The organism is Pseudescherichia sp., assembly GCF_031987975.1.
Taxonomy (GTDB): domain Bacteria; phylum Pseudomonadota; class Gammaproteobacteria; order Enterobacterales; family Enterobacteriaceae; genus Pseudescherichia.
Window position 1 is genome coordinate 1 of the sequence record NZ_DALZYX010000011.1, and the last position, 57,671, is coordinate 57,671.

A 57,671-nucleotide genomic window follows, 5' to 3' on the forward strand; every position below is an offset into this window, starting at 1 on the left:
AACACAAAGGCAAAAAATTTAACTTTCCGGCAATGGGATTGAAAATCCCCGTGTCCTTGGTTCGATTCCGAGTCCGGGCACCACTATTTAGAAGAACCCGCCTATGGCGGGTTTTTTGCTTTCTGGGGTTCCGGTAGATTTTTGGTCATGATGACCGCTGATGTCATAACCCTGCTTCTGCTATTCTGCCCCAGCCTTTCTCTTGAACAGTTACCAATCCTTAAAAATAAACCTTAATATTGCTGTGTGAATATTCGTGTTGAGTATACAGTTTGAGGCTGTTGCGCAGATGCAAAGCTGTTTTCTGTATATCATATAATGGCATCGACCATATGTGATCGATACGAAAAGAAAACCTATTAACTACTTGATTTTGATGGATTAAAATATTGGTAAAATTATAACATCAATAATAGACCTGAAGCATATATAAATAACACAGTAACTAAATTATAATTCTTTAACATCTGGTTGATATACGAGGTCAGGATGCGGTTAGTTGTTATGCTGTTAAGCTTTGTGCTCTTCACACCGGTCTGGGCGGGTGAACTTTCCAGACCTGCCGGTAAAGTCCTTTTAACGCTGTCTGGTAATATCGAAAATACAAATGAAGGTGGAAAAGCCGTTTTTGATCTCGCCAGCCTTGAGAAACTGGGTATGGTCAGCTTTCAGACTACTTCTCCCTGGTATGATGGCCGCACTACCTTTACCGGTGTCCCACTACAAAAGCTCATGGACTATGTCGGAGCGAAAGGTTCTGTTGTTAAGGTCACTGCGCTCAATGACTACACCACCGAAATTCCTCTCAGTGATTTTAAGAAGCACAATGTTATCCTTGCGTTAAAAGTCAACGGAGAATATATGCGCATCCGTGATAAAGGCCCGTTGTTTGTTGTTTACCCTTATGACAGCAAGCCCGAGCTGAATAATCAGATTTATTATTCAAGATCGGCCTGGCAGGTCAGTAAAATGAATATTGAGTAAGGGATCTGAAGACCAACATGAACAGAATTCTGGCTGGCATCATTTGTTTCCTTTTTTTATCTACCGGATATATCTCTTTTCTTGTGCATGAAAGGCAACAAGAGCTGCAGAAACTGACTCACTATGCTGCTGCGTGGTCTGCTGCACAGATAGTATCAGAATATTACCGGCTTGAATCGTTGCTTGGCCTTTACACTATTGATGAGACGGTGTCGCTGGATGATGTGCGCATGCGTCTCGATCTTATGCTCAGCCAGAGTGATTTAATGAAAGAAGGCGATCTAAGGAATTACATAGAGAGTAATAAAGCCAATCATACTCTGGCGTTACAGCTTGAGAAGACGCTTGAGTATCTGGATATTCATCTTGAGAAAATGAACCGCTCAGAACTCCATGAATATCTAAAAAAAATGCAGACGCTTAATGCCCAACTGGGGCGTCTGTCGTCCGGCGCTTTAGATAAAGATATCAATTTGATTAATGATGCCAATCTCAAAATTAAAACTCTGTACTATATTTACTCAGCAACATCTTTATTGCTGATCATAATGAGTGCGATACTTGGCGTGTTGGTATTTTATCAAAACAGAAATATTCTGAAGACACATCTTCAGGTACAGAATCTTGCTGATGCACTGCAAGATTCTAAAGAAAAATTGCAAGCTCAGAATGCAAAGCTGGAGTATGACATCGTCCATGACTCACTGACGCAGATGAATAACCGCCATTTTTTCTGGGGGCATTTGAATGAAACCATCGAGATCGCAGTAAAAAACAATAATTCTGTGGTTGTGATGTTGTTTGATTTAGATAGATTCAAGGAGGTCAATGATACATATGGTCATGATGTCGGCGATATGTTATTACGCCAGATATCACACCGTCTAATTTCGATGGGCCTGATTTCCGATACGCTTTCACGTTTAGGCGGTGATGAATTTGCATTTATCTCGAGTGGCCTGACGGAGAGCTGTGCCGTTTCATTAGCCCAAAATATAATCGATGCTATTAGCCAGCCCTACACTCTTCATAATACGATTATCAATATAACCACCAGTGTCGGCATTGTTATCTCAGACACTGAACGTCGCTCCGACTATCTTTACAAATTTGCCGATCTGGCTCTTTATGAAGCTAAAAATGAAGGCACGGGTAAGATAAAAGTCTTCCGACAATGGATGTTAGAAAAACTGCAAGAAAGCCGAACTCTTGAGCATGATATGGCACAAGCGTTAGTGAACAAAGAGTTCGTGGTTTACTATCAGCCTATCGTCGATTCATTCAGCCGGGAAATTTACAGCTATGAAGCCCTTATTCGTTGGATACATCCTCTGAAGGGTCTTCTGTCGCCAGACAGTTTTATTCCTGTGGCGGAGAAAACAGGAATGATCAACGAGATGGGGAAATCGGTGCTTGAAATAGCCTGCCGGGAAGCCGCATCCTGGGCGATCCCAGCTAAAATTTCAGTGAATGTCTCTCCTGTCCAACTTAGCAGCGAAGCCTTTGCCGGGATAGTGCAGTCTATTCTGAACGAAACGGGACTCCCCGCTGAGCGTCTTGAACTGGAAGTGACTGAATCCTCTCTCTTTACAGAGAGCAATACGCCAATGGATACGCTTAACATGCTGCGAGAGCTGGGTGTGAAAATCTCCATCGATGATTTTGGTACCGGTTATTCTTCTCTTTCGCGGCTCAGCAGGCTTGCTTTTGATAAAATCAAAATAGACAAATCCTTTGTGCATTCGATATCAACACATGAAGACGCCCTTAATATCATCAGGCTCATCACCGGCATGGCGAAATCCCTCAATATGAAGGCCGTTGCGGAAGGTGTTGAAACTAAGGAGCAGCTGGAAAGCCTTCAGGCGCTGGGCTGTGATTTCTCACAAGGCTATTTGTTTGGCAAACCTCAGCCTTATGTAGATGAGAAAATCAAAAACGGTTAAAGGGAAAATGTGCTTTCTACCTACTCTATATAAAAGGAGGCCTTAAAAACTTCTGCTGTATCATAGATTGTGTGCCTCTGAAAGGTGCGATATATCATCACACATCTCTTGTAACTCATTGATCAATCTTGCCACATGGAAACCATCGCACACGGAATGATGTACCAGAACGGCGAGAGGCAACAAGATTTTTTCATCTTGTTTATAGTATTTTCCAAGAGTGAACATAGGAGAAAAAAAGTTTTGCATATGAGCAACATTGGTATTAAAGCTGGTAAAGCTTACCCAAGGGATAGCCGATATGAAAAATACATTTTCCCGAGATTCCGCCTTGGGCCAATAAGAGAGGTTATCACCATACTGCGCGGTGTCTTCAGAATAAATTTTTTGGAAGTGATGAATATTGCCATCGTAGTGACTCCATAATGATGAAAACGTCTCCGTCTCATTATGGAAAATCGTGTAGCTTGGATGAATTTCATTCCATACAACAAGCTCATTATTCTTTATAGCCATGCGGAACTCCGCATGACTGTTTACGACTTTAGAAAGAAGGAAAATAATAGTAGGATAAAATTTCCAGCCAACTTGCTTTATATGCTTAAGCAGCTCGGTAATATCCAGAAGGACGGTTTGGTTAAAAGTACATTGAGCAAACGACTGAAACACTTCAAAATGCTCTTTCCTTGCCCAACGAGACAAGTCAACAGGTGTATATTCCGGGGTTGTTTTTTTCATTTTTTAACCAGTGATTATAAATTATCTATCAGATGTTAGTCTAAGTTTTGTGTGTTAAAAAACATATATGGCTCAACCCGTTCTGGTAGAGCGCGCATTTTTAAGAGTAGCGCATCCTTATGCAAGAGGGAAGGAAATCTAAAACATTTAGTATATCAGATACTAAATGTAGATTGTTTTAATCCTTACCCTTTTAGACACGCGTCTCCAGCACTGCAATAAATTTGGAATGTACTGGCTACATAACAAGAGATTACCCTCCCTCTTAGAGGGAGACATGTAAAATCTGGCGTGTCATTTTTAGCGCTGCATCAAATGGCGTAGCGGTACGTACAATTTTCACCATGACGCTTGCGCCAACCCAAAGCTGGTACAGGCTTTCGGCCACCTTTTCAGGTTCATCTTCAAGCGTTAACGATCCTTCCGCTGCGCCCGCTTCCAGCGCGTCCGCCAGCCGGGAAATAATACCCGCCGTACCGTGCACCAGCGCCAAACGCATTTTATCCGATAAATCGGCCACTTCCGCGCCCAGCTTCACGGCGAGGCATTTGCCCTGACAGTCATAAAAAGACTGCGTCTCGCGCCATTTCTGCCAGTAATTGATCAACCTTTGAGCGTGACTAAGGCCTGGCTCAGCAAGCGTCTCGTCAAGCTCGGCCAGGTAATCGTTAAAGTAATGCTCCAGCATGGCTACGCCGAAATCTTCTTTTGACGAGAAATAATAATAAAAGGAACCCTTTGGAACATCTGACTCGTCCAAAATTTCTTTTAAACCGACAGCTGAAAAGCCCTTGCCGGCCATAATACGTTGTCCGGTTGCAAGAATATGTTCGCGGACCTGCTGGGTATGTTGTTGCGTTGCAGTTTTCATACCATCAATCTATCAACAGTTAGACCAGTCGTCTATAAAGCGTAGCGAGTTTATTTTTCTGATCTAAGCTAAGAGTCGCAACCATCCTTCGAGTTTTATCCTCCCCTGCTTTATCAATCCGGTTGGTTCATATCCCGCCCCGGAAGCTGAGGTGTCAGCCAGCCACTCCACCTCAGACATCCGGGCATATGCTATACAGCCAGCTGTTTCAACAGTTGCTCAGCGGTTGCCGCCGATGAGGTCGGGTTCTGACCGGTGATCAACAGCCCGTCAGTCACCACATAGGAGTCCCAGTCTGCGCCTTTGGAGTAGATCCCTCCTTTCGCAATCAGTTCGTCCTCTACCAGGAACGGCACCACGTGGGTCAGGCCTACCGCCTCCTCCTCCGTGTTCGTGAAGCCGGTGACCTTACGTCCCTCGACCAGCGGTCTGCCTTCCGGCGTTTTAACGTGGCGTAATACACCCGGAGCGTGGCAGACAAACGCTACATTTTTGCCAGCAGCGAAGAAGGACTCGAGCAGCGCAATGGAGTGCTTATCTTCCGCCAGATCCCACAGCGGACCGTGCCCGCCCGGATAGAATACGGTGTCGAAATCCGCCTGCGATACGCTGTCCAGACGGACAGTATTCGCCAGCTGAGCCATGGCGTCAGTATCAGCTTCAAAGCGGTGCGTAAATTCAGTTTGGAAATCCGGCTCATTGCTTTTCGGATCCAGCGGCGGATTACCGCCTTTCGGCGAGGCCAGCACGATTTCCGCGCCGGCGTCTTTGAAGGCGTAGTAAGGCGCGGCCAGCTCTTCCAGCCAGAAACCGGTTTTACGACCTGTGCTGCCCAGGGTGTCGTGAGAGGTCAGTACCATTAATACTTTCATTTTCATTCTCCGCTTGATCGATTAACTATTTATATTAGACCGGTCGTATATAAAAATGACGTCATATCAGACCTGTCGATAAAGGATAGATGCATTTACCCTTGCTTGTGATGTCGTTATGTTTACAGGGAAAACTGGCCCCTGAACCTAAGCTAACAACTATTCGACCGGTCGTCTATAGAATTTTTGCATTAATATAAAAATCGTTTTTTGGTTAACTACGTCAGGAGAACATGAGATGCCTGATCTTCCAAGGATTGCGCTTATCGGCCCAGGTGCAATCGGTACGACTATCGCTGCCGTGCTGCATGAAGTTGGCCGCACGCCTCTGCTTTGCGGGCGCACCGTCCACCCGCAGTTAACGCTGCGCCATGAGGAAGGTGAAATTGTGGTGCCCGGCCCGGTACTGAGCGATCCGGCGGCAATATCTCATCCATTCGACATCGTCTTTGTCGCAGTGAAAGTGACGCAGGTCGCTGACTGTGCAGACTGGCTGGCAACGCTGTGTGATGAAAACACCATCGTGTGCGCCCTGCAAAACGGCGTTGAACAGAGAACTCAGCTAGCCCCTTTGGTTAAAAGTGCCGAGGTGCTGCCGTCGATAGTGTGGTTTCCCGCTCAGCGAGAGCCGGACGCCTCTGTCTGGTTACGTGCCACGCCGCGACTCACCCTGCCCGATGTGCCACAGGCAAAAGCGGTGGTGGATGCGCTCGGCGGCACACGCTGTACAGTTGAGCTGTCCTCTGATTTTATCTCTCTCGCCTGGCGTAAGCTGCTGCAAAACGCGGTCGCAGGCCTGATGGTACTCGCCAATCGTCGTGCCGGGATGTTCTCACGTCCGGATATCACAGCTCTGGCGCTGGCCTATCTGAAAGAGGGACTAACCGTCGCACGTGCAGAAGGTGCGGCACTCGATGACAGCGTGCCGCAGGAGATCGTTGACGGTTTTCATCGTGCTCCTGCGGATCTGGGCACGTCGATTCTCGCCGACCGCCAGGCTAACCGTCCTATGGAGTGGGATATACGCAATGGCGTAATACAGCGTTATGGCCAGTCACACGGTATTCCTACTCCCGTCAGCGATGTGCTGGTTCCACTGCTGGCAGCAGGAAGCGAGGGACCGGGTTAACGTCGGTAAACTCCCTTCTGTTTCATCAATTTATTTGACCAATTCCGTTAAACAAATGGCATTTATTCTCACTCTGTAACGCGTAGAGTAGGCGTATCGAAAGCAGGCTTCGGCCTGCCGCCTATTCCTCTGAAGTCAGGATAAACGTCATGAAAAAGATCGGATTTTTGTCATTTGGTCACTGGACGCCGTCGCCGCAGTCTGGAACCCGTTCGGCCGCTGATGCGCTGCTGCAATCTATCGATCTGGCCGTTGCTGCTGAAGAGCTGGGCGCGGATGGCGCCTATTTCAGGGTCCACCACTTTGCCCGCCAGCTTGCTTCACCCTTCCCTCTGCTGGCCGCCGTAGGCGCGAAAACGAAGAGTATCGAAATTGGTACCGGCGTGATCGACATGCGCTATGAGAACCCGATGTATATGGCGGAAGATGCCGGTGCAGCGGATCTGATCTCAGGCGGCCGTTTGCAGCTGGGTATCAGCCGCGGCTCTCCGGAGCAGGTGATTGATGGCTGGCGCTACTTTGGTTACGCCCCGTCCGAAGGAGAAAACGAGTCGGATATGGCGCGCCGCCATACCGAGGTACTGCTGGACGTGCTGCGTGGCGAAGGCTTTGCGAAACCTAATCCACAGCCGATGTTCCCAAATCCGCCGGGCCTGCTGCGCCTTGAACCGCACTCTGAAGGTTTGCGGGATCGTATCTGGTGGGGGGCCGGCTCGAATGCCACTGCGGTGTGGGCTGCCAGGTTGGGCATGAACCTGCAAAGCTCGACGCTGAAAGATGATGAGACAGGCGAGCCGTTCCATATCCAGCAGGCAAAACAGATCCGCGCCTATCGCGAAGCCTGGGCCGAAGCGGGACATACCCGGACGCCACGCGTCTCGGTTAGCCGCAGCATCTTTGCCCTGATGGACCAGCGCGACCGGATGTATTTTGGTTCAAGCCGTAACGAAAGCGATAGCATCGGCTTCCTTGATGAGAAAACGCGGGCAATCTTTGGACGCAGCTATGCCGCAGAGCCTGACAGGCTGATCGAGCAGCTGAAGCAGGACGAAGCGATCGCCGAAGCGGATACCCTGTTACTGACCGTGCCGAACCAGCTAGGCGTGGACTACAACGCCCATGTTATCGAGTCCATCCTGAAGCATGTGGCTCCGGCGATGGGCTGGCGCGATTAAATCCCATCAGTTCGCAGTGCAAAACGCCTCGCGTGCTTTACGGCATGCGAGGCGTTATAGTTTATAGAGCAACTGATGCAGGCTTAAGCTCTGGAGACGCCTTATGAGTAATGAAACACCCCTGAAATATTATGACATTGCCGATGAGTATGCGACGGAAGCCAACAGGCCCGTAGGCGAGTCCGAGCGTGACGCCCTGGCGCGCTATTTTGAGCTGTTGATTACCCGCTTAATGAATAACGAAGAGATCAGCGAAGAGGCGCAGCGCGAGATGGCTCTTGAAGCCAGCATTGATCCAGAGCGTATCGATGAGATCGCGGAGTTCCTGAATCGATGGGGCAATGAGTAGCATCTGTTCAAAGACGTAGTCTGCGCAGGCGTTGTGCTTTACACTGCGCGCTGCAAAAATTGAGTAGATAAACGATTAATCAGGCGGTAATGGCGATGAACGGAACGATCACAACGTGGTTTAAAGATAAAGGCTTCGGATTTATCAAAGATGAGAACGGCGATAACCGTTATTTTCATGTGATTAAGGTCGCCAACCCTGAACTGATCAAGAAAGATGCGGCGGTGACGTTTGAACCCACCACTAATAACAAGGGCTTGTCAGCCTATGCTGTAAAGGTCGCCCCGGAAAGTAAATACATCTACATCGCGGGCGAGCGTCTTAAGCTCACTTCGATTAAGTCTTACGTGGTTTACAAAGAAGAGGTGCCCGCTGACACCCGCATCGATAAAGAAAACCCGGTGCTGTCGGTGGGTATCCTGATGAACAGCATCAGGCCGAAATCAGACGTGAAGCCGGGTGAAATGCGCTCGCTGAAAAAGCTGGCGATAACCACCTTTCAGGGAACCACGCTGATCTTCTCGGAAGATGAGATAGACATCGATGCAACGGTGAAAATGCTTAAGGTCTGAAATTACCCGGACTAACGCTGTGCCGAAATGCTGCGCCACAGATAAGCAGCATTTCGGTAATAGCGCATTTCATTAATATGACAAGCAGTATAATTTCGCGCTATTTTCCTGCCCCGCTTTTATCACCATATATGGTAGTTGCATTTCCTGCGAGGCTTATTAAAAGCACATACTCTATAGAAAACTATAAAAAATGGATATTGACGAATGATGTAAAAATGTTAAATTCCCTGCAAATTCTCATTTGTGACAAATTTTTCTTTTATTTCCAGTCTGAATAAACAGTAGCGATATCCAGCTATTGCAAGACAGTAATGCACAGCAATTTTTACACCTTAACTAAAATCATGAGTATATTCTATGTCTGAACAGCTGCAAAACCCAGCGGTCGCCGAAAATTCAAAAGTTACAACCATCAGAATTATTTATATTCTGTTTATCGTCAGCTACTTCACCGGCGGGCTAGCGGCGCTCGTTGGCGTGATCATGGCCTATGTTAATCGCTCCAGCGCTAATCCTTTTGAAAAAGAGCACTTTAATTACCTGATCAAGCTGTTCTGGATCAGCTTTGTCGTCATGATTGTTGCCGCGCTGACGTGGGTATTTGTCATCGGGATGATTATTGGTATCGTCTGGTTTATCTGGTCGTTAATCAAAATTATTAAAGGTATGACACGTCTTGGCGAAGGCAAATTGCCAAAAGCATAACGCCATTACGAGCATCCTTTTTAAAAAGTTATCAATGTCACCATTGATAACTTTTTTGCATTGGTAAAACCCACGAACATATTTGGAATTAAGCGATGAGCGTGTTCCCTCACAACTTCATCCTGCGAACGCTAGTGGTTCTGTCGTTAGCCCTGGCGTTAAACGGTTGCTCTGTCCGTTACGATAAAAACGGTAAGATGCTTTTTAACCCCGATCTGGCAAGCGTACTGGGGAACGAAGTAGGTCAGTTTACGCTGGCGGATGGATCGACAGGTGCGCTTAGGGAGCTGAATGGCCGCTATAGCCTGAAGTGGAGCAATCTGATGATTGAGCGTCCGCTTGAAGGCGTTAGCTGGGTACGGATCATCAATCAATACCATATCGAAGGGCATACTTTGCTGCTGCTGAAAGTGGCTACTCCCGCCTGCCCGGCACAGTATCGTCTGGTGGACCTCCAGAATACGCGCTCCCAGGAGTGGGCATTTACCGGCATATGCGATATTGGGCCGGACGTGACGGCCAGCGCGGATAAGCTTCAGCTGAACTTTAAGATCGACAACCGTATTGAACAATTCAACTGGCAGCATGGCGAGGTTTACCATCGCCGGTTACCAGTGCAACAAGAAAAAATCGTTCAGAATAACAGCGCTAATAAAACCCGAGCGTCCCGCAAGGCCAAATCTCAATCATCAGCTAAACCGGCCAAACGTACCCAGGTAAAAGCGGCGGAACCGCTGCCACCAAAGGTCGCGCAGCCAGCGCTGGATAATTCTCTGCCCACTGAAATCTATCAGCCAACAAAAACCCGCCAGACGAGCCTGGAGCTTAAGTCATGACAGAGCAGACTCTGGGGGAGAGAGGGACGCAAGAGAGGATCAAGCGCTCCCCTCTTCCCGCCTGGCAAAACTGGATGGTGCTGGGCATTACCCTGACCTATCTCATTTGTGAACTGGCGTTTAACTCTCGTCTGCTGGATCTGGTAGGCAGCATTTCAACGGCTGACGAAGTCCACAACATGGAGCGGTATGGCAGAACATTAACCGCCATCGCAGCGGCGCTTCTGGTGTTACAGTTTGCTCTTGTGGGCATTGCCAGGATGAAGAAGAAAAACCGCTCTTTATCACCTAAGGCAAGCGTAGGCGTGGTGCTTTCCCTCTGTCTGCTCACCGGCGCAGTAACATGGCATGCTGTGGAGTGGTTTATTGAGCGCCAGGTCGCTAACAGCACAGGTGAGTTTCGCCAGATGTCGCTTCTGGCGCAGCTCTACCAGCAATCGCTGATTGATGGACACCAGACGCTGGCGGGCATTCCGCTCGATAGTCACGGTGGCCAGGTTCAGACCTGGACCAGTCCGTCAGGAAAGGCCTTTCTGGCCATGCTGCCGATCCTGCTCAGCTCCGTTGATCGCTACCATGCGCTGTTAAAAAGCGGCGCGGAACAGAACTTGCGCGACAGCATCAGCGCCAGAGAGGGCGGCGTGCTGGGCTTTTACAAAGCCTGGCTCCAGGCGCGGGAAGCGGTCCACAAACAGTACGTCGCCTACTATAACGATGAGATGGATCTCAGCCAGGCGACCCAACGTGAGCAGGAGAGAGCCTGGCAACGCTATGAACGCTCCCTGCGCGCTAAGGGGCTAAGAAGCTGGAATGTACCTCGACGTTACTATGCCAGCGTCCGGAATAACGTTCGCGGGCAGGGCGTACCCGTAGCCAATAACTGGTCCCCGTCCGATCGTGCGGGTTTTGATGCGGCGGTGGCAAAAACGGTCAGACAACGTTATCTCGCCCAGCGAACCGTAGTCTTCGAGGGTGTGACGATCCCCAAACGACTCGACTGGGGCGTCTTTTTCCGCCAGGAAGTGGTACAAAAATCCCTCCGCGAAAAATTGTTGCTGCCGACAGGGACGCTTGTGCGTGAAGAGTACCCATTAAACGATGGGCTAAAGCAATTTGCCCTTGAACTTCAGACAGCTCACCTGAATGAAGCGGTGAAACAGCAGCTACCCAAGCTACAAGCGTCGTTACGCAGTTACAGTATTGGTGGGGAGAATGAAAAGCAGGGAGAAGATGCCGCACGCGCGGTGATTGTGCCGCCTGTTGCGCTGATCTTCTCGCTGGTTGGCGCGCTTACTCACCTGGCGAAGCTGCTCTACCTTATCCTTGTTCCCCTGACGGCCACCCTGTTAAGCAGAAGATCTTCGCGTCCCGTACGTCTGCTTAACCGTCATCCGCTGATTTTCCCGGTGGCGCTGATTTCAGGCCTGCTGGTGATGTTCAGCTGCATGAATAACACCATCACCGTCTCACCGGCCTATCAGAATTTAAAAGATGCGCTGCAAGGGGCTGAAATCACGATTACCGATGAACCGCTCTTTCTGCGCGGCGAGTCGTTATTACGTATCGTGCATGCCGTCAGCATAGGGCAGAGCTACAGCTATCCAATGAATCAATATCTGCGGGAAACCGTGCTGGGCGGATTCGATTTCGGCTATAGCACGCCTGAAAAGTAACTCCTGCCGGAAATACCGCATCATGCACTATACTTCGGCAACTCTCCACCCCACTGGCGGCCTATGACTACGCAACTGCTTACCCGACACTGGCGTACTCCCGGCGCGGTGATGCTCCTGCTCATCGCGCTCTTTGCCCTCTTCACCCTCCATAACCACTGGAGCGCATTTATTCAGTGGTGCCTGAGCGCGCAGATCACCCTGCACCGCTATCTGGTGATGTACCTGTTGCAGCTCAATAACCACCAGTACAGCGGCGGCCTCTGGCTGCTCACCGGGGCCTTTCTCTACGGCGTGCTGCATGCAGTGGGGCCAGGCCACGGTAAGTTTATTGTTGCCACCTATCTCAGCACCAACCAGGAGAGCCAGCTGGCCACCCGAGTGGTGCCCTTTCTTGGCAGCCTGATGCAGGGCGTCAGCGCCATCCTGTTCGTCTTTATTCTGGCGGTCGGCTTTAACCTGGCGGCGGGCGATCTGAGCGAAAGCCGCTGGTACGTTGAGAAGATCAGCGCCCTGATGATTGGCGGCTTCGGCGCATACGTCATCTATCGGGCGCTAAAGAGCCTCAGGCCGCACAGGATGCGCATTGTCTCCCTGACGCCCCTCGGGCATCAGCACGCGCCGGACTGCGGCTGCGGTCATCACGGTGTAGGCATGGCGATGCAGGGGGACTGGAAGACGCGGCTGGGGGTGATTCTGGCGATCGGCGCGCGCCCGTGCAGCGGAGCCATTATGATCCTGCTCTTCTCTAACGCGCTGGGGATTGTAAGCTGGGGGATTGCCGCCGTCATGACGATGTCACTGGGTACGGCGCTGTCGATTATGGGCCTCTCGCTGGCAGTGCGCTATGCCCGCGGACGCACGGCGGCGCTGTTTGGCGGCGAGACACAGCGGCTGGCGTGGGTGGTTCCTGGCTTAAAAGTTGTTGGCGGCGTGGTGTTAATGCTGTTTGCCACCGTGCTGTTTTTAACCGTCATTCCGGTGAGCGCCAATGGGGATTACATCGCAGCGGGCTGCTAATTATGGGCAATAAAAAAGCGGGCCTCGGCCCGCTTTTTACTAAGTGCTGAAAATTACTCGTTGATCTTCGGATGCTGATCGACCAGCCGCGAACGCTTCTTCTGTAGCTCCGCAATCTCCTGATCGATATCCTCAATTTTCTGCTCAATGTTGTCGTGATGCTCCTGCAGGATCTCACGCGCTTCCTGCATATCCGATGCCGCAGGGGTCGCGCCACGCAGCGGGCGGTTGGCCGTCTCCTTCATCGTGATACCGGTGATCAGACCAATTACTGCTACCACCATCAGGTAGTAGGCTGGCATCATCAGGTTCTCTGTGCTCTCCACCAGCCAGGCCGCCAGGGTTGGCGTCAGACCCGCAATCAGAATCGAGATGTTGAAGGCGCTGGCCAGCGCGCTAAAGCGCAGGTGCGTCGGGAACATCGCCGGCAGCGTGGACGCCATTACCCCGGTAAAGCAGTTCAGGATCACCGCCAGCATCAGCAGACCGGCAAAAATCAGGCCGATGATGTCGCTGTTAATCATAATGAAGGCCGGGATGGCCAGGAAGAACAGCGCGGTACTACCGAGAATGACGAACGGACGGCGGCCGAAGCGGTCGCTTAACAGCCCCATAACCGGCTGGACAAACAGCATCCCGATCATGATGGCGATGATAATCAGCACGCCATGATCTTCCGAGTAGTGCAGGTTATGCGACAGATAGCTCGGCATGTAGGTCAGCAGCATGTAGTAGGTCACGTTGGTGGAGATCACCAGACCGATACAGGCCAGCAGGCTGCGCCAGTGCTTGGTCGCAATCTCTTTAAACGATACCTTAGGTCCATCCTGAAGCCCTTCGCGATCGCCCTGCTCCAGCTTATCCACATGTTGCTGGAACGCAGGTGTCTCTTCCAGAGCGTGACGCAGATATAGACCAATCAGCCCCAGCGGCAGCGCCAGGAAGAACGGAATACGCCAGCCCCAGTCGAGGAAGTTCTCCTCGCCGACGACGGTAGAGAGCAGAACCACAACGCCTGCACCGAGGACGAAACCGGCGATGGAGCCGAAGTCGAGCCAGCTGCCCATAAAGCCGCGCTTACGGTCCGGGGAGTATTCGGCAACGAATATCGATGCGCCGGTATACTCGCCGCCCACCGAGAAGCCCTGAGCCATCTTACAGATCAACAGTAGGATAGGTGCCCAGATGCCGATGCTGGCATAGGAAGGAATTAACCCGATACAGAAGGTACTGATCGACATAATCACAATCGTGATAGCAAGTATCTTCTGGCGGCCATACTTATCGCCCAGCATACCGAAGAACAGCCCGCCGAGCGGTCGAATCAGGAAGGGAACGGAGAACGTACCCAGAGCAGCGATCATCTGTACGCTGGGGTTAGCGTCCGGGAAGAAAACCTTACCAAGCGCGTAAGCCACAAAGCCATACACACCAAAATCAAACCACTCCATCGCATTACCGAGCGATGCGGCGGTAATAGCCTTACGTAACTTGCCGTCATCAATAATGGTGACGTCACGCAGCGTAATAGGCTTAACTTTTTTCCTTTTAAGCATCTTTATCCTCTTTTGACTTGCGCCCTTAATCGCCTGGCCAGGAAGGCATACGCCTCTATGGTGATGCTAAACGTTCAGGATGCCGTGGCATCCCTCTTCAAGAGTAGCAGGTTTAGTTATTCAGACTGGTTAAACCCTGTACAACCAAACCTGTTTACGCCTGATTGGGCAGTTAACGAGCTATTAACATTAACAGGGTTTAAAAATGTGATCAACTTCACACAAAGTGTGCGGTTAATCTATTTCCGCCGCGTTTAGAAAGCGGAGCGGAGTTAACAGGAAAACAGCGGCAATAAATATAAAATAAGGCTGCGCATACGGTTTTCATCAATAACTCGGCTAATTATTTGATCGCTAGCCATTTTAAAAGTGTAATTTTTACAAGGTATTTACACACATTTTCCCTCAATCGTGCTTGAAAAATCTTTACGCAAAATATGTGACGAAGATAACTAAAACGCTGTTTTATTTTCATTGAATCAATATTCCAAAGATCGCATCATAGCCGCAGTTCTGATGAACCAGGGCTAATGCGGACGGTTACGCCAGCCACGTTCCTCCTGGTTCGACTTGCATGTTTAGATCGAAGGCCTCAACGCCAGGATGCCTTAACGAATTGAAATTAAAAATATTATTTTCTCGCTCGTGCAGCGTGATGAGAAGTGAGGGTTCATAATGAAAATCAAGGCCACAATTGAACGCATCCCGGGTGGGATGATGCTGGTCCCGCTGCTGCTCGGCGCGATCTTAAATACCTTAGCGCCCGATACCGGTGCCTATTTCGGTTCATTTACCAAAGGTATGATTTCCGGGACGGTACCGATTCTGGCCGTCTGGTTTTTCTGCATCGGGGCATCCATTGATCTCCGCGCCACCGGTACGGTATTGCGTAAATCCGGTACCCTGGTACTGACCAAAATTGCCGTCGCATGGGTTGTGGCGATGATTGCCGCCAGCTTTATTCCGGAACAGGGCATCCAGACAGGCTTCTTTGCCGGGATTTCTGTGCTGGCCATTGTCTCAGCGATGGATATGACTAACGGCGGCCTCTACGCCAGCCTGATGAACCAGTACGGCACCAAAGAGGAGTCCGGGGCGTTTGTTCTGATGTCGCTGGAGTCCGGCCCGCTGATGACCATGGTGATCCTCGGCTCCGCTGGCCTGGCCTCCTTCGAGCCACACCACTTTATTGGTGCGGTACTGCCGTTCCTGATCGGCTTTGCGCTGGGCAACCTTGACCACGATTTGCGGGCGTTCTTCAGCAAGGCGACGCCGGTACTGATCCCGTTCTTTGGCTTCGCGCTGGGTAACACTATCAACCTGAAAGTGATTATGGACACCGGCCTGCTGGGTATTTTCCTCGGCATAGCGGTGATTATTATCACCGGCATCCCGCTGATTCTCGCTGACAAGTTTATTGGTGGCGGTAACGGTACGGCGGGGGTTGCGGCCTCTTCAGCGGCAGGTGCAGCGGTAGCCAACCCGGTTATCATCGCTCAGATCAACCCGGCATTCGAACCGGTGGCGGCGTCGGCGACAGCACTGGTAGCAGCAAGCGTGATTGTGACGGCGATTCTGGTCCCGATTATTACGGCACTCTATGCAAGACGGTTTGGCGAGCCGCAAAGTGTGGTAAATAGCGAGAAGCCGGTAGAAGCCGACTCGTTACACCACTAAGACGCCTCTTTTTGACTACAGCCCCTTCTGCCAGCCGGAAGGGGTTACACGCCTTCCCCAAAGATCTCATCCACCATTGCCGTCGCCAGCCGTGTTGCCGAACAGAGCCTCGGCATACCCAGCGCCACATTTTGCCAGCTCTGGGTAATGGTCCAACATACCGGGTGGCGATCCGCATCGCACCAATCGCCCAGCCAGCCCAGCATATCTTTATAGTCCATCAGGCCCGGCGTGGTGGGGGTCGTTAACCACTGATGATAGAAATGGCGCGTGGCGGGCGAGGCGTTGATCCCCTGCGCCAGAAAATCGGCGGCCATAACCCGCAGATTATCCTTTAGCAGCGAAGAGGCCTCCGGACTGGTCAGGCGACAGGCGTCACCGAAAGCGCCCCAGCGCAGCTCCTCAAGAGCGATATAGCAGCGCCCTGCCATGGACCAGCCGTTGTACTTGCCGGCACGCCAGCGGGTAAAGATCTGCTCGCTGTGGAGGCCAGCCTGTACCATCAGGCCACGCTGGGTTAAGGCTTTCTCTTTCCAGGCGGCGCGCTGGCTGAAGTGCTTGTACAGCTCAGCAATCTGTTCAGGCAACGCAGCGGACACGGTGGGACGGCGTTCAATACTCTGCTGTAACGCCGCCAGCCGCTGGGTAATACGCGAGAGTGCAAGCTGGCCCGGATCAAACATGCTTGCCAGCTTCTCGGCCAGCCCGAGACGCAGGGCGTCACTCTCATTGAAGACGCCGGCCATCGCCCAAGGACGCAGCTGCGTCTGGTTCATGATCTCCTGGGTCAGGCGATCGCGAAACAGCTGCTGCTGCGGGACGATCTGCGCCTGGCGGGGAGCGTCAATGCCCAGCACCAGATCGACGATAAACTTCGGATGGATACACTCCAGCGTGCTCCCGGGTCCGTCCAGTAGTCGATTTTTCATGGTTACTCTGCCGCGAATAGGGTTTGGATATCATCGCGTAACAGACGGGCATCCTCATGGATCCATTTTGCCGTCGTCATACCCTGCTTCAGGTGCTGACGAAGCGCCATTACCGATGACTCGTTCTGCTGACGGATAGCCAGACTGTCACGCAGACTCTCCTGAAGTCCGGAAAGACTTAGCGAAAATTCGGCAAAGAAGGTGGCCATCCCTGCCGTAACTGAAACATCGACCTGTGCCGCTAAAGCTTTACGAATTTGTGCACAGAAATGCGCAACGTGGGCGATTAAATTCTTATGCAACAGTGACACATCAATAACGTAACGCGTGCGGGTCACGACGTAGTCATTCCATCCCCAGCCGGGATTATTGAGCCAGCGGGACATAGAATCCCGCACGCTGCCGACGCGCGACTGGCCCACCGGCAGATCTTCCGAGGCGATGGCGTCAACAAAGAGCTGACGGGTATTAAAGTTGAGGGTACTGGCCTGAAACGCAGGCAGGCTGATACGCGCCCGAAACCCGGTATGGCTTAGCTCCTCTTTAATGCGCGTCTCGATGGGACGCATGGCATCATGCAGAGAGCGAGTCAGGGTATTTTCAAGCTGATCGAAGCGCAGCGCCAGCTCGCGGCCAATCTTCTCCTGCGCCGCCAGCAGTATCACTTCACAGGCGGAGCGGATCTTACTCAGTACGATCTGCGCCTGGCCCTCATCCTCCAGTACCAGTTTGCCTGGTCCAAACTCTTCATCCTGCTGCAGGCTGGCAAAGCTTAGGTCGGCCATCTCCGCCAGCTTGCCATCTTTAAAATAGCTGTCGATGGCGCTAACGATATCTGCCTGCTGGCCGTTGATAAAAACGTCCGCCGCGGCCAGCGACTCGTCAACTTCATGGTTGACCTCATCGCTGACCCGCTCCTGGCAGCGTTTCAGCAGGGTCATATCCTCTTCGAGGCGGGCAATGTTGTGCTCAAGCTTCTCAAACGCCACGGTCAGGCTCTGATAGCGGAACGCCAGATACTCACTGGCGCTGTGGGAATAATTTAAAAGCTTGTGGGATGCCGAACGCAGAGCATAGAGCGAGGCGTTGGCATGGGCGGCGTGGAGCAGCTTGCGGATCGGCTGCTCAAACAGCGAATCTTCCCACAGCAGCTCCGCCGCATGATGAATATGGGCGATGTCATCGAGATCCGCCAGCCGCCAGCGCCGGCCCAGTGCCTCTTCGGCAAAGTCCTGCACCCATGGTTGCTCATTGGGATCCGGTAGCTTGCCGCGCAGGTTTAGCTCATGACGGGCGCGGTTCGCCAGATAACCCCACATGGAAGAGACCGGAAAGATCTGCCCTGGGTTGATATTGCCCTTCATCAGCGTCCCAGCGATCAGCGCCCGGACCTGCTCTTCATCATCGCTGTTGCGATCCTTTTGATCGAACTTATTCACCAGCGCGTAGAGCGGTACCGATTTGCCCACCGCCGCGATAGCATGGCGCACCTCTTCATCTGAGATAGATTTGAGCTGGGTATAGTCGAGCACCGCCAGCACCGCCGAGGCCCGCGCCAGCTGCTCGTTCAGCATCTGCTGCAGGTGCGGCTGCCCGGCCTCGTTTGGCCCAGGGGTGTCCAGCAGCGTGAGCTGGCCCATGCTATTCTCCAGCCCGGCGAGGTGCACAAACTCAACTTCAATTACTGGAATATGCTCAATCGCGGTATAAGCGGAGAAGGGAAAATCGACCTCCAGCGCTTTTGACAGGCGCACCAGGTCGTTGAGGCTCTTCAGGCAGTGAAAAATGGGTTGGGCACCCAGGTAGTGCTTATCGAAGGCGTCGCCTTGCTGGATGCGCTCCAGCAGCGTCGTCATATCCTTGTCGATCTCCAGCTTCTGCGCCAGCCGATCGCGGTCAACGTTAAACAGCCGCGTCTGGAGCTGCTGCGTCAGGGCATCGATCGGCCCGACGTGGGAAAAGTGCAGCACCGGCTCTTTTTGTCCCGGCGTATGGCGGATAAGGGTCGGCAGGGCTGTCATTGGCCGGTTACGGTTGGGCAGCACTTCGGTACCGACAATGGCATTAATCGTTGTCGATTTTCCCGCCTTCATTGTGCCAACAATTGCCAACACCATTTCGAGACGGGTAATTTTCCGCAGCTCGTTATCCAGGGTGGCATACTGGGCCTCTGCGCCACGGGCGCTAAAATGCAACGGCAGCACGTTGGCGGTATCGCTATCTCCGGCAGACAATGTACTGTCCAGCGTCGCCATGGGCATGGCCTGCAATGACTGGAGATTATGCAGTGAAAGCTGTAACAGCCTCTCGGCTTCCTGGCTTAATTCGAAAATTGTCTGTGTGTGCATGATGAAAGTCTTTCCTTAACGCAAATTTTCTTACTTTTATTTAGCCGTGCTATTTATTTAGTAAAGTTTCGGCTTTTATAATTACGTGTGGAAAATATCTAAAAAAGATAATCGCCTGATGACGCTCAGGAAAATAAATATTTTTGTCTCAACTCAACGACAGATCTTTCGTTCCGGACCAAGAAACCAGAGCGATTAGAGAGCGTAGCGCATTTTTATGTGCAGCCAGGATATATCTTCATATTTTTACCCACCTAATTTGAGGGTAATAGACCACCTTCGACAGAAGAGTTTGCAGGTGTCAGATGCCGTTGCGAATAACGCTCGATGCTTCATCTCACCATATATGAATTAGCGAAAAGTGGCAATTTCCCCCGAAAAATATTCTAAATATCATACATAAACCTATACCTTCTGCGTCACAATGCCAGCATCGCTCATCGCTGTGACAGGTTGTGTCAAGCCCACGCATTTTTGCCTGTTTTTGCAAAAAATAATAGCACCGACAACTGTAAGGTATTAGTGTATAATCGCCGTTTTCTCGGCCTGTTGCCGAGCTTTAGCGGGCCACGCGTCCGCGTTGCCAGCCCCTACGAGGATCGCACCATGTCACTTCCCCATTGCCCAAAATGTCACTCCGAGTATACCTATGAAGATAATGGCCTGTTCATCTGCCCGGAGTGCGCATATGAATGGAATGAAAGCGAATCCGCAGCCGAGAGCGATCAATTAATCGTCAAAGATGCTAACGGCAATCTGCTGGCGGATGGCGACAGCGTCACGGTAATTAAGGATCTCAAGGTCAAAGGCAGCTCCTCAATGCTGAAGATCGGCACAAAAGTTAAAAATATTCGCCTCGTTGAGGGCGACCATAATATTGATTGCAAAATCGACGGCTTCGGTCCAATGAAGCTTAAATCAGAATTTGTTAAAAAGAATTAACTCTGGGCGACCCATTTTCAGGCACCGCTGGCACTATCTTCATTATCCGGTCACGGTAACTTAACCTAAATGTCACACTCGGCGGCCAGGATAGGACGATTCTAACCGGAGGTCGTCCATGCAGGGTGCTCAACACCATTTTCGCCGTCTATCTAAAGCCATGAGTGAGCCGGGGGTAATTGTCACCTTCAGCCCGCTTAACGATGAGTGCCAGCCACTCGATCTCGCCAGCGTACTGCTTACGTTAACCGAGTCCAGCCGCGCCCCGCTGATCTTACAGGTTGCCAGCCTGAGCGGCGGACGCATGCTGCGCCTGACCGGCAGCGGCATTGCCGATGAGCGCATGGTTGCCCCCCAGCTGCCGGAGAGCATCGTACACGAGCTTAGCGAACGTTTGCCCCCCTTCTCGCCGGATGTGGACCTGCTCCTGACCTGCGGCGAACGCCTGATGGCCATTCCACGTACAACCCATATCGAAGTGCGCTGACTAGCGCGTCTGGGCCTTGCGCAGCGCCTGGGCCAGCTGGACGCGAGTGAAGGGTTTACGCAGCAGCTCAACGTCCGGCAGGGCCGGGTTGTCTGCCGGGCGCAGATCCTGGCCGCTGATCAGCAGCAGCGCCAGCCCGGGATAGTGCTGACGGGCAAACTGCACGACCTCTGCGCCACTCAACCTGCCCGGCAACATGAGATCGCTCAGCAAAAAGCCGATATCCGGCGCGGCGGCCAGCAGCGCCAGCGCCTGCTCGCTGTTTTCCGCCTCCAGCGTCAGGTAACCAAGCTGGTGCAGCTGCTCGCATAGCGTCTGCCGTACGTCGGCCTCGTCCTCCAGCACCAGAATCAGCCGGTCGGTACTGTCGCCGTCGGGCATGGCTTCGGGCTGGCTTAAGTTGGCAGCCTGCCCGGATGCGCGCGGCAGATGCAGCCGCACCGTCGTCCCCTGCCCCGGCGCGCTCTCAATCTCTACCCGCCCGCCCGACTGACGGATAAATCCGTAGACCATCGACAGGCCCAGGCCGCTGCCGCTGCCGGTCTGCTTGGTGGTAAAGAACGGCTCAAATACCCGGGCTTTGACCTCCTGCGACATGCCGCAGCCGCGATCGGCCACTTCCAGAGCAACCATATCCTGACGACGGCCGTCGCTGCGCGTTACCCGTTGGTTCCAGGTGCGGATGCGGATAACGCCGCTCCGACCCTCCATCGCGTCACGGGCGTTCATTACCAAATTGATCAGGGCATTTTCCAGCTGACCGACGTCGATCCACGCCGCCCACGCCGGGCTTTGCGCCTCAATCTCCAGCGTCAGGGTGGTAGGCAGGGAGTGACGCAGCAGCTCGCTCAGATTTTCCAGCAGGGGCTGCATCGCCACCGCCTGCGGGTGCAGGGACTGCTTGCGCGAAAAGGCCAGCAGGCGCTGGGTAAGCAGCGCCCCACGCTCGGCAGCCTGCAAGGCCCGGCTGATACGGGCCGCATCCGGCGAGCCGGGGCTGACCAGCTCCAGGCTGCCGATGATCACCGCCAGCAGGTTATTAAAGTCGTGTGCCAGCCCGCCCGTCAGCTGCCCGACGGCTTTCATCTTCTGGCTATGCAGCAGCGCCTCCTCCAGCCCCTGCCGTTCGGTACGGTCGATCTCCATCTGGGTCGTCTTCTCCCGCAGCAGCCGGGAGGTGTGCTCCAGCGAGGCGGTATTACGGGCAAAGACGTTAAACGCCCGCGCCAGCTCCCCCAGCTCGTCCCGCCGCTGTAACGCGGGGACGGAGACATCCTGCTCCCCCCTTGCCAGCCGGGTCATCGCCCGGGAGATAGCCGTCAGGTTTGATCCCAGGTTGCGGTAGATGTACCAGCCTGCAAAACCGGTGATCACCAGCGCCAGCAGCGCGAAAGCGATAATAAACAGGATGATAGATTTCAGCTCGCGGTGGCTCTGGTCGATACGCTGCTGGGAGACGTCTACGACGCGCTCTACGTACTGGTTAATATCGGTATTCAAAAAGGCTACCAGCGCCTTGATATGGTACATATACCAGCTGATGGCCAGATCGCTCTCTTCAAGTTGCAACGAGAGCGGTCCCAGCTTGCGCAGCTCGGCGGTGAAGTCGCCCAAAATAGTGTTAATAACGGGCTGGTTTGCGCGCCCCGGCAACTGCATCACAATCGTCTCCAGCGCCGCCACCGTTGGACGCGGCGAAGGGGTCTGGATCGCTGCGCTAAGCAGGCGGTCCATCTCCTCCAGCAGTCGGGCATCCGGCACGCTGCCGCCGTCGCGCAGGTTGATTCGCTGGATCTGGCGCAGGTAGCTCTGGTTTTGGTAGAGCGAGCTGAGCAGCGAGTTACGCTGCAGATGGCGGCGGTGGCCTCGCTCCAGCATCTGCGTTGCGCTGTGCTGTAATTCATTGCTGCGCTGAATAATGCGCGCCACCAGCTGCTGCTCGCTGTGCGCCAGCGGCGCGTGGGCCAGCTGCTCCAGCGAGCGCTGCAGGGCCGCCTGGGTCGCCTTCAGCCGCTCGGCCTCGCCCTGATACTCCAGCGCGCCTACCACCTGCGACAGCCTGACCGCCGCCGTCGCCACGTTCGCCGTGTCCCGCGCCAGGTTCATGCTGCCGGTCATATCGTCCAGCGTCTGCTGCTGCACCTGCTCCTGGATCTGGCTGGCATGGCGAAACCCCAGCACCGCCGCGCCGCTGACCATCAGCGTCACCACCATCACCAGCAGGTTAAAGATGAGCAATCGCCCGCGCGCGCTGGCGAAAAAGTGACTTCCTTGCTGCGGCATATCACGCTCCGGGAAGAAAAATCACAATATGACAAATATGAACGGCTTCTGACATTTTGCGTTTACGTTCCTGTGATGGAGTGCTGATATCGCCCACCCCGCAGGAGATCCGCCATGAGCAGGACACCGGTACTGGAAATGCGCAGCATTGCCAAAGCCTTTGGCAAATTCTACGCGCTTAAGGGTGTGGATCTGACGGTCTGGCCCGGTGAGATCCACGCTCTGATGGGAGAGAACGGCGCGGGTAAAAGCACGCTGATGAAAATCCTTGCCGGAGCCTACACCGCCACCAGCGGGGAGATCCTGATCGACGGTCAGCCCTACAGCATCAAAGGCCCGAAAGATGCCCTCTCTGCCGGCATTACCCTCATCTATCAGGAGATGCAACTCGCCCCGAACCTCACCGTTGCCGAAAACATTTTCCTCGGCAGCGAGCTATCCAGCGGCGGGCTGGTAAAGCGTAAAGAGATGGTCACCCAGGCGCAGAGCGTCATTAACCGCCTCGGGGCGCAGTTTAAGGCCAGCGATCTGGTAATGAAGCTGACCATCGCTGAGCAGCAGCAGGTGGAGATCGCCAGGGCGCTGCACCGTAAGAGCCGCGTGCTGGTGATGGATGAACCCACCGCCGCCCTCTCCTCCCGCGAGACCCACCGCCTGTTTGAGCTGATCCTGCGCCTGCGCGACGAGGGCATGGCGATTATCTATATCAGCCATCGCATGGCAGAGGTGTATGAGCTATCCGATCGCGTCAGCGTTCTGCGTGACGGGCAGTACGTCGGCAGCCTGATGCGCGACAAGCTGAACGCTGCCGAGCTGGTACGCATGATGGTGGGCCGCCCGCTCAGCGACCTGTTTAACAAAGAGCGCGATATTACCCCCGGCGAGACCCGCCTCAACGTACAGAACCTCACCGATGGTGGCAAAATTCGCCCTGTCACTCTGCACGTCCGCGCCGGGGAGATCGTCGGCCTCGCGGGACTGGTAGGCGCTGGCCGCTCGGAGCTGGCGCAGCTGATTTTTGGCGTGCGCCGCGCCACCGGCGGGGTCATTGAGATTGATGGCGAGCCGGTGGTGATCCACTCCCCGCGTACCGCTATCGATTTAGGCATTGGCTTTCTCACCGAGAACCGTAAAGAGCAGGGACTGTTTCTTGAGCTGGCCGCCGCCGAAAATATCACCATGGCGACGCTGGAGCGCGATGCGAACTACGGCATGCTGGATCGCAAAAAGGCGCAAGCCATCTCTGACGACGCTATTCAGCTGTTGCAGATCCGCGTTCCTCATGCTCAGGTGCGGGCGGGAGGCCTCTCTGGCGGTAATCAACAGAAGCTACTCATCTCCCGCTGGGTTGCCATCAACCCGCGCATTCTGATCCTCGACGAGCCGACCCGTGGCGTAGACGTCGGGGCAAAAAGTGAGATCTACCGCATCATGAACCAGATGGCGCACAAGGGCGTGGCGATCCTGATGATCTCCAGCGAGCTGCCGGAGGTGGTTGGCATGAGCGACCGCGTCTACGTGATGCATGAAGGGACTATTGCCGGCGAACTGCAGGGCGATGACATTACCCAGGAAAATATAATGACGCTGGCAACCGGCGTAGATGAGGCGGTACACCATGGCTAAAAAAGAGACCTTAGCACCCACCCCGCAGCAGGTGGCAAAATCCGCGTCAGCGAAGAAGATGCTGATGGGCGATCTGATGCAAACGGTCGGGATCCTGCCGATCCTGATCCTTATTGTCGCCGTCTTTGGCTTTATCGCGCCGAACTTCTTTACCGAAAGCAATCTGCTCAATATCACCCGCCAGGCGTCGATTAATATCGTGCTGGCGGCGGGCATGACCTTCATCATCTTAACCGGCGGCATTGACCTGTCAGTTGGCTCAATCCTGGGCACTACCGCCGTGGCGGCAATGGTGGTCTCGCTGATCCCAGAGCTGTCGATGCTGTCGATCCCGGCGGCGCTGATGCTCGGCCTGGTGCTGGGGCTGTTTAACGGTGCGTTGGTGGCCTTTGCCGGACTGCCGCCGTTTATTGTCACCCTCGGAACCTATACCGCCCTGCGCGGTGCGGCCTACCTGCTGGCGGACGGCACCACGGTAATCAACTCCAGTATTAGCTTCGAGTGGATCGGCAATAACTATCTCGGGCCGATCCCGTGGCTGGTGGTCATCGCCCTGGCGGTGATCGCTATCTGCTGGTTTATCCTGCGCCGCACCACCCTCGGGGTCCATATCTACGCTGTCGGTGGCAACATGCAGGCGGCACGTCTGACCGGGATTAAAGTGTGGCTGGTGCTGCTCTTCGTCTACGGTATGAGCGGCCTGCTTTCTGGCCTCGGCGGGGTCATGAGCGCCTCACGCCTCTACAGCGCCAACGGCAACCTCGGTACCGGCTACGAGCTGGACGCCATCGCGGCGGTGATCCTCGGCGGCACCAGCTTTGTCGGCGGCATCGGCACCATCACCGGTACGCTGGTGGGAGCGCTGATCATCGCCACCCTCAACAACGGCATGACGCTGATGGGCGTCTCCTACTTCTGGCAGCTGGTGATCAAAGGGGCGGTGATCATCATTGCGGTGCTAATCGATAAATACCGTACCCGTCACCATCAAAGTGCATAACAACAATACCCTACACATAAGGAACAGAATATGCGTTTGAAACCCTTAGTCACCGCGCTCTGTGCTGGCGCATTGCTTGTCGCAACGCCGTTTGCCCAGGCCAAAGATCTGAAGTCCATCGGCGTGACGGTGGGCGACCTGGCGAACCCGTTCTTTGTCCAGATCACCAAGGGCGCAGAGCTGGAGGCCCGCAAGCTGGCCGGAGATAACGTGAAGGTTACCCTGGTCTCCAGCGGCTACGATCTCGGCCAGCAGGTCTCGCAGATCGATAACTTTATTGCCGCGAAAGTGGACATGATTATTCTCAACGCCGCAGACTCCAAAGGCATCGGTCCGGCGGTGAAGCGCGCCAAAGATGCTGGGATCGTGGTAGTAGCGGTTGACGTGGCGGCCGAAGGGGCCGATGCCACTATCACCTCTGATAACACCCAGGCGGGCGAGATTGCCTGTAAATACATCACCGATCGCCTGAAAGGGAAAGGCGACGTGGTGATCATCAACGGGCCACCGGTCTCTGCGGTGCAGAACCGCGTTGAAGGCTGCCAGACCGAGTTCAAACGCCATCCTGGCATTAAGGTGCTCTCATGGAACCAGAACGCCAAAGGCAGCCGCGAAGGTGGCCTGGAAGTCATGACCTCCCTGCTGGCGGCGAATCCGAAGATCGACGGCGTGTTCGCCATTAACGATCCTACCGCGATCGGGGCCGATCTGGCGGCGAAGCAGGCCCAGCGCAGCGAGTTCTTTATCGTTGGCGTGGATGGCTCGCCGGACGGGGAAGAGGCGCTGAAGCGTGAGAACTCGCTGTTTGTGGCGACCCCGGCGCAGGATCCGCAGGTGATGGCGGCGAAGGCGGTGGAGATTGGCTATGACATCCTGCAGGGCAAGCCCGCCCCGAAAGAGCCGGTGCTGATCCCGGTCACAATGATCGATAAGCAGAGCGTGGCAAACTACAAGGGCTGGACGGTTAAATAACGTAAACGCCGGGTGGCGCAATGTCTACCCGGCCTACGGTTCTGGAGGCCTGCAATATGAAACGCTCCGCGATTAACGAAATTCTTGGCCACACGCGGCAATTTTTCTCCATGCACGACGTGCACCTACCGGCGTTTGCCAGCTTTGCCCCATCCAGATGGCGACAGCTGCCCGCCGATGCCTGGCAGGAGGTGTTCGATCTCCGCCTGGGCTGGGACGTCACCGCCTTTGGCGGAACGAACTTTGCAGCTCAGGGGCTGACGCTCTTTACCCTGCGCAACGGCTCCCCCAGCGGGTCGCCGTGGCCCAAATGCTATGCGGAGAAGATCATGCATGTCCGCGACGGCCAGCTGACCCCGATGCATCTTCACTGGCTCAAGCGCGAGGACATTATTAACCGAGGCGGCGGTAATTTGATTATCGAGCTGTGGAACTCGGGAGCCGACGAGCAAACCGAGCATAGCGACGTGACGGTGGCCATTGACGGCTGTTTGCAAACCCATATGGCTGGCAGCCAGCTGCGCCTGTCGCCCGGAGAGAGCATCTGCCTGCCGCCGAGGCTGTATCACAGCTTCTGGGGAGAGCATGGCTTTGGCGACGTACTGGTGGGCGAGGTCTCCTCCGTCAATGACGATGACAATGACAACCACTTCCTGCAGCCGCGCGACCGCTATAACAGCATTGAAGAAGATGAGCCGGCCCAGCTGGTGCTCTGTAACGAATACTCTCTGTTTCTTCACCCGGTTCCCTAACCAAGGAGGCTGCAATGCCGCTGATCTCTCTCGCCGATGGTCTGAAACATGCTCGTGTGCACCAGTATGCGCTGGGTGCCTTTAACGTGCTGGATACCCACTTTCTGCGGGCGCTGTTTGCCGCTGCAAAGCAGCAGCGCTCGCCGTTTATTATCAATATTGCCGAAGTGCACTTTAAGTATCTGTCGCTGGATACGCTGGTGGAGGCGGTAAAGTATGAAGCCGCCCGGCACGATATTCCGGTGGTGCTCAACCTCGATCACGGCCTGCACTTTGAGGCGGTAGTCCAGGCGCTGCGCCTCGGTTTTACCTCCGTCATGTTTGACGGCTCGACGCTGGACTATGAAGAGAACGTGCGTCAGACGCGGGAAGTAGTGAAGATGTGCCATGCGGTCGGCGTCTCGGTCGAAGCGGAGCTGGGTGCGGTGGGTGGTGACGAAGGCGGCGCGCTGTATGGCCATGCCGACGAGGCCTTCTTTACCGATCCGGCCAAGGCTCGGGACTTTGTTGACCGTACCGGTATCGATGCGCTGGCGGTAGCGATCGGCAACTCTCATGGCAAATACAAAGGTGAGCCGAAGCTCGACTTTGCGCGCCTGGAGGCGATTCGCCAGCAGACTGGCCTGCCGCTGGTGCTGCACGGCGGCTCCGGCATCAGCGATGCGGACTTCCGCCGCGCCATCAGCCTTGGCATTCACAAAATCAATTTTTACACCGGTATGTCCCAGGCCGCGCTGGCAGCAGTAGACAGAAGCATGACCGCGCGGGATCAGATCTATGATGAGTTTGCCGAGCTGATGCTCAGCATCGAGCAGGCGATCACCGACATTGTTGCCGAGCAGATGCGCATCTTCGGCAGCGAGGGGAAAATCTGATGGCACGCAAAGGCATCATCGCGGCGGGCAATATGCTGGTGGATCACGTCCACCAGATTGTGCAGTGGCCGGAGCGCGGCTGGCTGGCGGAAATTGTTCACAGCGAGCGCTCCACCGGCGGCGCGCCGCTGAACGTTCTGCTGACCCTGGCGAAGATGCGCACCGGCCTGCCGCTGCAGGCGGTGGGGCTGGTGGGGGAAGATAACGACGGCGACTACATTATGGCGATGCTGGAGCAGTATCACGTTAACCGCCAGCATGTACAGCGCACCACCTTCGCTCCCACCTCTATGTCGCAGGTTATGACCGATCCCAGCGGCCAGCGCACCTTTTTCCACTCTCCCGGCGCGAACCGCCTGCTGGATCTTCCCGCCTTCGATCGTCTCGACGGTAATATGAAAATTTTCCATCTTGGCTATTTGCTGCTGCTGGATAGCCTGGATATGCCAGACGAGGAGTTTGGCACGCGCAGCGCCCGGCTGCTGGCCCAGATGCACAATTTAGGCTTTGAGACCTCACTGGATCTGGTATCGCGCAAAGGCGACCCCCGCTACCGTCCGCTGGTTAATCCGGCCCTGAAGCATCTGGACTATCTGGTGATCAACGAGCTGGAGGCGGGTGAGTTCAGCGAGCTGGCGATCCGCCACGAAAACGGCGAGCCGCATATCGAGCACATCGCCCAGGCGGCGGCACAGCTGTTGGCGGCTGGCGTGAAGCAGCGGGTGGTGATCCACTGCCCTGAAGGTGCATGGGGGCAAACGCCGCAGGAGCCGGGGTTCTGGCTCCCCTCCTGGCACCTGGCGCAGGAGGAGATTGTCGGTAGCGTCGGTGCGGGAGATGCGTTCTGCGCCGGGTTCCTCTACGGCTGCCATGAAGCCTGGCCGCTAATAGAGAGTATTCAGCTCGCCCACGTCTGCGCCCGCGCCAGCCTGCTTGCCGCTAACGCCATCGACGGAGCGAAAAGCCTGGACGAACATCGGGCGTTTATCCGCGATCGCGCTCAGGCGGCAATTTCGTTATGAACCACGTCGGCGGCGAAAACGTAGCCCAGACCACGGATGGTTTTGATCAACGCGGGCTGGTGCGGGTTCAGCTCGATTTTGCGCCGCAGCCGCATGATCAGCACGTCGATCGTGCGGTCAAAGACCTCCATGCTCTCGCTATGGGTAAGCGCCAGCAGCTGCTCGCGGTTCAGCACCCGGCGCGCATTCTGCACCAGCGCCAGCAGCAGGCCATATTCGCCCTGGGTGAGCGGCGTTAGCTGGCCGTGCGGGTCGTGCAGCTCACAGCGGGTCGTATTCAGGCTCCAGCCGTTAAATGCCATATCCGCCCCTTTCGGCACCGGGACGTCTGCCGCCAGCGCGCCGGTGCGCCGCAGCACCGCCTTCAGGCGGGCTACCACCACCCGTGGGTTAAAGGGTTTAGCGATGTAGTCGTCAGCCCCCATCTCAAGGCCGACCACCACGTCCGACTCGCTGCCCAGCCCGGTGAGCATCACCACCGGCAGCGCCGGACGCACTCTTTGCAGCTGCTGCAGAACCATCAGCCCGTTGGTATCCGGTAGTACCATATCCAGCAGCACCAGCGCTATTTCAGGTTGCTCAGCGGCAAGCGTTAGCGCCTCCCGACCGCTATGGCAGACGTGCACGGCAAAGACATGCTCGTTAAGCACGTCCTGCAAAAGTTCGCAGACTGCCGCATCGTCATCCACTATCAGAATTGCCGGTTTCATCATCTACGCTCGCCCGAGAGACATGCCCTAAGTGTTAGCCATTCTGGTAAGGATCGGGAGCAAATCACACTGCGACGTGCAGGATCTTTAACCGCTGTCACACCCCTTCACCTTTCGACACGTCAAATCTGTCGATGACCTGTTTTTCGTCAGGGTTTTGACCAAAATTCGCCCGTAATATCCGGCAATGCCCACAATAACGATATGGCATGCAAGATGCATAATGGGGCCAGGAGCGCAAATGCGCGCTGTATTTAACTGGAGCAGAAGCGATGAAAAAAGTCGTCACGGTTTGCCCGTACTGCGCCTCGGGTTGCAAGATCAACCTCGTGGTGGACAACGGAAAAATCGTTCGCGCGGAGGCGGCGCAGGGGAAAACCAACCAGGGTACCCTGTGCCTGAAAGGCTATTACGGCTGGGATTTTATCAACGATACCCAGATCCTCACCCCGCGTCTGAAAACACCGATGATCCGTCGCCAGCGCGGCGGCAAGCTGGAGGCAGTCTCCTGGGACGAAGCGCTGTCCTACGTTGCCGATCGCCTGGGCGAAATCAAAGAGAAATATGGTCCGGACGCGATCCAGACCACCGGCTCGTCACGCGGCACCGGCAATGAAACCAACTATGTGATGCAGAAATTTGCGCGCGCCGTTATTGGCACCAATAACGTTGACTGCTGCGCACGCGTCTGACACGGCCCTTCGGTTGCAGGTCTGCACCAGTCGGTCGGTAATGGCGCAATGAGCAATGCCATCACGGAAATTGATAATACGGATTTGGTGTTTGTATTTGGTTATAACCCGGCAGATTCTCACCCTATCGTCGCCAATCATGTGATCCGTGCGAAGCGTAACGGGGCGAAAATTATTGTCTGCGATCCGCGCAAAATTGAGACCGCGCGCATTGCTGATATGCACCTTGCCTTGAAGAACGGCTCGAACATCGCGCTACTTAACGCCCTTGGCCATGTCATCGTTGCAGAGAAACTCTACGACGCGGCGTTTGTGGCCAATCGTACCCAGGGCTTTGATGAGTACTGCAAAATTGTTGAAGGCTACACGCCGGAGTCGGTTGAGGATATTACCGGCGTCAGCGCCCAGGCGATCCGCCAGGCAGCGCGGCTCTATGCCGAAGCGAAAACGGCCACCATTCTGTGGGGCATGGGCGTGACTCAGTTCTATCAGGGCGTGGAGACAGTGCGTTCCCTCACCAGCCTGGCAATGCTCACCGGCAACCTGGGCAAGGCGCACGTCGGCGTCAATCCGGTACGCGGGCAGAACAACGTGCAGGGTGCGTGCGATATGGGGGCCCTGCCGGACACCTATCCAGGCTACCAGTACGTCAGCGATCCGGCGAACCGGGAGAAATTCGCCCGCGCCTGGGGCGTGGAGAGCCTGCCGGCTCACATCGGCTATCGTATCAGCGAGCTGCCGCACCGGGCGGCACGTGGCGAAGTGCGTGCCGCCTATATCATGGGTGAGGATCCGCTCCAGACCGACGCCGAGCTTTCGGCGGTGCGCAAAGGGTTTGAGGACCTGGAGCTGGTCATCGTGCAGGATATCTTTATGACCAAAACCGCGGCGGCGGCGGATGTGATTTTACCGTCAACGTCATGGGGCGAGCATGAGGGCGTCTATACGGCGGCAGATCGCGGCTTCCAGCGCTTCTTTAAGGCGGTAGAGCCGCAGTGGGATCTGAAAACCGACTGGCAGATTATCAGCGAGATCGCCACGCGAATGGGTTACCCCATGCGCTACGCTAATACCCAGGAGATTTGGGATGAGCTGCGCCATCTCTGCCCGGATTTCTACGGGGCAACCTACGAGAAGATGGGCGAGCTGGGCTATATTCAGTGGCCCTGCCGTGACGTTTCCGAGGCCGACCAGGGAACGTCATACCTCTTTAAAGAGAAGTTTGATACCGATACCGGACTGGCGAAGTTCTTTACCTGTGACTGGGTTGCCCCTATTGATAAGCTCACCGATGACTACCCGATGGTGCTCTCTACGGTGCGCGAGGTGGGCCACTACTCCTGCCGCTCAATGACCGGCAACTGTGCGGCGCTGGCCGCGCTGGCCGATGAGCCAGGGTATGCGCAGATTAACACCGCCGACGCTGCCCGACTGGGTATTGAGGATGAGGCGCTGGTGTGGGTCAACTCGCGCAAAGGGCGAATCATCACCCGGGCGCAGGTCAGCGATCGTCCTAATAAAGGGGCGGTTTATATGACCTACCAGTGGTGGATTGGTGCCTGCAACGAGCTGGTGACGGAGAACCTGAGTCCGATAACCAAAACGCCGGAATATAAATACTGCGCCGTGCGCGTCGAGGCAATAGACGATCAGCTGGCCGCCGAACGGTATATTATTGACGAGTACAATAAGCTTAAATCCCGCCTGCGGGAGAGCGCGTTAGGATAAAATAGTGCTGTTAATTAATAGCGGCCTCAAATAAGAGGCCACTATTATATATTTATACGCATTATTAATTGTAACGTTCCGTGAGTGTACTCGAAGAAAAATGCAATTGTCCCACTGAAATTACATTGCTATTTCTCTTTCCTTTTAATGCGGGAGCGATATCATTATTGGCGGGTGCTTAAGGCTTTCTGCCTTAAGCACGCTCAGTGTTATTCCGAAAAACCTTGAGAGTGTTGTGGCAGAGAGTTGAAAGCCCCGGGCAATGTTTTTATTAACCCGGGGCTACTCTCAAACAAAACCCTAGCAGGTTGAGAGTAGCCTCTTACCCTTTTTTTTGCAAGGAGTAAAAGGCATGACGCCATTGAAATACCTGTTAGCCATTCTGTTAGTGGTTTGTCTAACAATTCTGACCTTTGCTTTTATTAATCGCGGCAGGCTTTGCGAGCTGAATATTAAAAACGATCGTCAGGAGGTGGCGGCTAAATTAGCCTGTACCACAGGCTAACTCAGCGGGCGGGGCAACCCGCCCGAATTGCCAGAGTTGTGTCCTTAATGCACCCTTTTATAATTCTCATAAATATATTTACGAAGTTCAAATAATAAAAAACCCGCCGGAGCGGGTTTTTTTAGCAATAAGTAACGATTACTGATTGGCGGTGGTTTTAAATTTACCCAGCGTTTCACGCTCGTAGGCCAGCGCTTTTTGGCTGTCGAACTTGCGTTCCCACTTGGCGATCACCAGCACTGCCAGCGCGTTACCCACCACGTTCAGCGCGGTACGCGCCATATCGAGGATACGGTCAACGCCAGCGATAAACGCCAGCCCTTCCAGCGGAATGCCAACGCTGCCCAGGGTTGCCAGCAGCACCACAAAGGACACGCCCGGTACGCCAGCGATGCCTTTTGAGGTCACCATCAGCGTCAGCACCAGGATGATCTCCTGGCCAAGGGAGAGGTCAATGCCGTAGAGCTGGGCAATAAAGATAGCGGCGATGCTCTGGTAGAGCGTAGAGCCATCGAGGTTAAAGGAGTAGCCGGTAGGCACCACGAAGCTGGTAATAGACGCCGGTGCGCCATAGGCTTCCATCTTCTCAATAATACGCGGCAGCACGCTCTCAGAGCTGGCGGTGGAGTAGGCCAGAATCAGCTCGTCCTTCAGGATGCGGATCAGCGTCCAGATGCTCAGTTTGCACATCCGCGCCACCGCGCCCAGCACCACCAGCGCAAAGAACAGGATCGCCATATAAACCAGGATCACCAGCTTGGCGAGCGGCCACAAGGAGGCGAAGCCGAAGTTGGCCACCGTCACCGAGATCAGGGCAAACACACCTACCGGTGCGTAGCGCATCACCATGTGGGTGACTTTAAACATGGTCTCTGAGATAGAGCGGAATACGGTCACCAGCGGATCCCGGTGTGCAGCAGGCAGGGACGACAGCCCGAGGCCAAACAGCACCGAGAAGAAGATGATCGGCAGCATATCGCCCTTCGCCATTGAAGAGACGATATTGGTCGGGACCAGCGAAAGGATGGTGCCCATCAGCCCGTGGGCATGACTCTGCACTTCCGCCGTGGTGCTCTGGTATTTTGAAATATCCACCGTCGCCAGCTGCGTCATATCGATGCCCGCACCCGGCTGGAACACGTTAGCCAGCGTGATACCCAGCACGATGGCAACGGTAGTGATGATTTCAAAATAGAGAATGGTTTTAACACCGATACGCCCAAGCTGCTTCGCGTCGCCCACGCCTGCGATGCCCACAACCAGCGTGGAGATGACAATCGGAACCACGATCATCTTGATCAGATGGATAAAGATATCGCCCGCCGGTGAGAGCAGGTTTGCAATAAGCCACTCACGGCTATCACTTTGGTAATGCAGGTAACTACCCAGCAGAATACCCAGCACAAGGGCCAGCAAAATTTGCCAGGCCAGGCTGACTTTCAAATTTTTCATAACTACAGACGTCCTCAATGAAGCACCATTCCGTGTACCGGAACGATACATACTGAAAGGGGTGTGATTAGCGTTGCTTAGTAAAGCGGGGTTTTTAAACGCGCATTATCAGTACCATTTGCATGGTATCAAGTGCAACCCTTTAAGATGAGGGTCTTTCACCGCTAAAGTGCATAAGAAGCGCTTTTTATCCCACTATTAATGCATAACTATATGTTATGGATGAGCTTTTCGTCACATTTCTCACAAGCATCACTAATTGTGATTATTTACCTTCAAAGATTCATTTGCTGAATTTTCAACCATTCAAACAATGCGTGATCTTCCGCCCAAAAAGTAAACAAAGCCAGGCTTCACTCTTCCCTTAACGTTTCCGTGACATATCCTTAACATCTTACAAGGAGAACAACAGCCATGAGCCAAATACATAAACACGCTGTTCCCGCCACTATCGCGGAAAATTGCCTGATTAACCCGGAGCAGTATGAGGCGAAGTATCAGCAATCCGTAAGCGATCCCGACGCCTTCTGGGGCGAAGAGGGTAAAATTCTGGACTGGATCCGGCCTTATCAGAAGGTGAAAAACACCTCCTTTGCACCGGGCAACGTCTCTATTAAATGGTATGAGGATGGCACGCTCAACCTGGCCGCTAACTGCCTCGACAGGCATCTGGCCGAGCGCGGCGACCAGACAGCGATTATCTGGGAGGGCGACGACGCCCAACAGAGCAAACATATCTCGTATCGCGAACTCCACGCTGATGTCTGCCGCTTTGCCAACGCCCTGCTGGCGCTCGGTATCAAAAAAGGCGACGTAGTGGCGATCTATATGCCGATGGTGCCGGAAGCGGCGGTGGCGATGCTCGCCTGCGCGCGCATCGGTGCTATTCACTCCGTTATCTTCGGCGGTTTCTCACCGGAAGCGGTGGCCGGACGCATCATCGACTCCAGCTCGCGACTGGTGATCACCGCCGACGAGGGCGTTCGCGCCGGGCGCAGTATCCCGCTGAAAAAGAACGTCGACGACGCGCTGAAAAACCCTAACGTTACCACTATCGAACACGTGGTGGTGCTCAAGCGTACCGGGGGCAATATTGAATGGCAGGAGGGGCGCGATCTCTGGTGGAGCGACGTAATGGCGCAGGCCAGCAGCGAGCACCAGCCGGTAGAGATGAATGCCGAAGATCCGCTTTTTATCCTCTACACCTCCGGCTCGACCGGTAAGCCCAAAGGGGTGCTGCACACCACCGGCGGCTATCTGGTCTATGCAGCCACTACCTTTAAGTATGTCTTTGACTACCATCCGGGCGAGATCTACTGGTGCACCGCCGACGTTGGCTGGGTTACCGGCCACAGCTATCTGCTCTATGGTCCGCTGGCCTGCGGGGCGACTACCCTGATGTTTGAGGGTGTGCCAAACTGGCCTACCCCAGCGCGCATGGCTCAGGTGGTTGATAAGCATCAGGTTAATATTCTTTACACCGCACCAACGGCGATCCGCGCCCTGATGGCGGAAGGTGACAAGGCGATTGCCGGTACAGACCGCTCGTCGCTGCGCATCCTCGGCTCGGTAGGAGAACCAATCAACCCGGAAGCATGGGAGTGGTACTGGAAGAAGATTGGTAACGAGAAGTGCCCGGTGATCGACACCTGGTGGCAGACCGAAACCGGGGGCTTTATGATCGCCCCGCTGCCAGGTGCCACCGAGCTGAAAGCCGGCTCCGCTACCCGCCCCTTCTTTGGCGTCCAGCCTGCACTGGTGGATAACGAAGGTACGCCGCTGGAGGGGGCCACCGAAGGCAACCTGGCGATAGTTGACTCCTGGCCGGGACAGGCGCGCACGCTGTTTGGCGACCACGAGCGCTTCGAGCAGACCTACTTCTCCACCTTTAAAAACATGTACTTCAGCGGCGACGGCGCACGACGCGACGAGGACGGCTACTACTGGATCACCGGCCGCGTCGATGATGTGCTCAACGTCTCCGGCCATCGCCTCGGCACGGCAGAGATCGAGTCCGCGCTGGTCTCGCACCCGAAGATCGCCGAAGCGGCGGTAGTGGGTATTCCTCACAATATCAAAGGTCAGGCGATCTACGCCTACGTCACCCTGAACCACGGCGAAGAGCCGTCCCCGGCGCTCTACACCGAAGTGCGCAACTGGGTACGCAAAGAGATTGGCCCGCTGGCTACGCCGGATGTGCTGCACTGGACCGACTCGCTGCCGAAAACGCGCTCCGGCAAAATCATGCGCCGTATTCTGCGTAAGATTGCCGCGGGCGATACCAGCAACCTCGGTGATACGTCGACGCTGGCCGATCCGGGCGTAGTGGAAAAACTGCTCGAAGAGAAGCAGGGCATCACCATGCCATCGTAACGGTGTCATCCCCACCCTCTCCCGCACGGGAGAGGGAATAATAAAACCCCTCCCCTACAAAATACGTCTGGAGACTCTGTGATGAATAACGATATTTGTCAGCAGATTGAGAATAGTGCGCACTACAGGGAGCTTGTCGATAAGCGGCAACGGTTTGCCTTTATCCTCTCACTTATCGTACTGGTCATGTACATCAGCTTTATTATGCTGATCGCCTTTGCGCCAGGCTGGCTGGGTACCCCGCTGCATCCGGGAACCAGCGTGACGCGCGGCATCCCTATTGGCATCGGCGTTATCCTGATCTCGTTTATTCTGACCGGCGTCTATGTCTGGCGCGCAAACGGCGAGTTCGATCGCCTCAACAGTGACGTTGTCCGCGAGGTAAAAGCATTATGAAAAGGATCCTGATAGCGCTGCCCGCCGCGCTCCCTTTTACCGCCGGCGCTGCGGATGCGCTTACCGGTGCGGTACAGCGCCAGCCGACCAACTGGCAGGCGATTATCATGTTTGTCATCTTCGTGGCTATGACGCTCGGCATCACTTACTGGGCCTCAAAGCGCACCCGGACGCGAAGCGATTACTACACCGCAGGGGGTAATATCACCGGCCTGCAAAACGGCCTGGCCATCGCCGGGGACTATATGTCAGCGGCATCGTTTTTAGGTATCTCCGCGCTGGTGTTTACCTCCGGCTACGATGGCCTGATCTACTCCCTCGGCTTCCTCGTCGGCTGGCCGATTATTCTGTTCTTAATCGCCGAACGCCTGCGTAACTTGGGACGCTACACCTTCGCCGACGTTGCTTCCTACCGGCTGAAACAGGGACCGATCCGCATCCTCTCCGCCTGCGGCTCGCTGGTAGTGGTCGCCCTCTACCTCATCGCTCAGATGGTCGGCGCGGGCAAGCTGATCCAGCTGCTGTTCGGCCTCAACTATCACATTGCGGTGGTGCTGGTGGGCGTATTGATGGTGATGTACGTCCTGTTTGGCGGCATGCTGGCCACCACCTGGGTACAGATTATCAAGGCGGTGCTGCTGCTGTTTGGTGCCAGCTTTATGGCCTTTATGGTGATGAAGCACGTCGGCTTCAGCTTCAATAACCTGTTCAGCGAGGCGATGGCGGTGCACCCGAAAGGAGAAGCCATTATGAGTCCCGGCGGACTGGTGAAGGATCCGATCTCGGCCCTCTCTCTCGGCCTTGGCTTGATGTTTGGTACTGCCGGGCTGCCGCACATCCTGATGCGCTTCTTCACCGTCAGCGATGCCCGCGAAGCACGGAAGAGTGTCTTCTACGCCACCGGTTTTATGGGTTACTTCTACATCCTGACCTTTATTATCGGTTTCGGGGCGATCATGCTGGTAGGGGCCAACCCGGTGTTTAAAGACGCTGCGGGCGCGCTGATCGGCGGTAACAACATGGCGGCGGTGCATCTGGCTAACGCGGTGGGCGGTAGCCTCTTCCTGGGCTTTATCTCTGCCGTGGCCTTTGCCACCATTCTGGCAGTGGTGGCTGGCCTGACGCTGGCAGGGGCTTCGGCGGTATCGCACGATCTCTATGCCAACGTCTTCCGCAAAGGTGCCTCCGAGCGCGACGAGCTGAGAGTATCGAAAATCACCGTGCTGGTGCTCGGTGTAATAGCGATCCTGCTCGGCATTCTGTTTGAGAACCAGAACATCGCCTTTATGGTGGGCCTGGCCTTCTCTATTGCCGCCAGCTGTAACTTCCCTATTATCCTGCTCTCCATGTACTGGTCGAAGCTTACTACCCGTGGCGCAATGATCGGCGGCTGGCTGGGTCTGCTGACCGCCGTGGTGCTGATGGTTCTCGGCCCGACGATCTGGGTACAGATCCTCGGCCATGAGAAAGCCCTCTTCCCGTATGAGTATCCGGCACTCTTCTCCATCGCCGTGGCGTTTATCGGCATCTGGGTGTTCTCCCTGACCGACAACACGGCGGAAGGCAAGCTGGAGCGTGAGAAATTCCGCGCCCAGTTTATCCGCTCGCAAACCGGGCTGGGTATTGAGCAGGGCCGCGCACATTAATCCCCTTATCCCCGGTCATTCTGGCCGGGGATCACAGTTCTCTTCTCACAATCGCGATACAGTATCCCAATCTATTTGAAACGTTGTTTTAATACGAGAGGATACGATGAAGCGATATGCCCTTGTCGGAACCGGAGGTCGGGCCGGACTATACATCTCTGCTATTGGCGGACAGTGGCGCGAAACGGCGCAGCTGGTGGCCTTCTGCGACACTAACCAGACGCGTATGGATTATGCCAATCAGCTGCTGCAAAGCAGCGACAGCGAGCCGGTATCAACGTGGAAAGCAGAACAGTTTGACGCGATGATCCGTGAAACGCGACCGGATACCATTATCGTGACCACCATGGACCGTACCCACGACGACTATATCGTGCGGGCGCTGCGGGCCGGGTGCGATGTCATCACTGAAAAGCCAATGACCATTGATGAGCAACGCGCCTTACGTATCCTCGACGCTATCGAAGAGACGGGCCGCAGCGTGCGCGTAGCCTTTAACTACCGCTATGCCCCGCACCATAGCAAGGTACGCGAGCTACTGATGAACGGTACGATTGGCGAGGTCTACTCCGTCCATTTTGAGTGGTTGCTCAATACCGAGCATGGCGCGGACTACTTCCGCCGCTGGCACCGGGAGAAGCGCAACAGCGGCGGCCTGCTGGTGCATAAATCCACCCACCACTTTGACCTGATGAACTTCTGGCTGGGGAGCTACCCCGAGCGCGTCTATGCCGAGGGCGGACTGCGCTTTTATGGTAAAGAGAATGCCGAGCGGCGCGGCGTCACGCAGTTCTATCCCCGTGCCCACGGCTATGAGCAGGCGAAAGCGGATCCTTTTGCACTGCACATGGCCGACAACGCCCAGCTGAAAGCGCTCTACCTCGACGCCGAGCATGAGGATAACTACTTCCGCGACCAGAGCGTCTTTAGCGACGGCATTACCATTGAGGACACCATGTCGGTGCTGGTGAAGTACCAAAACCGGGTACAACTAACCTACTCCCTGAATGCCTATCTGCCCTGGGAGGGCTTGAACGTCGTGTTTAACGGCAGCGCGGGACGGCTGGAGATGAAGCTGGTGGAAAAGTCTTACGTTAACGCCGGCGGCGCACGCGAGAACGAAGGGAGCCTGGAGGGGTGCGACATCACGGTCTTCCCGATGTTTGCCGCGCCGTGGAAGGCGGAGTTCACCGTTGGCGAGGGCGGCCATGGCGGTGGGGATAATGCCATGCTGGCGGACCTGTTCGGCGAGCCGGGAGACGATCCCCTCAAGCACGCCGCCGACCACCGGGCGGGAGCGATGTCAATCCTTACCGGCATCGCCGGGAATATTTCGATGCAGCAGCAGCGCCCGGTTAACTTCCGCGAGTTTGAGCTGGTTGCCCGCCTGAAGTAGACCTCACGCCGCTGGTCAGAACATCACTTTTGCCACCAGCGGCGCAATCAGCACCATCACCACGCCAGAGAGCATCATCACAAGGCTGGCAACGACGCCCTCCTGCTGGCCCAGCTCGTAGGATCGCGCCGTACCCGCTCCGTGCGAGGCTGCACCAAAGCCCGCCCCTTTCGCCATCCCTTCCCGGATGGCGAGGCGCAGAAACAGCATATCCCCCACCGCCATGCCGAAGACACCCGTGACCACCACAAACAGCGCGACCAGATCCGGCTGGCCTCCCAGCGGCCCGGCGGCCGCCAGCGCAAAGGGCGTCGTAACTGAACGCACCGCCAGGCTGCGCTGGATCTCATCCGGCAGGGTAAACAGACGCGCCAGCCATACCGAACTGGTCACCGCCACCACCGTTGCGGTAATTGTCCCGGCGGTGAGCGACATCCAGTGACGCTTGATCATCGGCAGGTTGTCATAGACCGGCACGGCAAAGGCGATGGTCGCCGGGCCGAGCAGCCACAGCAGCCAGTGCGCTTCACCCATATAGTTCTGGTAGGAGATATGGCCAAACACCAGCATTAGCACCAGCACAATCGGCGTGCAGACCAGCGGCATAAGGGGCAGCGTGCGAAAGCGGCGGTAGAGCCTTTTATTGGCAAAGTAGATGAGCAGCGTGACGGCCAGGCAGAGCAGACCCATTTGAAAGTCAGTCATGGCCGCTGCCTGCGAAGTTCGTAGCGGTAGACTTTATCCACTACCCAGGCCGTTGCCCCAAGCACCATCAGCGTGCTGAGGGCGATGACGGCGAAAATACGCCAGCCGTCGATCAGCAGCAGCTGGGCGTAGTTCACCACCGCTACCACCGCAGGCACAAAGAAGAGCAGCATCTCTGCCAGCAGCCAGCTTGCTCCGGCCCGCACCCATTTCAGGGGAACGATGCGGCACATCACCAGCGAGAGCAGAATGATCATGCCCACCAGGTTAGCGGGCAGCGGCAGGCTGAGCCATTGCACAAGGTACTGGGCCATGACAAAGAGTCCGGCATAGAGCAGCACCTGCAGTGGGATTTGCAGTCGGCGCAGAAGAGCAGGCGTAACACGGCTTAACGCCACGTCCATCAGGATATGTCCAGGAAATGTGATCGGAACGACAGTATAGTGAGCCGTCTTCCCAGATAGAAATGAATTAAACTCATCGCAAACATAGTTGAAAGGAATAGCCATGGATATCAGAACGCTGCGCTATTTTGTGGAGGTCGTGCGCCAGCAGAGTTTCACCCGTGCAGCGGAGCGGCTGTTCGTCACCCAGCCCACTATCAGCAAGATGCTGAAGAACCTGGAGGATGAGCTGAACGCCACTCTCCTGATCCGCGACGGGCGCAGGCTGCTGCTCACCGATACCGGCCGGGTGGTCTTCGAACGTGGCCAGGCGATCCTTGCCGAGTTTCGCCAGCTGGAGGCTGAGCTGGACGATATTCAGCACCTCAACAAGGGGATACTGCGGCTGGGCATACCGCCAATGGTAGGTATGCTGATGGCCGGGCCGATTAGCCTGTTTCGCCAGCGCTATCCTGGCGTGGAGCTGAAAATTGCCGAATTTGGCGGCCTGACCGTTCAGCAGGCGGTAATGAATGGTGAGCTGGATCTGGCGATGACGGCGCTGCCGGTAGAGGAAGAGAGCGCCCTGACCACCCTACCGCTCTTTAGTCACCCCCTGTGCGTGCTGGTCCCGCGTTCTGGCGACTGGCTGAAGTGCGAGGCGGTGTCGCCCGAGATGCTGGCCGAGCATCCGCTGCTGATCTACAACGAGGACTTTGCCCTCAGCCAGCAGCTGATGCGGCTTTTCAACCAGCACAACGTGAAGCCGCGTATCGCCGTGCGCAGCGGCCAGTGGGATTTTCTTGCCGCAATGGTGCAGGCGGGGGTGGGGATTGCGATTTTGCCGGAGCCGATCTGCCAGCGGCTGGATAAGCAGACGCTGCGCTGGATCCCTTTGCAGAGCGATCTACAGTGGCAGCTAGGGATGATTTGGCGTGAGGGGGTCTATCTGTCGCACAGCGCCCAGGCATGGCTAACGTGCTGTGAGGGGTTCTGGTTACCGCCGCAGTAATAAACGCCGGGCAAGCTTGCGCCGCCCGGCATCCTCGCTCTACTTATTCTCGATGAGCAGCGCTTCCAGCAGATCGAGATCGTGCAGCATCTTCTGCATCGTCTCATTGCTAATTTGGCGCGTTGCCCGCAGGTGGTACAGCTCGGCACGCTCGGAGCGCAGCGCCGCCAGACGGAAGCGCCGCTCGAGGTTCTCCTCCTGCATCGATCCTTCGGCGTTATTACGCCCGTCGGCCCGGCGGCGCAGGTTACCGATCACCCGCGAACTGACTTCGGTAAGCAGCTGGTTATCGATATTCTCTTCGCTATTGGTAGCAAGACGCTCCTGCATCTTCTGGATTGCCACAATCGCCACCTCGGCGGTCACCGAACGGGCCAGCCGCTCCTCCTTCGCCTGCTGAATATGATCGCCCACCTCCATATGCTGAAGCAGGATCGGCAACATCACCACACCAACAAACAGCGAGAAGAGGATCACGCCGGCAGCGAGAAACACCAGTTCGTAGCGGGCCGGGAAGACATTACCGTCCGGCAGCAGCAGCGGGATAGAGAGCACGCCCGCCAGGGTAATCGCCCCGCGCACCCCGGCGAAAGAGGCGATCAGCAGCTCGCGGGTGCTCCAGGAGCCAAACTCCATCGGCTTCTTGGTCAGGAAGCGCTGGCTAAATTTCTTCATTGTCCATAGCCAGCCGAAACGCACCAGCATTAGTGCGGCATAGATCAGTACGATGTCAGTAAACAGCATCCAGGTTTCAACGTTCGGATCCGCCTCGGCGGCCACCAGCGAGGACTCAAGGATCCCCGGCAATTGCAGGCCCAGCAGCAGGAACACCATGCCGTTGAAGACAAACTCCAGCATCGCCCAGGTGCTGTTAGCCCGCAGGCGCATCGCCAGCGGCGCACGGCGCATCACCCCGGAGCGGGTAATGGTCATCCCCGCCGCCACGGCGGCCAGAATGCCTGAGAAGCCAATATGTTCCGCGATCAGGTAAGAGGCAAACGGCAGCAGGAACAGCAGCACGATCTGCGTTGCTGGCTCATCGCCGCCCCAGCGGCTGAGGAAGCGCAGCGAGCGACCGTACAGCCAGCTAACAATAAAGCCCGCCAGGATGCCGCCCACCGCCACCTTGAGGAACTCTACCGAGGCGCCGCCGACGGTAAACACCATCGTGCCCATCGCCACTGCGACGGCAAACTTCAGCGATACCAGGCCGGAGGCGTCGTTCATCAACGCCTCGCCCTGCAGGATGCCCATGATTTTTTTTGGGATGCGCCCCTCCCCGACGATGCCGGAGAGCGCCACGGCGTCAGTAGGTGACAGCACTGCCGCCAGCGCTAACGCCGGTACCAGCGGAATGCCTGGTACGATCCAGTAGATGAGAAAGCCGATACCGACGACGGTGACCAGCACCAGCGCCAGCGCCAAACCAAGGATCTCTCGCCCGTGTTCAAGGAACTCCCGCGTTGGCGTTTTCCACCCGTCGGCGAACAGCAGCGGCGGAATAAACAGCACCAGAAACAGCTCTGGATCGAACTCAACGTGCAGGCCGAAGGTCGGCAGCGCCAGCATCGCACCGATAGCAATCTGCATCAGCGGGAGCGGGATCTGGAACGGCAGAACGCGCGTGATGACGCCGGAGAGAGAGACCACAAGGGTCATAATGAGAATGGTAAAGAATATTTCCATGCGTTCCCTGTTTGCGATGTTTTTTATATCGAGAGGTGACGAACGATGACGAGGCATCATGCCTCTCATAATAGAACATGCAGGTTAACGCAAAGGAAACAGGATGTGCCTTAAAAAAATAAAAATGGGCGGCCAGAGCCACCCATTTTAAGGGGCTGTGAAGCTTAGATTGCCCAGCCGCCTGCGTAGAAAGCAACCAGCGCGATGGCGATCACCACCGTGCCGATATTCAGACGACGCCACTCGCCGGAGACGATACGGCCAATCACCAATGAGGCGAAGCCGATCATGATGCCGGTAACAATGTTACAGGTCAGCACGATAAAGACGGCGGTGATCAGACCGGCCATCGCATCAACGAAATCGGCAAAGTCGATTTTCGCCACGTTGCTGAGCATCAGCAGGCCAACATACATCAGCGCCGGAGCGGTGGCGTAGGCCGGAACCAGGTAAGAGAGCGGCGAAAGGAACAGGATCAGCAGGAACAGCACCCCGACGGTAATCGCCGTCAGGCCGGTTTTACCCCCTGCCGCCGTACCAGCCGCCGATTCGATATAGACCGCAGCCGGAGCCGCGCCTACCAGACCAGAGAAGACGCTGCTCAGGGAGTCGGTGGTCAGCGCTTTACCGCCGTCGATAATCTGGCCGTTTTTATCCAGCAGGTTAGCCTGCCCGGCCACGGCGCGGATGGTGCCGGTGGCATCAAATACTGCGGTCATCACCAGCGCCAGCACGCTCGGCAGTACCACCGGGTTCAGCGCGCCCACGATGTCGAGGCTACCGATCAACGAGTTGCCTTTATCGTCGCTCAGGGACGGCATGGCGAAAATACCAGAGAAGTGCACGGCCGGATCGAAAATCAGGCCCACAATCGACACGCCGATGATGGTCAGCAGGATACCGCCCGGCACCTTCAGCTTCTCAAGGCCGATAATGACCGCCAGGCCAATCAGGGACATGATCACCGGGAAGCTGGCGAAGTTGCCCAGCGCCACCGGCAGACCTTCAATCGGGTTTTTCACCACAAGGCCGACGCCGTTGGCAGCGATCAACAGCAGGAACAGGCCGATACCGATACCGGTGCCGTGCGCCACGCCCTGCGGCAGGTTGCGCAGGATCCAGCTACGAATGCCGGTGGCGGAGATGACGGTAAACAGCACGCCCATCAGGAACACTGCGCCCAGGGCGACCGGAACGCTGATCTGCTGGCCCAGCACCAGGCTGAAGGCGGTAAAGGCGGTCAGCGAGATGGCGCAGCCAATCGCCAGCGGCAGATTCGCCCACAGCCCCATCACGATCGAGCCGAGACCAGCCACCAGGCAGGTCGCAACAAACACTGCGGCGGGTGGGAAACCCGCTTTCCCTAACATCCCTGGGACGACGATGACGGAGTAGACCATCGCGAGGAAGGTGGTTAAGCCAGCGACCACTTCCTGGCGAACGGTGCTGCCACGAGCAGAAATTTTAAACAAAGCGTCAAGCGAACCGCCGGTACGCGCCGAAGGCGTAGACATAGAAAACATCCCCTGAAGAGTTTTATTTTTCGTTGGTTAACGTGGTGGGCAATCCTCTACCCGTTAAACGTCATCATTCCGAAACAGGTTGTGGCTAAGCAGAGCCACAAAAAGCAAACGTTTAACTCCGCGCAAACAAAACGGCTGTAAAAAAGGCAAACGATTATCTAGCCTTCACAGGGGGTATTTCAACTTAACTTTGCCGGTTTTTACTAAATTTCCCTTATGACGATGAAAAACCAGGCAGAGGATGCGCAAACGTTATCGTCTATGCGCAACCTTGCAACATTTTTAGCCGGGTTCTGATCCGTTGGCGTGAAACCATCATTTTTTGGAATGATTACGCGCCGGGCAGCTCAAAGGGACCGCCCTGAGCGATGGCGCGCTGCCAGGCCGGACGGGATTCAACGCGAGTTTTCCACGCCTGCAGGTTAGGCAGATGATCGACGCCGCCGCGTGCCAACAGAGCAAACACCGGGAAGCTCATCTGAATATCTGCCATGCTGGGCTGCTCGCCGGTAAACCACGGCTGGCTGCCGAGCTGGGACTCAATGTAGCGAGCATGGGTTTCAATCTGCTTATTAAGATACGCCTTCTGTACCCCCTCTCCCAGCGCCTTGCCAAGGGTGCGCAGGCCAAAGGGCACCGGCGGTTTACCGAGGCTACCAAACACCAGCTTCATCAGCAGCAGCGGCATTAAAGAGCCTTCGGCATAGTGTAGCCAGAAACGATACTGGAGCTTTTGCTGGATATCCGTCGGCTTAAGCTGACCACGGGTATCGTAGGTCTCCTGCAAATGCTCCAGGATCGCCCCGGACTCGGCAATAATTGTACCGTTATCATCCAGTACCGGCGATTTCCCCAGGGGATGCACCTTCTTCAGCGCCTCCGGAGCCATCATCGTTTTTTCACGCTGGTAGCGGACAATTTGATAGGGCAGGCCCAGCTCTTCTAAGGCCCAAAGGACGCGTTGCGAACGCGACTGGTTAAGATGGTGTACGGTGATCACGGTTTTCTCCCGGGTTTATGCCAGTAACGCCTTGTCTGGCCTGCGTTCATGTTTACTAACTATAGAAAACTGCACATGATGCGCGAAAAATTTCGGCAAAACAGAGGGCCACCTCTCTGGCAATCTCGGCCTGGTGGCATAGACTAAAAGTGTCAACACAAACCGGAACCTCAACAACGCGTTCGAGCGAGGGGTGTCGATGTCGGGGGAAACCCTCCTGTAAAATGAGCGGGATAGAGTGAAAGACAAAGACCGGAAATAACTAAAGCGCCCTTGTGGCGCTTTAGTTTTATTTGTCGTTTGCCTCGTCCTCTAACAGCCGGGCACCTGTTCCCTCCTCCCCCAACCTGTCGCCTGGGTTACGCAGCGGACAATCGCTGCGCGAGAGGCAGCCACAGCCGATGCAGCCGTTAAGATCGTCGCGCAGCGCCTCAAGGGTGTGGATACGTCTGTCCAGCTCTTCACGCCACTGAGAAGAGAGTTGCTCCCATGTTTTCGCACTTAGCGTGTGGCCCGCAGGCAGTACGCTCAGGGCTTCGCCGATGGTGGCCAGCGGGATGCCGATGCGCTGAGCAATTTTAATAATAGCGACGTAGCGCAATACATCACGGGCATAACGTCGCTGATTACCCTCGTTACGCACGCTCTTAATCAAGCCCTTACTCTCATAAAAGTGCAGGGCTGAGACCGCAACCCCGCTACGCTTCGCGACCTCGCCAGGCGTCAGCATGGCTTTAATACGCGGCAATTTCTTTTCCATAAAGCGCTTTACCTCAAGTTAACTTGAGGAATTATACTCCGCTTCAGACCAAACGACGACTTCAGCACTGAAAAAGAGGCAGCAATATGTCCCATCAGCAAATTATTCATACGCTTACCGAATGGATTGATGAACATATCGACCAACCCCTGAACATTGATGTAGTGGCGCAGAAATCTGGATACTCTAAGTGGTATTTGCAGCGGATGTTTCGTGCGGTGACTCACCAGACGCTCGGAGACTATATCCGCCAGCGGCGCCTGCTGATGGCGGCGGAAGCGCTACGTACGACGAAGCGGCCAATCTTTGATATTGCGATGGAGCTGGGGTATGTGTCGCAGCAAACCTTTTCCCGTGTGTTTCGCCGGGAATTTGACCGGACGCCAAGCGACTACCGCCATCAGATGTAGCGAGGGGCGGATCAGCGCAGCGGCTGTCGCAGCCACTCCATAAAGTCTTGCGGCGACAGCGCCTTCGCGAAGTACCAGCCCTGGCAATACTGCACGCCACGTTTTAGCAGCCAGGTCACCTGCTCTGAAGTTTCAACGCCTTCAGCAATAATCTTGAGGCGGAGACTTTGTGCCATCTCGATGATGTGTTCCGCAATCAGGTGGCTGGTGCTGTTGGTTGTCAGCGTATCGATAAAGGATTTATCGATTTTCAAAATATCGACGTTCAGTGAATAGAGATTATGCAGGTTGGAATAGCCGGTGCCAAAATCATCGATCGCGACTTCATATCCGGCATGACGGAATGCCTGGATCACCGGCGTTGTTTTCGGCACATCAATAAATCCACGCTCGGTGACCTCAATCTTAATTTGTTGCGCCCGCACGTCATGCTGTTGGGCTTTATCAGAGATTAAAGCAATCAGGCGTGAGGAGTGAAAGTCTGATGCGGACAGGTTAATTGAGATATAGAGCTGCGGATTCTCTGATAAGAAGCGGCCTAAATCAGCGAACACTTCCTCAACGGCATAATCGGTTACCCGCTCAATCAGCCCCTCTTTTTCCGCCAGCGGAATAAATTCCGCCGGACTCATCACTTGTCCCTCAAAACCCGGCCAGCGTAATAGGGCTTCAGCCCCCACGCACTGCCCGGTTTTAATATCAATAATTGGTTGATAATTGAGCCGCAGCTGACGTTTTAACAAAGCGCGATGCAGCAAGCGGCGCGGCGAATTAAATTCCTGTTGGGTCCGGGACCACATCAGCAAAATAATAATGCTGCAAATCATCCCCAGCGGCAGGGTAAGCGTTGCCTGATGATAGAGAAACTGGAAATAGCGATCGCTAGAGGTTGAAACAATAATCGCAATTGGGCGTTTTTCCGAGTGCGCGATGGTATAGAAGCGTCCCCCTTGCTGGAAAGTAAAGTCGTTATTCTGTATTAGACCTGCCAGCAGCCGGGCATCCGCCGTCGGGCTAACTGAGAAGAACGCTTTGGTCACCGTATCGTATACGCCGTAGGCCAGCGAATGGTCATCCGACATCACCTCGCTGTAGGCCAGCGGATTGACTACCATTGCATAATGGCCACGCTGCATATAGACCATCTTATAGCCAGAATAAAACGGGGTGTCACGATAATAGTAGTTGGAGATATCCGGAGAGCGGGTATATTCCGCTGCGTGAATAATATATGGCTCAGCGGGTGCCATTGAGGTAGAACATAAAAAACGATTGCCGTTGGCGTATATTATATCAGCAACGTAGAGCTGCCCACGAATAATATTGAGCATATTATAGCGATGCGCCGGCGAGCAGATCCTGCCGTTAAATTTTTCTGCTTCGCTGCGGGCAATATCAACCTGCTGGATAACCAGCTCGGTTTTATCCAGGGCAAGTTGGGCAAATGAACGCAGCTGTATGCCGGTCTCTTTAACGGCGCGGAGGTGAGCAAACCATAGCGCCAGCATCACAGGCAGCAAAACTACCATGATGATCCCGACAATCCTTAGCGCCTTGCGGCGTGCGCTATGATTCATTTCCGCCCTATATCCCTGCTTTATGTGTGCCTGCATTGACGGCAGGAAGCTTTGATAAACAGGTGATTACGTTGCATGAATCATCCGACATTAGCAACCGACTTTTATCATTAAAAACCTAATATTTGGTTATGACGATAATATTTGTCCGTAAGCCAAACTAAAAGTGTTCGTCCTGTTTATATTAAGGGAAATAATTATCCAGCGGTCGCTGGGGGTTTTCCGTTAACGCAACAGGGGATCGTTGATTAAGGCAAACTGTCAGGGCGATAAAAACGCGGTCCCTGCGTTTATTTTTTCGTCTGTAGAAGCCTGCTTTGAGTGAATAATGTTCTTGCTCTATACCCACACATACAGCATGGATAAAAAACGCGCGAAAAACCGTTACGCGACTGGCTAATAAAAGAACAAACGTGATATAGTTCACATATCTTATGAAACCAAATGAGCGTTTCATTTATCCTGTCTGTTCCTGCGAGCCTTACCCTAACAAAAGCGGCCCGCACACGTGTGAGGTTACAAACGATGGCCACCTTTACGACTAGCGTTGTTCTGCTGCGCTGGCAGCTCATGAGCGCAATCCTGATGTTCATGGCCAGCTCGCTGAACATCAGGTTCCGTAAATCCGACTATATTGGGCTGGCAATTGTCAGCAGCGGTCTTGGCGTTGTGGCTGCCTGCTGGTTTGCCACCGGGCTGCTGGGTATTACTCTGGTTGATGTCTCCGCTATCTGGCACAACATCAAAAGCGTAATGGTTGAGGTTGCCAGCCATGCGCCGCCGGAGTGGCCTATGGTGATAACCTGAGTTAAAAAAACAAAAAACCCCGACGCGTCGGGGTTTTTATTGGCTTACGCTAGTTCAGCGCAGGATCAGAACGGGATATCGTCGTCGAAATCCATCGGCGGCTCGTTAGACGGTGCCGGCGCGGACTGCTGCGGACGCTGCTGTGCGCCGCCGCTGAACTGGTTCTGGTTGCCGCCCTGCGGCTGCTGAGGCTGACCCCAACCACCCTGCTGGCCACCGCCCTGCTGACCGCCTGCCGGTGCACCGCCGCCCTGACGGCCGCCGAGCATCTGCATGGTGCCGCCCACGTTCACTACTACTTCGGTCGTGTACTTTTCTGCGCCGGACTGATCGGTCCATTTGCGGGTGCGCAGGGAGCCTTCGATGTAGACCTGAGAACCTTTACGCAGATATTCACCAGCCACCTCGGCCAGTTTGCCAAACAGCACAACCCGGTGCCATTCGGTCTGCTCTTTCATCTCACCGGTCGCTTTATCACGCCAGGATTCGGAAGTAGCCAGCGTAATGTTGGCTACTGCGCCACCATTCGGCATGTAGCGTACTTCCGGGTCCTGGCCCAGATTACCGACGAGAATCACCTTGTTTACGCCTCTGCTGGCCATGGTTGTGTCTCCTGAATACGTTTCTTAATCTCAATAGTGTAAGCGCGCGATTGTAACTTACCAAGCGACGCTTTGATACCTTGCGAGGAGGATTCCAGTAATCCTCCCGCCATGCGCTATTTTCGCACAAATGCGCCCGGGATGCATTCTTATACTGTATATCCATTCAGGTTTTTTTGTGTCATAATTAACCGTTTCAGTTCAGTTCGCCGGATGTCCTTCAAACATACCGAGCGCCGAGTCTCTTACCGGGAAAGGTGAATGGATAAGATAGAAGTACGGGGCGCGCGCACCCACAATCTCAAGAATATCAACCTCGTTATCCCACGCGACAAGCTGATTGTCGTCACCGGGCTTTCAGGTTCAGGTAAATCATCCCTGGCTTTCGACACCCTCTATGCCGAAGGCCAGCGTCGTTACGTTGAATCGCTCTCCGCCTATGCGCGCCAGTTCCTGTCGTTAATGGAAAAGCCGGATGTCGATCATATCGAAGGTCTGTCGCCCGCCATCTCCATTGAGCAGAAGTCGACCTCGCACAACCCACGCTCTACCGTCGGGACCATTACCGAGATCCACGACTACCTGCGTCTGCTGTTTGCCCGCGTAGGCGAGCCGCGCTGCCCGGATCACAACGTGCCGCTGGATGCACAGACCGTCAGCCAGATGGTGGATAACGTGCTGTCGCAGCCGGAGGGCAAGCGCCTGATGCTGCTCGCGCCGATTATTAAAGAGCGTAAAGGTGAGCACACCAAGACGCTGGAGAATCTGGCAAGCCAGGGCTATATCCGCGCCCGTATCGATGGTGAAGTGTGCGACCTCTCGGATCCGCCGAGTCTTGAACTGCATAAAAAACATACTATTGAGGTGGTCATCGACCGCTTCAAGGTGCGGGACGATCTGACCCAGCGTCTGGCCGAGTCCTTTGAAACCGCGCTGGATCTCTCCGGCGGGACGGCGATCGTCGCCGATATGGACGATGAGAAGGTGGAAGAGCTGCTCTTCTCCGCCAACTTTGCCTGCCCGATCTGCGGCTACAGCATGAACGAGCTGGAACCGCGTATGTTCTCATTCAACAACCCGGCCGGTGCCTGTCCGACCTGTGACGGTCTGGGTGTGCAGCAGTATTTCGATCCGGATCGGGTGATCCAGAACCCGGAGCTGTCGCTGTCCGGCGGCGCGATCCGCGGCTGGGATCGCCGTAACTTTTACTACTTCCAGATGCTGCGCTCGCTGGCGGATCACTACAAATTTGACGTTGACGATGCCTGGGAAAGCCTGAGCGCGTCGGTGCAAAAAGTGGTGCTGTTCGGCTCCGGTAAAGAGAGCATCGAATTTAAGTACATGAACGATCGCGGCGACACCTCCGTGCGCCGTCATCCGTTTGAAGGCGTCCTGCACAATATGGAGCGCCGCTACAAAGAGACCGAGTCCAGCGCGGTGCGCGAGGAGCTGGCGAAGTTTATCAGTAATCGTCCGTGCGCCTCCTGCGACGGCACGCGCCTGCGTCGTGAAGCACGCCACGTCTTTGTCGAGAATACCCCGCTGCCGGCCATCTCCGACATGAGCATCGGCCATGCGATGGACTTCTTCAACAACCTCAAGCTGGCGGGCCAGCGGGCGAAAATTGCCGAGAAAGTGCTGAAGGAGATTGGTGACCGTCTGAAGTTCCTGGTGAACGTTGGCCTTAACTACCTGACCCTCTCCCGCTCGGCGGAGACGCTCTCCGGCGGTGAAGCGCAGCGTATTCGTCTGGCGAGCCAGATCGGTGCCGGTCTGGTTGGGGTAATGTACGTGCTGGATGAGCCATCTATCGGCCTGCACCAGCGCGACAACGAACGTCTGCTGGGCACGCTGATCCACCTGCGTGACCTTGGCAACACGGTAATTGTGGTTGAGCATGACGAAGACGCGATCCGCGCCGCTGACCACGTGATTGATATCGGTCCAGGCGCAGGCGTTCACGGTGGACAGGTGGTGGCGGAAGGCCCACTGGATGCCATCATGGCGGTGCCAGAGTCGTTAACCGGGCAATTTATGAGCGGCAAGCGGCAGATCGCCGTGCCAAAAGAGCGCGTTCCTGCCGATCCGTCGAAGGTGCTGAAGCTCTCCGGCGCACGCGGTAACAACCTGAAGGATGTGACGCTCACCCTGCCGGTAGGCCTGTTTACCTGTATTACTGGCGTCTCCGGCTCAGGTAAATCGACCCTGATCAACGATACTCTGTTCCCGATTGCCCAGCGTCAGCTTAACGGTGCGACTATCGCCGAGCCGGCACCCTACCGCGAGGTTCAGGGCCTGGAGCACTTCGATAAGGTCATCGATATCGATCAAAGCCCGATTGGTCGTACGCCGCGTTCAAACCCGGCCACCTATACCGGCGTCTTTACGCCGGTGCGTGAGCTGTTTGCTGGCGTACCGGAATCCCGCTCACGCGGCTACACGCCGGGACGCTTTAGCTTTAACGTGCGCGGCGGCCGCTGTGAGGCCTGCCAGGGTGACGGGGTGATCAAGGTAGAGATGCACTTCCTGCCGGATATCTACGTGCCGTGCGACCAGTGCAAAGGCAAACGCTATAACCGCGAAACGCTGGAGATCAAGTACAAGGGCAAGAGCATCCACGAAGTGCTGGATATGACCATCGAAGAGGCGCGTGAGTTCTTTGATGCCGTTCCGGCGCTGGCGAGGAAGCTGCAGACCCTGATGGATGTGGGTCTCTCCTACATCCGTCTCGGTCAGTCTGCTACCACGCTCTCCGGCGGTGAGGCCCAGCGCGTGAAGCTGGCCCGTGAGCTGTCAAAACGCGGTACCGGCCAGACGCTCTATATTCTGGATGAGCCGACCACCGGCCTGCACTTTGCCGATATTCAGCAGCTGCTGGAAGTGCTGCACCAGCTACGCGATCAGGGCAACACCATTGTAGTGATTGAACACAACCTCGATGTGATCAAGACCGCGGACTGGATTGTCGATCTTGGCCCGGAAGGGGGCAGCGGCGGCGGCGAGATCCTCGTCTCCGGCACGCCAGAAACGGTCGCAGAGTGCGAAGCCTCGCACACTGCCCGCTTCCTCAAACCGATGCTGAAATAGCTTAAACGGAAAGCTGCTGCCTGACCGCGTCAGGCAGCGCTTCAACCGCCAGCTTGTAAGACGCATCTACCAGATAATAAATCCGCGAATCCGGTAGCGATCCATCAAGGAATACCGTACTCCAGTGCGCCTTGTTCAGGCGCGCGCTCGGCCGCACGTCTGTATTTTCACTCCGCAGCAGCTCGGCCAGCTCCGGGCTGGTTTTCAGCGATACTGCCGGGCGGTCGTCCACTTCATGCACCATCGCAAACAGCACATCTGCCACTTTAATCTGCGTAGCCTTCCAGTCACTGTGTACGCTCTGCTCCGCGCCTGGTTTACCCATGCAGTAGGGCAGCAGTTCCGAATTGATCATTTCTCTTCCCCTTGTAGTGTTGCGATGATTTTGCGTGACCCGCCGTGAATACGGTGCTCTCCCAGCCAGATGCCCTGCCACGTTCCCAGCTGCACGCGACCGTTCTGCACCGGCAGCAGCAGCGATACGCCAAGCGTGGAGGATTTGATATGAGAAGGCATATCATCCGGTCCCTCAGCGTCGTGCTCATAGCGGGCGCTATCCGGCACGGCATGCAGAAAATGCTGCTCCATATCGTAACGCACGGTGGGATCGCAGTTTTCATTCAGCGTGAGGGAGGCAGAGGTGTGCTGTAGCAAGAGGTGCAACAAACCCGTTTTGATGCGGTTAAGGGAAGGAATTTGCTCCAGCACCTCATCCGTCACCAGATGGAAACCGCGTGGCTTTGCGCCAAGCCTGAGAGTTTGTTGATACCACATAGCGTGCTCCAGAGTTAATTCACCTGATGCTAAGTGTGTAACACCCAGGGCAGATCAGCCAGAAAAGGACGAAAATAAGGCAACCTGGCGATTGCCTTTTAACAATCAATACTCGGAGTTAGCGATGACCTCTTCACCATACATCCCCGCCTGCGGCATAGGGCGATAGGTTGAGTTGGAGGCGCGTAGCACGCGAATGCCTCGGGCACCCACTTCCCGCGCAGCGCTGATGTCGTTATCCGAGTCGCCGTAGAACAGCTTTATCTGCTTATCCTGTAGCCACTGGGTCTTGGTGTTCTGGCCCGGCTGGTCACCGGCAAAGATCACCGGGTTCATATTTTCGGCCGGGATCTGGAAGTCTTCCTGCAGCGTTTTTGAGACGGTCTCGGTTTTTGTCTGGCTGCGTCCGGTAACGAAGTAGATAGCATCGCCACGCTTGACGTGCATCGCGATCAGCGCCCGGGCCACCTCTTTAGGGATGCTGTACTCATCCCAGCCGTTGTTCATTTTCTCCCAGAAAGCGGGATTATGGAGATACTCTTCGCTCTGCGGTGAAAAGGTCTCCTTCCCTCGCCAGAAACCTGGGCTGGAAAAAAGCACGGTATCATCGATATCAAACCCGACAGCCATCGGTGGGCGGCCCTGGAGGCTGTTTTCAATCTGTGCCACCGAGACCCAGTGAATAGGTGCTTGCTCAGCCAGTTTAGCGACGTTGGTTCCCGGGTAGAGCGGCGAAGGCGAAGAGGCGTGAGCATTGGCAGCGCCCATGGTAAACAGCAGACAGAATGCACTGAGTGCGAGGGGTAATTTACGCATATTCATCCCTAAACTTTAGAATTTGGTAGAATTTTCCCCGGCTTTGCGCCGGGGAAGGCGCGTATTATGCCATTACCGCGGCAAACGCCTGTGCGACGCGGTGCACATTCCCATGGTTCAGGCCAGCAAGGCACATGCGGCCGCTGGCGATCAGGTAGACGCCAAACTCTTCGCGCAGACGGGTCACCTGCGCCGCGCTAAGGCCGGTGTAGCTGAACATGCCGCGCTGCAGCAGCAGATAGTCAAAGTTATGCCCGGGAACCGCCTCGCGCAGAACGTTAACCAGCTCCTGACGCATCGCAGAGATACGCAGGCGCATCGCCTCCACTTCTGCCAGCCACTGGGCTTTCAGGGTTGCATCACCCAGCACGGTCGCCACTACCTGCGCGCCGAAGTTTGGCGGGCTGGAGTAGTTACGGCGCACGGTGGCTTTCAGCTGCCCCAGCACCCGTCCGGCGGTTTCGGCATCTTCACAGACGATGGACAGGCCACCGACGCGCTCGCCGTAGAGAGAGAAGATCTTCGAGAAGGAGTTGCTCACCAGCGCTGGCAGACCCGCATTAGCGATGGCACGAATAGCGTAGGCGTCCTCTTCCATCCCGGCACCAAAGCCCTGATAGGCGATGTCGAGGAACGGGATCAGCTCACGCGCTTTCAGCACCTCAATCACCGCATCCCACTGCGGATTGGTCAGGTCAGCCCCGGTGGGGTTGTGGCAGCAAGGATGCAGCAGAACGATGCTACGGGCAGGCAGGATTTGCAGCTTTTCCAGCAGCGCATCGACGCGCACGCCGTTGGTTTCGCCATCAAACCACGGGTAAGTACTTACTTCGAACCCGGCACCTTCAAAAATGGCGATGTGGTTCTCCCAGGTCGGATCGCTGACCCAGACGCCGGAGTCAGGGAAGTAGCGTTTCAGGAAGTCGGCCCCTACCTTCAGTGCACCGGAGCCGCCCAGCGTCTGGATAGTCGCAATACGGTTAGCCTTCAGTACCGGATGGTCGGCTCCGAACAGCAGCGGCGCGATGGTGTGACGATAGCCCGGCAGGCCTTCCATCGGCAGGTAGAGCGACGCCCCGTGCGGCTGAGCGTTCAGGCGTGCTTCCGCTTCCGCTACGGCCTGTAGCTGTGGAATGAGGCCATCTTCGTTGTAGTAGAGGCCGATGCTGAGGTTTACTTTATCGCTACGGGGATCTTCTTTGAAACGCTCCATCAGCGTCAGAATGGGGTCGCCAGCGTAGGCGTCAACTTTTTGAAACACGCGGTGGTTCTCCAGATTTACAGGCGGGGGGTTTTAAACACAATAAACCGGAAGCGAATAGAGATCGAGAAGTTGTTAGCATTTGTAGACCCGGCAAGCGCAACGCCGCCGGGCACTATTTTAATCTACGTATTTCATCGCGACCCGAGACGTCAGTCGCGTGATAAGTTCGTAAGCACTTACTTTTGTAATTTCAGCGATGCGCTCTACTGACAGGCCTTCGCCCCACATCACCACCGCATCGCCCGCCCGCTCCTGTGCTTCTGGCCCAAGATCAACGCAAATCATATCCATCGCCACCCGTCCGACGATAGGCACTTCGCGGCCGTTAACCAGCACCGGCGTGCCAGAGGGTGCAGCACGGGGATAGCCATCGCCGTAGCCCATCGCCACCACGCCGAGGCGCGTATCGCGCTCGCTGGTCCAGGTTCCGCCATAGCCCACCGGCTCGCCCGCCCGGTGCGGACGTACGGCGATCAGCTTTGAGGTCAGAGACATAACCGCCTGGAAACCGAAATCGGCTCCCCAGGGCTTTTGATCCAGCGGCGAGACGCCGTAGAGAATGATGCCGGGGCGGACCCAGTCAAAATGGGCCTGCGGCCAGAGCAGAATGCCGCCGGAGGCCGCAATAGAGCGCAGGCCCGGCTTGCCTTCGGTGAAGGTGGTGAAGATATCCAGCTGCTGCTCGGTTGCGCCACACTCTGGCTCATCGGCACGGGCAAAGTGGCTGACGATATTGACCGGCTGGCGCACGTTTTTGCAGGCACAGAGACGCTGGTAGAACGCGCTGGCCTCTTCGGGACGTACCCCCAGCCGATGCATGCCGGTATCAAGCTTCATCCAGACGGTGACCGGTTCGGGGAGATCTGCCCTCTCCAGCGCCTCCAGCTGCTCGGTATTGTGCACGGCGGTGTGCAGCCGTTGAGCAGAGAGCGTGGGGAGATCTTCCGCGGAAAAAAAGCCTTCGAGCAGCAGGATCGGCTGGGTAATGCCGCCCGTACGCAGCTGCAGGGCCTCTTCGAGACGGG

51 protein-coding genes (1 of these 51 running past the window's edge) are annotated in these 57,671 nt (G+C 55.5%); 29 read left to right on the forward strand and 22 right to left on the reverse strand.

The features are described 5' to 3' along the window. The first annotated feature begins 489 nt into the window (after nucleotides 1-489). Complete coding sequence (locus RTN40_RS18025; RefSeq protein WP_312229669.1) at nucleotides 490-984, forward strand: molybdopterin-dependent oxidoreductase; 495 nt, start codon at nucleotides 490-492, stop codon at nucleotides 982-984. 17 nt (nucleotides 985-1,001) lie between these two features. Then, nucleotides 1,002-2,930, forward strand: coding sequence for a bifunctional diguanylate cyclase/phosphodiesterase (locus RTN40_RS18030; protein ID WP_312229670.1), 1,929 nt, complete (start codon nucleotides 1,002-1,004; stop codon nucleotides 2,928-2,930). Nucleotides 2,931-2,990: 60 nt separating this feature from the next. Here RTN40_RS18030 and catA read toward each other — a convergent pair whose 3' ends face one another. The 3 genes from catA to RTN40_RS18045 all read right to left on the reverse strand — a co-directional run bounded on the left by catA (nucleotide 2,991) and on the right by RTN40_RS18045 (nucleotide 5,411). Then, nucleotides 2,991-3,668, reverse strand: a complete 678-nt coding sequence (gene catA, locus RTN40_RS18035; protein WP_312229671.1) for a type A chloramphenicol O-acetyltransferase — start codon at nucleotides 3,666-3,668, stop codon at nucleotides 2,991-2,993. Nucleotides 3,669-3,933: 265 nt separating this feature from the next. Continuing rightward, nucleotides 3,934-4,539, reverse strand: a complete 606-nt coding sequence (locus tag RTN40_RS18040; protein WP_312229672.1) for a TetR/AcrR family transcriptional regulator — start codon at nucleotides 4,537-4,539, stop codon at nucleotides 3,934-3,936. Nucleotides 4,540-4,730: 191 nt separating this feature from the next. Beyond that, nucleotides 4,731-5,411: a type 1 glutamine amidotransferase domain-containing protein gene (locus RTN40_RS18045; protein WP_312229673.1), complete on the reverse strand. Its 681-nt coding sequence runs from the start codon at nucleotides 5,409-5,411 to the stop codon at nucleotides 4,731-4,733. Nucleotides 5,412-5,649: 238 nt separating this feature from the next. Here RTN40_RS18045 and RTN40_RS18050 point away from each other — a divergent pair, with 238 nt between their 5' ends. From RTN40_RS18050 to RTN40_RS18085, 8 genes are all read left to right on the forward strand, one after another. Next, a complete protein-coding gene (locus tag RTN40_RS18050) occupies nucleotides 5,650-6,540 on the forward strand; it encodes an oxidoreductase (protein ID WP_312229674.1) in 891 nt (296 codons plus the stop codon). A 149-nt stretch (nucleotides 6,541-6,689) separates the two neighbouring features. Beyond that, entirely contained in the window at nucleotides 6,690-7,715 is a 1,026-nt protein-coding gene (locus tag RTN40_RS18055; protein ID WP_312229675.1) for an LLM class flavin-dependent oxidoreductase, read from the forward strand. 103 nt (nucleotides 7,716-7,818) lie between these two features. Next, entirely contained in the window at nucleotides 7,819-8,064 is a 246-nt protein-coding gene (locus tag RTN40_RS18060) for a DUF2543 family protein (RefSeq protein WP_312229676.1), read from the forward strand. A gap of 89 nt (nucleotides 8,065-8,153) precedes the next feature. Beyond that, nucleotides 8,154-8,636, forward strand: a complete 483-nt coding sequence (locus RTN40_RS18065) for a cold shock domain-containing protein (protein ID WP_312229677.1) — start codon at nucleotides 8,154-8,156, stop codon at nucleotides 8,634-8,636. A gap of 360 nt (nucleotides 8,637-8,996) precedes the next feature. Beyond that, entirely contained in the window at nucleotides 8,997-9,344 is a 348-nt protein-coding gene (locus tag RTN40_RS18070; RefSeq protein WP_312229678.1) for a hypothetical protein, read from the forward strand. A gap of 95 nt (nucleotides 9,345-9,439) precedes the next feature. After that, a complete protein-coding gene (locus tag RTN40_RS18075; RefSeq protein WP_312229679.1) occupies nucleotides 9,440-10,180 on the forward strand; it encodes a hypothetical protein in 741 nt (246 codons plus the stop codon). Next, nucleotides 10,177-11,853 carry a hypothetical protein gene (locus tag RTN40_RS18080; protein ID WP_312229680.1) on the forward strand — a complete coding sequence of 559 codons (1,677 nt, stop codon included), beginning with the start codon at nucleotides 10,177-10,179 and terminating at the stop codon, nucleotides 11,851-11,853. The genes RTN40_RS18075 and RTN40_RS18080 overlap by 4 nt, the downstream gene beginning before the upstream one ends. A gap of 63 nt (nucleotides 11,854-11,916) precedes the next feature. After that, entirely contained in the window at nucleotides 11,917-12,873 is a 957-nt protein-coding gene (locus tag RTN40_RS18085; RefSeq protein WP_312229681.1) for a nickel/cobalt transporter, read from the forward strand. Nucleotides 12,874-12,926: 53 nt separating this feature from the next. Here the strand turns inward: RTN40_RS18085 and proP are convergent, their stop codons facing one another. Further along, nucleotides 12,927-14,429: a glycine betaine/L-proline transporter ProP gene (proP, locus tag RTN40_RS18090; RefSeq protein ID WP_312229682.1), complete on the reverse strand. Its 1,503-nt coding sequence runs from the start codon at nucleotides 14,427-14,429 to the stop codon at nucleotides 12,927-12,929. Between the two features lie 675 nt (nucleotides 14,430-15,104). On the opposite strand from proP, the gene kdgT reads away from it, so the two are divergent. Beyond that, nucleotides 15,105-16,106: a 2-keto-3-deoxygluconate transporter gene (gene kdgT, locus RTN40_RS18095; RefSeq protein WP_312229683.1), complete on the forward strand. Its 1,002-nt coding sequence runs from the start codon at nucleotides 15,105-15,107 to the stop codon at nucleotides 16,104-16,106. A 44-nt stretch (nucleotides 16,107-16,150) separates the two neighbouring features. Here kdgT and RTN40_RS18100 read toward each other — a convergent pair whose 3' ends face one another. Both RTN40_RS18100 and crfC read right to left on the reverse strand, forming a co-directional pair. Then, on the reverse strand, nucleotides 16,151-17,035 hold the full coding sequence (locus tag RTN40_RS18100; protein WP_312229684.1) for a diguanylate cyclase regulator RdcB family protein: 885 nt from the start codon (nucleotides 17,033-17,035) through the stop codon (nucleotides 16,151-16,153). Nucleotides 17,036-17,037: 2 nt separating this feature from the next. Continuing rightward, nucleotides 17,038-19,383: a clamp-binding protein CrfC gene (crfC, locus tag RTN40_RS18105; protein ID WP_312229685.1), complete on the reverse strand. Its 2,346-nt coding sequence runs from the start codon at nucleotides 19,381-19,383 to the stop codon at nucleotides 17,038-17,040. A gap of 606 nt (nucleotides 19,384-19,989) precedes the next feature. Here crfC and RTN40_RS18110 point away from each other — a divergent pair. Next, nucleotides 19,990-20,325, forward strand: coding sequence for a zinc ribbon domain-containing protein YjdM (locus RTN40_RS18110; RefSeq protein ID WP_312229741.1), 336 nt, complete (start codon nucleotides 19,990-19,992; stop codon nucleotides 20,323-20,325). Nucleotides 20,326-20,443: 118 nt separating this feature from the next. After that, nucleotides 20,444-20,812, forward strand: coding sequence for a phosphonate C-P lyase system protein PhnH (locus tag RTN40_RS18115; protein WP_312229686.1), 369 nt, complete (start codon nucleotides 20,444-20,446; stop codon nucleotides 20,810-20,812). Here RTN40_RS18115 and RTN40_RS18120 read toward each other — a convergent pair whose 3' ends face one another. Continuing rightward, on the reverse strand, nucleotides 20,813-23,095 hold the full coding sequence (locus tag RTN40_RS18120) for an ATP-binding protein (RefSeq protein ID WP_312229687.1): 2,283 nt from the start codon (nucleotides 23,093-23,095) through the stop codon (nucleotides 20,813-20,815). It lies immediately after the preceding gene. A gap of 114 nt (nucleotides 23,096-23,209) precedes the next feature. Between RTN40_RS18120 and RTN40_RS18125 the strand changes: the two genes are divergently transcribed. Genes RTN40_RS18125 through RTN40_RS18150 form a run of 6 tightly spaced genes read left to right on the forward strand, consistent with a single transcriptional unit; the run spans nucleotide 23,210 to nucleotide 29,342 of the window. After that, on the forward strand, nucleotides 23,210-24,721 hold the full coding sequence (locus RTN40_RS18125) for a sugar ABC transporter ATP-binding protein (RefSeq protein WP_312229688.1): 1,512 nt from the start codon (nucleotides 23,210-23,212) through the stop codon (nucleotides 24,719-24,721). Next, nucleotides 24,714-25,721: an ABC transporter permease subunit gene (locus RTN40_RS18130; protein ID WP_312214251.1), complete on the forward strand. Its 1,008-nt coding sequence runs from the start codon at nucleotides 24,714-24,716 to the stop codon at nucleotides 25,719-25,721. The genes RTN40_RS18125 and RTN40_RS18130 overlap by 8 nt, the downstream gene beginning before the upstream one ends. Nucleotides 25,722-25,751: 30 nt before the next feature. Further along, complete coding sequence (locus RTN40_RS18135; protein WP_312214253.1) at nucleotides 25,752-26,693, forward strand: ABC transporter substrate-binding protein; 942 nt, start codon at nucleotides 25,752-25,754, stop codon at nucleotides 26,691-26,693. Between the two features lie 56 nt (nucleotides 26,694-26,749). After that, complete coding sequence (locus tag RTN40_RS18140; RefSeq protein WP_312214255.1) at nucleotides 26,750-27,445, forward strand: D-lyxose/D-mannose family sugar isomerase; 696 nt, start codon at nucleotides 26,750-26,752, stop codon at nucleotides 27,443-27,445. A gap of 14 nt (nucleotides 27,446-27,459) precedes the next feature. After that, on the forward strand, nucleotides 27,460-28,320 hold the full coding sequence (locus RTN40_RS18145; protein ID WP_312229689.1) for a ketose 1,6-bisphosphate aldolase: 861 nt from the start codon (nucleotides 27,460-27,462) through the stop codon (nucleotides 28,318-28,320). After that, nucleotides 28,317-29,342 (forward strand): carbohydrate kinase family protein, encoded by a 1,026-nt coding sequence (locus RTN40_RS18150; RefSeq protein WP_312229742.1) that lies wholly within the window; start codon nucleotides 28,317-28,319, stop codon nucleotides 29,340-29,342. Before RTN40_RS18145 ends, RTN40_RS18150 begins: the two co-directional genes overlap by 4 nt. Here the strand turns inward: RTN40_RS18150 and RTN40_RS18155 are convergent. Further along, nucleotides 29,321-30,052, reverse strand: coding sequence for a response regulator transcription factor (locus tag RTN40_RS18155; protein ID WP_312229743.1), 732 nt, complete (start codon nucleotides 30,050-30,052; stop codon nucleotides 29,321-29,323). The genes RTN40_RS18150 and RTN40_RS18155 overlap by 22 nt on opposite strands. 272 nt (nucleotides 30,053-30,324) lie before the next feature. On the opposite strand from RTN40_RS18155, the gene fdhF reads away from it, so the two are divergent. Then, nucleotides 30,325-32,472, forward strand: a complete 2,148-nt coding sequence (gene fdhF, locus RTN40_RS18160) for a formate dehydrogenase subunit alpha (RefSeq protein WP_312229690.1) — start codon at nucleotides 30,325-30,327, stop codon at nucleotides 32,470-32,472. A 352-nt stretch (nucleotides 32,473-32,824) separates the two neighbouring features. Beyond that, complete coding sequence (locus RTN40_RS18165; RefSeq protein ID WP_312229691.1) at nucleotides 32,825-32,977, forward strand: Hok/Gef family protein; 153 nt, start codon at nucleotides 32,825-32,827, stop codon at nucleotides 32,975-32,977. A 138-nt stretch (nucleotides 32,978-33,115) separates the two neighbouring features. Here the strand turns inward: RTN40_RS18165 and gltP are convergent, their stop codons facing one another. Continuing rightward, entirely contained in the window at nucleotides 33,116-34,429 is a 1,314-nt protein-coding gene (gene gltP / locus RTN40_RS18170) for a glutamate/aspartate:proton symporter GltP (RefSeq protein ID WP_312229692.1), read from the reverse strand. Nucleotides 34,430-34,843: 414 nt separating this feature from the next. Between gltP and acs the strand changes: the two genes are divergently transcribed. The 4 genes from acs to RTN40_RS18190 all read left to right on the forward strand — a co-directional run bounded on the left by acs (nucleotide 34,844) and on the right by RTN40_RS18190 (nucleotide 40,240). After that, a complete protein-coding gene (gene acs / locus RTN40_RS18175) occupies nucleotides 34,844-36,802 on the forward strand; it encodes an acetate--CoA ligase (RefSeq protein ID WP_312229693.1) in 1,959 nt (652 codons plus the stop codon). An 81-nt stretch (nucleotides 36,803-36,883) separates the two neighbouring features. Next, nucleotides 36,884-37,198, forward strand: coding sequence for a DUF485 domain-containing protein (locus RTN40_RS18180; protein WP_312214312.1), 315 nt, complete (start codon nucleotides 36,884-36,886; stop codon nucleotides 37,196-37,198). After that, nucleotides 37,195-38,844: a cation/acetate symporter ActP gene (gene actP / locus RTN40_RS18185; RefSeq protein ID WP_312214314.1), complete on the forward strand. Its 1,650-nt coding sequence runs from the start codon at nucleotides 37,195-37,197 to the stop codon at nucleotides 38,842-38,844. The genes RTN40_RS18180 and actP overlap by 4 nt, the downstream gene beginning before the upstream one ends. Before the next feature lie 106 nt (nucleotides 38,845-38,950). Next, a complete protein-coding gene (locus tag RTN40_RS18190; protein ID WP_312229694.1) occupies nucleotides 38,951-40,240 on the forward strand; it encodes a Gfo/Idh/MocA family oxidoreductase in 1,290 nt (429 codons plus the stop codon). A gap of 15 nt (nucleotides 40,241-40,255) precedes the next feature. Here RTN40_RS18190 and RTN40_RS18195 read toward each other — a convergent pair whose 3' ends face one another. Together RTN40_RS18195 and RTN40_RS18200 are read right to left on the reverse strand one after the other, a co-directional pair. After that, nucleotides 40,256-40,945: an LrgB family protein gene (locus RTN40_RS18195; protein ID WP_312229695.1), complete on the reverse strand. Its 690-nt coding sequence runs from the start codon at nucleotides 40,943-40,945 to the stop codon at nucleotides 40,256-40,258. Beyond that, nucleotides 40,942-41,349, reverse strand: coding sequence for a CidA/LrgA family protein (locus RTN40_RS18200; protein ID WP_312229696.1), 408 nt, complete (start codon nucleotides 41,347-41,349; stop codon nucleotides 40,942-40,944). Before RTN40_RS18200 ends, RTN40_RS18195 begins: the two co-directional genes overlap by 4 nt. Nucleotides 41,350-41,452: 103 nt before the next feature. Between RTN40_RS18200 and RTN40_RS18205 the strand changes: the two genes are divergently transcribed. Next, nucleotides 41,453-42,340, forward strand: a complete 888-nt coding sequence (locus tag RTN40_RS18205) for a LysR family transcriptional regulator (protein ID WP_312229697.1) — start codon at nucleotides 41,453-41,455, stop codon at nucleotides 42,338-42,340. A 39-nt stretch (nucleotides 42,341-42,379) separates the two neighbouring features. Here RTN40_RS18205 and RTN40_RS18210 read toward each other — a convergent pair whose 3' ends face one another. From RTN40_RS18210 to soxR, 4 genes are all read right to left on the reverse strand, one after another. Next, nucleotides 42,380-44,026, reverse strand: coding sequence for a Na+/H+ antiporter (locus RTN40_RS18210; RefSeq protein ID WP_312229698.1), 1,647 nt, complete (start codon nucleotides 44,024-44,026; stop codon nucleotides 42,380-42,382). Nucleotides 44,027-44,190: 164 nt separating this feature from the next. After that, the gene (gene ghxP, locus RTN40_RS18215; protein ID WP_312229699.1) at nucleotides 44,191-45,540 is read right to left on the reverse strand and encodes a guanine/hypoxanthine transporter GhxP; all 1,350 of its coding nucleotides are present in this window, start codon (nucleotides 45,538-45,540) and stop codon (nucleotides 44,191-44,193) included. Between the two features lie 340 nt (nucleotides 45,541-45,880). Continuing rightward, nucleotides 45,881-46,549, reverse strand: coding sequence for a glutathione S-transferase (locus RTN40_RS18220; RefSeq protein WP_312229700.1), 669 nt, complete (start codon nucleotides 46,547-46,549; stop codon nucleotides 45,881-45,883). A 289-nt stretch (nucleotides 46,550-46,838) separates the two neighbouring features. Then, on the reverse strand, nucleotides 46,839-47,309 hold the full coding sequence (gene soxR / locus RTN40_RS18225) for a redox-sensitive transcriptional activator SoxR (protein WP_312229701.1): 471 nt from the start codon (nucleotides 47,307-47,309) through the stop codon (nucleotides 46,839-46,841). Between the two features lie 86 nt (nucleotides 47,310-47,395). Between soxR and soxS the strand changes: the two genes are divergently transcribed. After that, nucleotides 47,396-47,719 carry a superoxide response transcriptional regulator SoxS gene (soxS, locus tag RTN40_RS18230; protein WP_312214331.1) on the forward strand — a complete coding sequence of 108 codons (324 nt, stop codon included), beginning with the start codon at nucleotides 47,396-47,398 and terminating at the stop codon, nucleotides 47,717-47,719. 11 nt (nucleotides 47,720-47,730) lie between these two features. Here the strand turns inward: soxS and RTN40_RS18235 are convergent, their stop codons facing one another. After that, nucleotides 47,731-49,296, reverse strand: a complete 1,566-nt coding sequence (locus tag RTN40_RS18235; RefSeq protein WP_312229702.1) for an EAL domain-containing protein — start codon at nucleotides 49,294-49,296, stop codon at nucleotides 47,731-47,733. Nucleotides 49,297-49,821: 525 nt separating this feature from the next. Here RTN40_RS18235 and RTN40_RS18240 point away from each other — a divergent pair. Then, nucleotides 49,822-50,103 carry a YjcB family protein gene (locus RTN40_RS18240; protein ID WP_312229703.1) on the forward strand — a complete coding sequence of 94 codons (282 nt, stop codon included), beginning with the start codon at nucleotides 49,822-49,824 and terminating at the stop codon, nucleotides 50,101-50,103. Nucleotides 50,104-50,168: 65 nt separating this feature from the next. Here RTN40_RS18240 and ssb1 read toward each other — a convergent pair whose 3' ends face one another. Then, entirely contained in the window at nucleotides 50,169-50,705 is a 537-nt protein-coding gene (gene ssb1 / locus RTN40_RS18245; protein ID WP_103818716.1) for a single-stranded DNA-binding protein SSB1, read from the reverse strand. Nucleotides 50,706-50,966: 261 nt separating this feature from the next. On the opposite strand from ssb1, the gene uvrA reads away from it, so the two are divergent. Next, nucleotides 50,967-53,792 (forward strand): excinuclease ABC subunit UvrA, encoded by a 2,826-nt coding sequence (gene uvrA, locus RTN40_RS18250; RefSeq protein ID WP_312229704.1) that lies wholly within the window; start codon nucleotides 50,967-50,969, stop codon nucleotides 53,790-53,792. A 1-nt stretch (nucleotide 53,793) separates the two neighbouring features. Here the strand turns inward: uvrA and RTN40_RS18255 are convergent, their stop codons facing one another. The 5 genes from RTN40_RS18255 to alr all read right to left on the reverse strand — a co-directional run. After that, the gene (locus RTN40_RS18255) at nucleotides 53,794-54,147 is read right to left on the reverse strand and encodes an MmcQ/YjbR family DNA-binding protein (RefSeq protein WP_312229705.1); all 354 of its coding nucleotides are present in this window, start codon (nucleotides 54,145-54,147) and stop codon (nucleotides 53,794-53,796) included. Continuing rightward, complete coding sequence (locus tag RTN40_RS18260) at nucleotides 54,144-54,566, reverse strand: secondary thiamine-phosphate synthase enzyme YjbQ (protein WP_312229706.1); 423 nt, start codon at nucleotides 54,564-54,566, stop codon at nucleotides 54,144-54,146. Before RTN40_RS18260 ends, RTN40_RS18255 begins: the two co-directional genes overlap by 4 nt. 105 nt (nucleotides 54,567-54,671) lie before the next feature. After that, entirely contained in the window at nucleotides 54,672-55,382 is a 711-nt protein-coding gene (gene aphA / locus RTN40_RS18265; protein ID WP_312229707.1) for an acid phosphatase AphA, read from the reverse strand. Between the two features lie 64 nt (nucleotides 55,383-55,446). Then, a complete protein-coding gene (tyrB, locus tag RTN40_RS18270) occupies nucleotides 55,447-56,643 on the reverse strand; it encodes an aromatic amino acid transaminase (RefSeq protein ID WP_312229708.1) in 1,197 nt (398 codons plus the stop codon). Between the two features lie 120 nt (nucleotides 56,644-56,763). Continuing rightward, nucleotides 56,764-57,671, reverse strand: the 3' portion of a protein-coding gene (alr, locus tag RTN40_RS18275; RefSeq protein WP_312229709.1) for an alanine racemase. The gene runs 172 nt beyond the window's last position; the window shows 908 of its 1,080 coding nt (coding positions 173-1,080); its start codon lies beyond the right edge, outside the window; its stop codon occupies nucleotides 56,764-56,766.

Bases quoted from the DNA above. Each gene is read 5' to 3' on its own strand.
- RTN40_RS18025 (WP_312229669.1), top strand. From the start codon at position 490: ATGCGGTTAGTTGTTATGCTGTTAAGCTTTGTGCTCTTCACACCGGTC.
- RTN40_RS18030 (WP_312229670.1), top strand. From the start codon at position 1,002: ATGAACAGAATTCTGGCTGGCATCATTTGTTTCCTTTTTTTATCTACC.
- catA (WP_312229671.1), bottom strand. From the start codon at position 3,668: ATGAAAAAAACAACCCCGGAATATACACCTGTTGACTTGTCTCGTTGG.
- RTN40_RS18040 (WP_312229672.1), bottom strand. From the start codon at position 4,539: ATGAAAACTGCAACGCAACAACATACCCAGCAGGTCCGCGAACATATT.
- RTN40_RS18045 (WP_312229673.1), bottom strand. From the start codon at position 5,411: ATGAAAGTATTAATGGTACTGACCTCTCACGACACCCTGGGCAGCACA.
- RTN40_RS18050 (WP_312229674.1), top strand. From the start codon at position 5,650: ATGCCTGATCTTCCAAGGATTGCGCTTATCGGCCCAGGTGCAATCGGT.
- RTN40_RS18055 (WP_312229675.1), top strand. From the start codon at position 6,690: ATGAAAAAGATCGGATTTTTGTCATTTGGTCACTGGACGCCGTCGCCG.
- RTN40_RS18060 (WP_312229676.1), top strand. From the start codon at position 7,819: ATGAGTAATGAAACACCCCTGAAATATTATGACATTGCCGATGAGTAT.
- RTN40_RS18065 (WP_312229677.1), top strand. From the start codon at position 8,154: ATGGCGATGAACGGAACGATCACAACGTGGTTTAAAGATAAAGGCTTC.
- RTN40_RS18070 (WP_312229678.1), top strand. From the start codon at position 8,997: ATGTCTGAACAGCTGCAAAACCCAGCGGTCGCCGAAAATTCAAAAGTT.
- RTN40_RS18075 (WP_312229679.1), top strand. From the start codon at position 9,440: ATGAGCGTGTTCCCTCACAACTTCATCCTGCGAACGCTAGTGGTTCTG.
- RTN40_RS18080 (WP_312229680.1), top strand. From the start codon at position 10,177: ATGACAGAGCAGACTCTGGGGGAGAGAGGGACGCAAGAGAGGATCAAG.
- RTN40_RS18085 (WP_312229681.1), top strand. From the start codon at position 11,917: ATGACTACGCAACTGCTTACCCGACACTGGCGTACTCCCGGCGCGGTG.
- proP (WP_312229682.1), bottom strand. From the start codon at position 14,429: ATGCTTAAAAGGAAAAAAGTTAAGCCTATTACGCTGCGTGACGTCACC.
- kdgT (WP_312229683.1), top strand. From the start codon at position 15,105: ATGAAAATCAAGGCCACAATTGAACGCATCCCGGGTGGGATGATGCTG.
- RTN40_RS18100 (WP_312229684.1), bottom strand. From the start codon at position 17,035: ATGAAAAATCGACTACTGGACGGACCCGGGAGCACGCTGGAGTGTATC.
- crfC (WP_312229685.1), bottom strand. From the start codon at position 19,383: ATGCACACACAGACAATTTTCGAATTAAGCCAGGAAGCCGAGAGGCTG.
- RTN40_RS18110 (WP_312229741.1), top strand. From the start codon at position 19,990: ATGTCACTTCCCCATTGCCCAAAATGTCACTCCGAGTATACCTATGAA.
- RTN40_RS18115 (WP_312229686.1), top strand. From the start codon at position 20,444: ATGCAGGGTGCTCAACACCATTTTCGCCGTCTATCTAAAGCCATGAGT.
- RTN40_RS18120 (WP_312229687.1), bottom strand. From the start codon at position 23,095: ATGCCGCAGCAAGGAAGTCACTTTTTCGCCAGCGCGCGCGGGCGATTG.
- RTN40_RS18125 (WP_312229688.1), top strand. From the start codon at position 23,210: ATGAGCAGGACACCGGTACTGGAAATGCGCAGCATTGCCAAAGCCTTT.
- RTN40_RS18130 (WP_312214251.1), top strand. From the start codon at position 24,714: ATGGCTAAAAAAGAGACCTTAGCACCCACCCCGCAGCAGGTGGCAAAA.
- RTN40_RS18135 (WP_312214253.1), top strand. From the start codon at position 25,752: ATGCGTTTGAAACCCTTAGTCACCGCGCTCTGTGCTGGCGCATTGCTT.
- RTN40_RS18140 (WP_312214255.1), top strand. From the start codon at position 26,750: ATGAAACGCTCCGCGATTAACGAAATTCTTGGCCACACGCGGCAATTT.
- RTN40_RS18145 (WP_312229689.1), top strand. From the start codon at position 27,460: ATGCCGCTGATCTCTCTCGCCGATGGTCTGAAACATGCTCGTGTGCAC.
- RTN40_RS18155 (WP_312229743.1), bottom strand. From the start codon at position 30,052: ATGAAACCGGCAATTCTGATAGTGGATGACGATGCGGCAGTCTGCGAA.
- RTN40_RS18165 (WP_312229691.1), top strand. From the start codon at position 32,825: ATGACGCCATTGAAATACCTGTTAGCCATTCTGTTAGTGGTTTGTCTA.
- gltP (WP_312229692.1), bottom strand. From the start codon at position 34,429: ATGAAAAATTTGAAAGTCAGCCTGGCCTGGCAAATTTTGCTGGCCCTT.
- acs (WP_312229693.1), top strand. From the start codon at position 34,844: ATGAGCCAAATACATAAACACGCTGTTCCCGCCACTATCGCGGAAAAT.
- RTN40_RS18180 (WP_312214312.1), top strand. From the start codon at position 36,884: ATGAATAACGATATTTGTCAGCAGATTGAGAATAGTGCGCACTACAGG.
- actP (WP_312214314.1), top strand. From the start codon at position 37,195: ATGAAAAGGATCCTGATAGCGCTGCCCGCCGCGCTCCCTTTTACCGCC.
- RTN40_RS18190 (WP_312229694.1), top strand. From the start codon at position 38,951: ATGAAGCGATATGCCCTTGTCGGAACCGGAGGTCGGGCCGGACTATAC.
- RTN40_RS18195 (WP_312229695.1), bottom strand. From the start codon at position 40,945: ATGACTGACTTTCAAATGGGTCTGCTCTGCCTGGCCGTCACGCTGCTC.
- RTN40_RS18200 (WP_312229696.1), bottom strand. From the start codon at position 41,349: ATGGACGTGGCGTTAAGCCGTGTTACGCCTGCTCTTCTGCGCCGACTG.
- RTN40_RS18205 (WP_312229697.1), top strand. From the start codon at position 41,453: ATGGATATCAGAACGCTGCGCTATTTTGTGGAGGTCGTGCGCCAGCAG.
- RTN40_RS18210 (WP_312229698.1), bottom strand. From the start codon at position 44,026: ATGGAAATATTCTTTACCATTCTCATTATGACCCTTGTGGTCTCTCTC.
- ghxP (WP_312229699.1), bottom strand. From the start codon at position 45,540: ATGTCTACGCCTTCGGCGCGTACCGGCGGTTCGCTTGACGCTTTGTTT.
- soxR (WP_312229701.1), bottom strand. From the start codon at position 47,309: ATGGAAAAGAAATTGCCGCGTATTAAAGCCATGCTGACGCCTGGCGAG.
- soxS (WP_312214331.1), top strand. From the start codon at position 47,396: ATGTCCCATCAGCAAATTATTCATACGCTTACCGAATGGATTGATGAA.
- RTN40_RS18235 (WP_312229702.1), bottom strand. From the start codon at position 49,296: ATGAATCATAGCGCACGCCGCAAGGCGCTAAGGATTGTCGGGATCATC.
- RTN40_RS18240 (WP_312229703.1), top strand. From the start codon at position 49,822: ATGGCCACCTTTACGACTAGCGTTGTTCTGCTGCGCTGGCAGCTCATG.
- ssb1 (WP_103818716.1), bottom strand. From the start codon at position 50,705: ATGGCCAGCAGAGGCGTAAACAAGGTGATTCTCGTCGGTAATCTGGGC.
- uvrA (WP_312229704.1), top strand. From the start codon at position 50,967: ATGGATAAGATAGAAGTACGGGGCGCGCGCACCCACAATCTCAAGAAT.
- RTN40_RS18255 (WP_312229705.1), bottom strand. From the start codon at position 54,147: ATGATCAATTCGGAACTGCTGCCCTACTGCATGGGTAAACCAGGCGCG.
- RTN40_RS18260 (WP_312229706.1), bottom strand. From the start codon at position 54,566: ATGTGGTATCAACAAACTCTCAGGCTTGGCGCAAAGCCACGCGGTTTC.
- aphA (WP_312229707.1), bottom strand. From the start codon at position 55,382: ATGCGTAAATTACCCCTCGCACTCAGTGCATTCTGTCTGCTGTTTACC.